The 53,155-nt window shown below is 33.0% G+C and carries 91 protein-coding genes (1 of these 91 cut by a window edge); 81 read left to right on the top strand and 10 right to left on the bottom strand.

Going from position 1 to position 53,155, the window contains the following annotated elements; genetic code table 11:
- Positions 1-1,160: 1,160 nt before the first annotated feature.
- Positions 1,161-1,331, top strand: a complete 171-nt coding sequence (locus HFE01_RS07190) for a DUF308 domain-containing protein (protein ID WP_167438018.1) — start codon at positions 1,161-1,163, stop codon at positions 1,329-1,331.
- 309 nt (positions 1,332-1,640) lie between these two features.
- Here the strand turns inward: HFE01_RS07190 and HFE01_RS07185 are convergent, their stop codons facing one another.
- Complete coding sequence (locus tag HFE01_RS07185; protein ID WP_167438019.1) at positions 1,641-1,859, bottom strand: helix-turn-helix domain-containing protein; 219 nt, start codon at positions 1,857-1,859, stop codon at positions 1,641-1,643.
- A gap of 432 nt (positions 1,860-2,291) precedes the next feature.
- Between HFE01_RS07185 and HFE01_RS07180 the strand changes: the two genes are divergently transcribed.
- The 6 genes from HFE01_RS07180 to HFE01_RS07155 all read left to right on the top strand — a co-directional run bounded on the left by HFE01_RS07180 (position 2,292) and on the right by HFE01_RS07155 (position 7,612).
- Positions 2,292-2,543 (top strand): hypothetical protein, encoded by a 252-nt coding sequence (locus HFE01_RS07180; RefSeq protein ID WP_167438020.1) that lies wholly within the window; start codon positions 2,292-2,294, stop codon positions 2,541-2,543.
- Positions 2,544-2,821: 278 nt separating this feature from the next.
- Entirely contained in the window at positions 2,822-3,454 is a 633-nt protein-coding gene (locus tag HFE01_RS07175; protein WP_167438021.1) for a hypothetical protein, read from the top strand.
- 76 nt (positions 3,455-3,530) lie between these two features.
- A complete protein-coding gene (locus tag HFE01_RS07170) occupies positions 3,531-6,581 on the top strand; it encodes an N-6 DNA methylase (RefSeq protein WP_167438022.1) in 3,051 nt (1,016 codons plus the stop codon).
- 36 nt (positions 6,582-6,617) lie between these two features.
- Positions 6,618-6,821, top strand: a complete 204-nt coding sequence (locus tag HFE01_RS07165) for a hypothetical protein (RefSeq protein ID WP_167438023.1) — start codon at positions 6,618-6,620, stop codon at positions 6,819-6,821.
- Positions 6,822-6,958: 137 nt separating this feature from the next.
- The gene (locus tag HFE01_RS07160) at positions 6,959-7,246 is read left to right on the top strand and encodes a hypothetical protein (protein ID WP_167438024.1); all 288 of its coding nucleotides are present in this window, start codon (positions 6,959-6,961) and stop codon (positions 7,244-7,246) included.
- Between the two features lie 81 nt (positions 7,247-7,327).
- Entirely contained in the window at positions 7,328-7,612 is a 285-nt protein-coding gene (locus HFE01_RS07155; RefSeq protein WP_029518038.1) for a hypothetical protein, read from the top strand.
- 569 nt (positions 7,613-8,181) lie between these two features.
- Here HFE01_RS07155 and HFE01_RS07150 read toward each other — a convergent pair.
- A complete protein-coding gene (locus HFE01_RS07150) occupies positions 8,182-8,598 on the bottom strand; it encodes a hypothetical protein (protein ID WP_167438025.1) in 417 nt (138 codons plus the stop codon).
- 194 nt (positions 8,599-8,792) lie between these two features.
- Positions 8,793-9,209 carry a hypothetical protein gene (locus HFE01_RS07145; RefSeq protein ID WP_167438026.1) on the bottom strand — a complete coding sequence of 139 codons (417 nt, stop codon included), beginning with the start codon at positions 9,207-9,209 and terminating at the stop codon, positions 8,793-8,795.
- A 224-nt stretch (positions 9,210-9,433) separates the two neighbouring features.
- Here HFE01_RS07145 and HFE01_RS07140 point away from each other — a divergent pair, with 224 nt between their 5' ends.
- The 17 genes from HFE01_RS07140 (at position 9,434) to HFE01_RS07060 (ending at position 18,523) form a co-directional block, all read left to right on the top strand.
- A complete protein-coding gene (locus HFE01_RS07140; protein ID WP_167438027.1) occupies positions 9,434-10,021 on the top strand; it encodes a hypothetical protein in 588 nt (195 codons plus the stop codon).
- A 428-nt stretch (positions 10,022-10,449) separates the two neighbouring features.
- Positions 10,450-11,505, top strand: coding sequence for a hypothetical protein (locus HFE01_RS07135; RefSeq protein ID WP_167438028.1), 1,056 nt, complete (start codon positions 10,450-10,452; stop codon positions 11,503-11,505).
- Between the two features lie 199 nt (positions 11,506-11,704).
- A complete protein-coding gene (locus HFE01_RS07130) occupies positions 11,705-12,061 on the top strand; it encodes a hypothetical protein (protein ID WP_167438029.1) in 357 nt (118 codons plus the stop codon).
- A 122-nt stretch (positions 12,062-12,183) separates the two neighbouring features.
- A complete protein-coding gene (locus HFE01_RS07125; protein WP_167442855.1) occupies positions 12,184-12,477 on the top strand; it encodes a hypothetical protein in 294 nt (97 codons plus the stop codon).
- A gap of 56 nt (positions 12,478-12,533) precedes the next feature.
- Positions 12,534-13,430, top strand: coding sequence for a hypothetical protein (locus tag HFE01_RS07120; protein WP_167438030.1), 897 nt, complete (start codon positions 12,534-12,536; stop codon positions 13,428-13,430).
- A gap of 326 nt (positions 13,431-13,756) precedes the next feature.
- Positions 13,757-14,587 (top strand): phage antirepressor N-terminal domain-containing protein, encoded by an 831-nt coding sequence (locus HFE01_RS07115; RefSeq protein WP_167438031.1) that lies wholly within the window; start codon positions 13,757-13,759, stop codon positions 14,585-14,587.
- 572 nt (positions 14,588-15,159) lie between these two features.
- Positions 15,160-15,306 (top strand): hypothetical protein, encoded by a 147-nt coding sequence (locus HFE01_RS07110; protein WP_167442854.1) that lies wholly within the window; start codon positions 15,160-15,162, stop codon positions 15,304-15,306.
- Positions 15,307-15,334: 28 nt separating this feature from the next.
- Positions 15,335-15,673 (top strand): beta barrel domain-containing protein, encoded by a 339-nt coding sequence (locus tag HFE01_RS07105; RefSeq protein ID WP_243208153.1) that lies wholly within the window; start codon positions 15,335-15,337, stop codon positions 15,671-15,673.
- 38 nt (positions 15,674-15,711) lie between these two features.
- Entirely contained in the window at positions 15,712-15,921 is a 210-nt protein-coding gene (locus HFE01_RS07100; RefSeq protein ID WP_167438033.1) for a hypothetical protein, read from the top strand.
- A gap of 119 nt (positions 15,922-16,040) precedes the next feature.
- Entirely contained in the window at positions 16,041-16,295 is a 255-nt protein-coding gene (locus tag HFE01_RS07095) for a hypothetical protein (protein WP_167438034.1), read from the top strand.
- A gap of 104 nt (positions 16,296-16,399) precedes the next feature.
- The gene (locus HFE01_RS07090) at positions 16,400-16,618 is read left to right on the top strand and encodes a hypothetical protein (RefSeq protein ID WP_167438035.1); all 219 of its coding nucleotides are present in this window, start codon (positions 16,400-16,402) and stop codon (positions 16,616-16,618) included.
- 39 nt (positions 16,619-16,657) lie between these two features.
- Entirely contained in the window at positions 16,658-16,876 is a 219-nt protein-coding gene (locus HFE01_RS07085; protein ID WP_167438036.1) for a hypothetical protein, read from the top strand.
- 15 nt (positions 16,877-16,891) lie between these two features.
- Complete coding sequence (locus HFE01_RS07080) at positions 16,892-17,221, top strand: hypothetical protein (protein WP_167438037.1); 330 nt, start codon at positions 16,892-16,894, stop codon at positions 17,219-17,221.
- 25 nt (positions 17,222-17,246) lie between these two features.
- Positions 17,247-17,423 (top strand): hypothetical protein, encoded by a 177-nt coding sequence (locus tag HFE01_RS07075; RefSeq protein ID WP_167438038.1) that lies wholly within the window; start codon positions 17,247-17,249, stop codon positions 17,421-17,423.
- 43 nt (positions 17,424-17,466) lie between these two features.
- Positions 17,467-17,805, top strand: a complete 339-nt coding sequence (locus HFE01_RS07070) for a hypothetical protein (RefSeq protein WP_167438039.1) — start codon at positions 17,467-17,469, stop codon at positions 17,803-17,805.
- Between the two features lie 232 nt (positions 17,806-18,037).
- A complete protein-coding gene (locus HFE01_RS07065) occupies positions 18,038-18,271 on the top strand; it encodes a hypothetical protein (RefSeq protein ID WP_167438040.1) in 234 nt (77 codons plus the stop codon).
- A 45-nt stretch (positions 18,272-18,316) separates the two neighbouring features.
- Entirely contained in the window at positions 18,317-18,523 is a 207-nt protein-coding gene (locus HFE01_RS07060) for a hypothetical protein (RefSeq protein WP_167438041.1), read from the top strand.
- 73 nt (positions 18,524-18,596) lie between these two features.
- Here the strand turns inward: HFE01_RS07060 and HFE01_RS07055 are convergent, their stop codons facing one another.
- Positions 18,597-18,851 (bottom strand): hypothetical protein, encoded by a 255-nt coding sequence (locus tag HFE01_RS07055; RefSeq protein WP_019687686.1) that lies wholly within the window; start codon positions 18,849-18,851, stop codon positions 18,597-18,599.
- A gap of 101 nt (positions 18,852-18,952) precedes the next feature.
- Between HFE01_RS07055 and HFE01_RS07050 the strand changes: the two genes are divergently transcribed.
- The 12 genes from HFE01_RS07050 (at position 18,953) to HFE01_RS06995 (ending at position 23,889) form a co-directional block, all read left to right on the top strand.
- Positions 18,953-19,348 (top strand): hypothetical protein, encoded by a 396-nt coding sequence (locus HFE01_RS07050; protein WP_167438042.1) that lies wholly within the window; start codon positions 18,953-18,955, stop codon positions 19,346-19,348.
- 80 nt (positions 19,349-19,428) lie between these two features.
- Positions 19,429-19,602, top strand: a complete 174-nt coding sequence (locus HFE01_RS07045; RefSeq protein ID WP_167438043.1) for a hypothetical protein — start codon at positions 19,429-19,431, stop codon at positions 19,600-19,602.
- The gene (locus HFE01_RS07040; RefSeq protein WP_207714828.1) at positions 19,595-19,804 is read left to right on the top strand and encodes a hypothetical protein; all 210 of its coding nucleotides are present in this window, start codon (positions 19,595-19,597) and stop codon (positions 19,802-19,804) included. Before HFE01_RS07045 ends, HFE01_RS07040 begins: the two co-directional genes overlap by 8 nt.
- 282 nt (positions 19,805-20,086) lie before the next feature.
- Entirely contained in the window at positions 20,087-20,341 is a 255-nt protein-coding gene (locus HFE01_RS07035; protein ID WP_167438044.1) for a hypothetical protein, read from the top strand.
- A gap of 42 nt (positions 20,342-20,383) precedes the next feature.
- A complete protein-coding gene (locus HFE01_RS07030; RefSeq protein WP_019687680.1) occupies positions 20,384-20,623 on the top strand; it encodes a hypothetical protein in 240 nt (79 codons plus the stop codon).
- Positions 20,624-20,646: 23 nt separating this feature from the next.
- Entirely contained in the window at positions 20,647-20,853 is a 207-nt protein-coding gene (locus HFE01_RS07025; protein ID WP_167438045.1) for a hypothetical protein, read from the top strand.
- A 41-nt stretch (positions 20,854-20,894) separates the two neighbouring features.
- Entirely contained in the window at positions 20,895-21,260 is a 366-nt protein-coding gene (locus HFE01_RS07020) for a hypothetical protein (protein WP_167438046.1), read from the top strand.
- A 31-nt stretch (positions 21,261-21,291) separates the two neighbouring features.
- Positions 21,292-21,630 carry a hypothetical protein gene (locus tag HFE01_RS07015; RefSeq protein ID WP_167438047.1) on the top strand — a complete coding sequence of 113 codons (339 nt, stop codon included), beginning with the start codon at positions 21,292-21,294 and terminating at the stop codon, positions 21,628-21,630.
- A gap of 57 nt (positions 21,631-21,687) precedes the next feature.
- Positions 21,688-22,053 (top strand): cyclic-phosphate processing receiver domain-containing protein, encoded by a 366-nt coding sequence (locus HFE01_RS07010; protein ID WP_019687676.1) that lies wholly within the window; start codon positions 21,688-21,690, stop codon positions 22,051-22,053.
- A 38-nt stretch (positions 22,054-22,091) separates the two neighbouring features.
- Entirely contained in the window at positions 22,092-23,246 is a 1,155-nt protein-coding gene (locus tag HFE01_RS07005; RefSeq protein WP_019687675.1) for a hypothetical protein, read from the top strand.
- 54 nt (positions 23,247-23,300) lie between these two features.
- Positions 23,301-23,576 (top strand): recombinase family protein, encoded by a 276-nt coding sequence (locus HFE01_RS07000; protein WP_019687674.1) that lies wholly within the window; start codon positions 23,301-23,303, stop codon positions 23,574-23,576.
- Positions 23,577-23,610: 34 nt separating this feature from the next.
- The gene (locus HFE01_RS06995) at positions 23,611-23,889 is read left to right on the top strand and encodes a hypothetical protein (protein ID WP_019687673.1); all 279 of its coding nucleotides are present in this window, start codon (positions 23,611-23,613) and stop codon (positions 23,887-23,889) included.
- Between the two features lie 363 nt (positions 23,890-24,252).
- Here the strand turns inward: HFE01_RS06995 and HFE01_RS06990 are convergent, their stop codons facing one another.
- Entirely contained in the window at positions 24,253-24,774 is a 522-nt protein-coding gene (locus tag HFE01_RS06990; RefSeq protein WP_167438048.1) for an RsfA family transcriptional regulator, read from the bottom strand.
- A 266-nt stretch (positions 24,775-25,040) separates the two neighbouring features.
- Between HFE01_RS06990 and HFE01_RS06985 the strand changes: the two genes are divergently transcribed.
- Positions 25,041-25,409 carry a type II toxin-antitoxin system PemK/MazF family toxin gene (locus tag HFE01_RS06985; RefSeq protein WP_197492112.1) on the top strand — a complete coding sequence of 123 codons (369 nt, stop codon included), beginning with the start codon at positions 25,041-25,043 and terminating at the stop codon, positions 25,407-25,409.
- A 12-nt stretch (positions 25,410-25,421) separates the two neighbouring features.
- Here HFE01_RS06985 and HFE01_RS06980 read toward each other — a convergent pair whose 3' ends face one another.
- On the bottom strand, positions 25,422-25,643 hold the full coding sequence (locus HFE01_RS06980; RefSeq protein ID WP_063213276.1) for a helix-turn-helix domain-containing protein: 222 nt from the start codon (positions 25,641-25,643) through the stop codon (positions 25,422-25,424).
- A gap of 403 nt (positions 25,644-26,046) precedes the next feature.
- On the opposite strand from HFE01_RS06980, the gene HFE01_RS06975 reads away from it, so the two are divergent.
- The 20 genes from HFE01_RS06975 to HFE01_RS06880 all read left to right on the top strand — a co-directional run bounded on the left by HFE01_RS06975 (position 26,047) and on the right by HFE01_RS06880 (position 39,415).
- On the top strand, positions 26,047-26,424 hold the full coding sequence (locus tag HFE01_RS06975; protein ID WP_167438049.1) for a hypothetical protein: 378 nt from the start codon (positions 26,047-26,049) through the stop codon (positions 26,422-26,424).
- A gap of 398 nt (positions 26,425-26,822) precedes the next feature.
- Positions 26,823-27,272, top strand: coding sequence for an SUI1 family translation initiation factor (locus HFE01_RS06970; RefSeq protein ID WP_167438160.1), 450 nt, complete (start codon positions 26,823-26,825; stop codon positions 27,270-27,272).
- A 5-nt stretch (positions 27,273-27,277) separates the two neighbouring features.
- Positions 27,278-28,042: a hypothetical protein gene (locus tag HFE01_RS06965; protein ID WP_167438050.1), complete on the top strand. Its 765-nt coding sequence runs from the start codon at positions 27,278-27,280 to the stop codon at positions 28,040-28,042.
- A 64-nt stretch (positions 28,043-28,106) separates the two neighbouring features.
- On the top strand, positions 28,107-29,417 hold the full coding sequence (locus tag HFE01_RS06960; RefSeq protein ID WP_167438051.1) for a DNA sulfur modification protein DndB: 1,311 nt from the start codon (positions 28,107-28,109) through the stop codon (positions 29,415-29,417).
- Positions 29,418-29,434: 17 nt separating this feature from the next.
- A complete protein-coding gene (locus HFE01_RS06955; protein ID WP_167438052.1) occupies positions 29,435-30,424 on the top strand; it encodes a phage lytic cycle repressor MrpR family protein in 990 nt (329 codons plus the stop codon).
- Between the two features lie 112 nt (positions 30,425-30,536).
- Positions 30,537-31,178: a hypothetical protein gene (locus tag HFE01_RS06950; protein WP_167438053.1), complete on the top strand. Its 642-nt coding sequence runs from the start codon at positions 30,537-30,539 to the stop codon at positions 31,176-31,178.
- Positions 31,165-31,704, top strand: a complete 540-nt coding sequence (locus HFE01_RS06945; protein ID WP_167438054.1) for an accessory gene regulator ArgB-like protein — start codon at positions 31,165-31,167, stop codon at positions 31,702-31,704. Before HFE01_RS06950 ends, HFE01_RS06945 begins: the two co-directional genes overlap by 14 nt.
- 192 nt (positions 31,705-31,896) lie before the next feature.
- Positions 31,897-32,262, top strand: coding sequence for a hypothetical protein (locus tag HFE01_RS06940; protein WP_167438055.1), 366 nt, complete (start codon positions 31,897-31,899; stop codon positions 32,260-32,262).
- A 254-nt stretch (positions 32,263-32,516) separates the two neighbouring features.
- Positions 32,517-32,897: a hypothetical protein gene (locus HFE01_RS06935; protein WP_167438056.1), complete on the top strand. Its 381-nt coding sequence runs from the start codon at positions 32,517-32,519 to the stop codon at positions 32,895-32,897.
- Between the two features lie 225 nt (positions 32,898-33,122).
- A complete protein-coding gene (locus HFE01_RS06930) occupies positions 33,123-33,662 on the top strand; it encodes a helix-turn-helix domain-containing protein (RefSeq protein ID WP_347566578.1) in 540 nt (179 codons plus the stop codon).
- A 138-nt stretch (positions 33,663-33,800) separates the two neighbouring features.
- Complete coding sequence (locus HFE01_RS06925; protein WP_167438058.1) at positions 33,801-34,700, top strand: hypothetical protein; 900 nt, start codon at positions 33,801-33,803, stop codon at positions 34,698-34,700.
- A 116-nt stretch (positions 34,701-34,816) separates the two neighbouring features.
- Positions 34,817-35,749 carry a hypothetical protein gene (locus tag HFE01_RS06920; RefSeq protein ID WP_167438059.1) on the top strand — a complete coding sequence of 311 codons (933 nt, stop codon included), beginning with the start codon at positions 34,817-34,819 and terminating at the stop codon, positions 35,747-35,749.
- 106 nt (positions 35,750-35,855) lie between these two features.
- Positions 35,856-36,857: an ATP-binding protein gene (locus HFE01_RS06915; RefSeq protein ID WP_167438060.1), complete on the top strand. Its 1,002-nt coding sequence runs from the start codon at positions 35,856-35,858 to the stop codon at positions 36,855-36,857.
- An 84-nt stretch (positions 36,858-36,941) separates the two neighbouring features.
- Positions 36,942-37,448, top strand: a complete 507-nt coding sequence (locus tag HFE01_RS06910; protein ID WP_207714766.1) for a 3D domain-containing protein — start codon at positions 36,942-36,944, stop codon at positions 37,446-37,448.
- The gene (locus tag HFE01_RS27255; protein WP_308736888.1) at positions 37,414-37,710 is read left to right on the top strand and encodes a nucleotide modification associated domain-containing protein; all 297 of its coding nucleotides are present in this window, start codon (positions 37,414-37,416) and stop codon (positions 37,708-37,710) included. Before HFE01_RS06910 ends, HFE01_RS27255 begins: the two co-directional genes overlap by 35 nt.
- Complete coding sequence (locus tag HFE01_RS06900) at positions 37,703-38,239, top strand: 5' nucleotidase, NT5C type (RefSeq protein ID WP_167438061.1); 537 nt, start codon at positions 37,703-37,705, stop codon at positions 38,237-38,239. Before HFE01_RS27255 ends, HFE01_RS06900 begins: the two co-directional genes overlap by 8 nt.
- 147 nt (positions 38,240-38,386) lie before the next feature.
- The gene (locus HFE01_RS06895; protein WP_167438062.1) at positions 38,387-38,572 is read left to right on the top strand and encodes a hypothetical protein; all 186 of its coding nucleotides are present in this window, start codon (positions 38,387-38,389) and stop codon (positions 38,570-38,572) included.
- Positions 38,565-38,762 carry a hypothetical protein gene (locus HFE01_RS06890; RefSeq protein WP_167438063.1) on the top strand — a complete coding sequence of 66 codons (198 nt, stop codon included), beginning with the start codon at positions 38,565-38,567 and terminating at the stop codon, positions 38,760-38,762. The genes HFE01_RS06895 and HFE01_RS06890 overlap by 8 nt, the downstream gene beginning before the upstream one ends.
- Positions 38,763-38,790: 28 nt before the next feature.
- Positions 38,791-39,147 carry a hypothetical protein gene (locus HFE01_RS06885; RefSeq protein ID WP_167438064.1) on the top strand — a complete coding sequence of 119 codons (357 nt, stop codon included), beginning with the start codon at positions 38,791-38,793 and terminating at the stop codon, positions 39,145-39,147.
- A 34-nt stretch (positions 39,148-39,181) separates the two neighbouring features.
- Positions 39,182-39,415, top strand: coding sequence for a hypothetical protein (locus HFE01_RS06880; RefSeq protein WP_167438065.1), 234 nt, complete (start codon positions 39,182-39,184; stop codon positions 39,413-39,415).
- Positions 39,416-39,550: 135 nt separating this feature from the next.
- Here the strand turns inward: HFE01_RS06880 and HFE01_RS06875 are convergent, their stop codons facing one another.
- Positions 39,551-39,868: a hypothetical protein gene (locus HFE01_RS06875; RefSeq protein ID WP_167438066.1), complete on the bottom strand. Its 318-nt coding sequence runs from the start codon at positions 39,866-39,868 to the stop codon at positions 39,551-39,553.
- 384 nt (positions 39,869-40,252) lie between these two features.
- On the opposite strand from HFE01_RS06875, the gene HFE01_RS06870 reads away from it, so the two are divergent.
- The 7 genes from HFE01_RS06870 (at position 40,253) to HFE01_RS06840 (ending at position 44,080) form a co-directional block, all read left to right on the top strand.
- On the top strand, positions 40,253-40,681 hold the full coding sequence (locus HFE01_RS06870; RefSeq protein ID WP_167438067.1) for a DarT1-associated NADAR antitoxin family protein: 429 nt from the start codon (positions 40,253-40,255) through the stop codon (positions 40,679-40,681).
- A gap of 86 nt (positions 40,682-40,767) precedes the next feature.
- Positions 40,768-41,436, top strand: coding sequence for a helix-turn-helix domain-containing protein (locus tag HFE01_RS06865; protein WP_167438068.1), 669 nt, complete (start codon positions 40,768-40,770; stop codon positions 41,434-41,436).
- A 55-nt stretch (positions 41,437-41,491) separates the two neighbouring features.
- Entirely contained in the window at positions 41,492-41,740 is a 249-nt protein-coding gene (locus HFE01_RS06860) for a hypothetical protein (RefSeq protein WP_167438069.1), read from the top strand.
- A 9-nt stretch (positions 41,741-41,749) separates the two neighbouring features.
- Positions 41,750-42,019 (top strand): hypothetical protein, encoded by a 270-nt coding sequence (locus HFE01_RS06855; protein ID WP_167438070.1) that lies wholly within the window; start codon positions 41,750-41,752, stop codon positions 42,017-42,019.
- Between the two features lie 11 nt (positions 42,020-42,030).
- Positions 42,031-42,651, top strand: coding sequence for a hypothetical protein (locus tag HFE01_RS06850; RefSeq protein WP_167438071.1), 621 nt, complete (start codon positions 42,031-42,033; stop codon positions 42,649-42,651).
- Positions 42,652-42,692: 41 nt separating this feature from the next.
- Entirely contained in the window at positions 42,693-43,373 is a 681-nt protein-coding gene (locus HFE01_RS06845; RefSeq protein ID WP_167438072.1) for a Rha family transcriptional regulator, read from the top strand.
- A gap of 269 nt (positions 43,374-43,642) precedes the next feature.
- Positions 43,643-44,080, top strand: a complete 438-nt coding sequence (locus HFE01_RS06840) for a hypothetical protein (protein WP_167438073.1) — start codon at positions 43,643-43,645, stop codon at positions 44,078-44,080.
- A gap of 75 nt (positions 44,081-44,155) precedes the next feature.
- Here HFE01_RS06840 and HFE01_RS06835 read toward each other — a convergent pair whose 3' ends face one another.
- The 3 genes from HFE01_RS06835 to HFE01_RS06825 form a co-directional block, all read right to left on the bottom strand.
- Positions 44,156-44,599 (bottom strand): hypothetical protein, encoded by a 444-nt coding sequence (locus HFE01_RS06835; protein ID WP_167438074.1) that lies wholly within the window; start codon positions 44,597-44,599, stop codon positions 44,156-44,158.
- Between the two features lie 234 nt (positions 44,600-44,833).
- Complete coding sequence (locus HFE01_RS06830) at positions 44,834-45,304, bottom strand: copper amine oxidase N-terminal domain-containing protein (protein WP_181955922.1); 471 nt, start codon at positions 45,302-45,304, stop codon at positions 44,834-44,836.
- A gap of 31 nt (positions 45,305-45,335) precedes the next feature.
- Positions 45,336-46,496, bottom strand: a complete 1,161-nt coding sequence (locus tag HFE01_RS06825; protein ID WP_167438075.1) for a hypothetical protein — start codon at positions 46,494-46,496, stop codon at positions 45,336-45,338.
- A gap of 175 nt (positions 46,497-46,671) precedes the next feature.
- Between HFE01_RS06825 and HFE01_RS06820 the strand changes: the two genes are divergently transcribed.
- The 17 genes from HFE01_RS06820 to HFE01_RS06740 form a co-directional block, all read left to right on the top strand.
- Positions 46,672-47,184 (top strand): siphovirus Gp157 family protein, encoded by a 513-nt coding sequence (locus tag HFE01_RS06820; RefSeq protein ID WP_019687634.1) that lies wholly within the window; start codon positions 46,672-46,674, stop codon positions 47,182-47,184.
- A gap of 88 nt (positions 47,185-47,272) precedes the next feature.
- Entirely contained in the window at positions 47,273-47,677 is a 405-nt protein-coding gene (locus tag HFE01_RS06815) for a hypothetical protein (protein ID WP_147288168.1), read from the top strand.
- A gap of 39 nt (positions 47,678-47,716) precedes the next feature.
- Entirely contained in the window at positions 47,717-47,902 is a 186-nt protein-coding gene (locus HFE01_RS06810) for a hypothetical protein (protein ID WP_019687632.1), read from the top strand.
- A 26-nt stretch (positions 47,903-47,928) separates the two neighbouring features.
- Positions 47,929-48,108: a hypothetical protein gene (locus tag HFE01_RS06805; RefSeq protein ID WP_019687631.1), complete on the top strand. Its 180-nt coding sequence runs from the start codon at positions 47,929-47,931 to the stop codon at positions 48,106-48,108.
- A gap of 30 nt (positions 48,109-48,138) precedes the next feature.
- Positions 48,139-48,384 carry a hypothetical protein gene (locus tag HFE01_RS06800; RefSeq protein WP_167438076.1) on the top strand — a complete coding sequence of 82 codons (246 nt, stop codon included), beginning with the start codon at positions 48,139-48,141 and terminating at the stop codon, positions 48,382-48,384.
- Between the two features lie 20 nt (positions 48,385-48,404).
- Positions 48,405-48,770: a hypothetical protein gene (locus tag HFE01_RS06795; protein WP_167438077.1), complete on the top strand. Its 366-nt coding sequence runs from the start codon at positions 48,405-48,407 to the stop codon at positions 48,768-48,770.
- Between the two features lie 35 nt (positions 48,771-48,805).
- Positions 48,806-49,072, top strand: a complete 267-nt coding sequence (locus HFE01_RS06790; protein WP_167438078.1) for a hypothetical protein — start codon at positions 48,806-48,808, stop codon at positions 49,070-49,072.
- Between the two features lie 51 nt (positions 49,073-49,123).
- A complete protein-coding gene (locus HFE01_RS06785; protein ID WP_167438079.1) occupies positions 49,124-49,318 on the top strand; it encodes a hypothetical protein in 195 nt (64 codons plus the stop codon).
- Between the two features lie 21 nt (positions 49,319-49,339).
- The gene (locus HFE01_RS06780; RefSeq protein WP_167438080.1) at positions 49,340-49,933 is read left to right on the top strand and encodes a hypothetical protein; all 594 of its coding nucleotides are present in this window, start codon (positions 49,340-49,342) and stop codon (positions 49,931-49,933) included.
- Positions 49,917-50,096: a hypothetical protein gene (locus HFE01_RS06775; protein WP_167438081.1), complete on the top strand. Its 180-nt coding sequence runs from the start codon at positions 49,917-49,919 to the stop codon at positions 50,094-50,096. Before HFE01_RS06780 ends, HFE01_RS06775 begins: the two co-directional genes overlap by 17 nt.
- A gap of 292 nt (positions 50,097-50,388) precedes the next feature.
- Entirely contained in the window at positions 50,389-50,760 is a 372-nt protein-coding gene (locus HFE01_RS06770; protein WP_167438082.1) for a hypothetical protein, read from the top strand.
- A 226-nt stretch (positions 50,761-50,986) separates the two neighbouring features.
- Entirely contained in the window at positions 50,987-51,652 is a 666-nt protein-coding gene (locus HFE01_RS06765; protein ID WP_167438083.1) for an SLOG family protein, read from the top strand.
- On the top strand, positions 51,645-51,968 hold the full coding sequence (locus HFE01_RS06760; protein ID WP_167442852.1) for a hypothetical protein: 324 nt from the start codon (positions 51,645-51,647) through the stop codon (positions 51,966-51,968). Before HFE01_RS06765 ends, HFE01_RS06760 begins: the two co-directional genes overlap by 8 nt.
- A gap of 59 nt (positions 51,969-52,027) precedes the next feature.
- Entirely contained in the window at positions 52,028-52,588 is a 561-nt protein-coding gene (locus tag HFE01_RS06755) for an HD domain-containing protein (RefSeq protein ID WP_181955921.1), read from the top strand.
- Positions 52,578-52,751, top strand: a complete 174-nt coding sequence (locus HFE01_RS06750) for a hypothetical protein (protein ID WP_167438085.1) — start codon at positions 52,578-52,580, stop codon at positions 52,749-52,751. The genes HFE01_RS06755 and HFE01_RS06750 overlap by 11 nt, the downstream gene beginning before the upstream one ends.
- Positions 52,752-52,787: 36 nt before the next feature.
- A complete protein-coding gene (locus HFE01_RS06745) occupies positions 52,788-53,072 on the top strand; it encodes a hypothetical protein (RefSeq protein WP_167438086.1) in 285 nt (94 codons plus the stop codon).
- 55 nt (positions 53,073-53,127) lie between these two features.
- A protein-coding gene (locus HFE01_RS06740; protein ID WP_019687616.1) for a YhjD family protein crosses the window boundary here: on the top strand, positions 53,128-53,155 show its 5' end (the start). It continues 356 nt past the right edge of the window; only the first 28 of its 384 coding nucleotides appear in the window; the start codon lies at positions 53,128-53,130; its stop codon lies off the right edge, out of view.

Raw genomic sequence — 53,155 nt, 5'->3', positions numbered from 1 at the left:
TTTTTGTTGTCTGAGAAGCAGCTCAATCGTGATAGCAAATTATCTTGATCGTAAAAACGAAAAAATTGATAAAATTCCAATTAAGATAAAGATTTTGGTGTAAGTTATGTTTGATGTTACAAGTTGAATCGTAAAAGTATGGGCGTATAAAGAGTTTTTTGATAAATTTTAATTAGAAATAGTAAAAAATAGGATGGTTACACAATTGTAATAAGAACTAAAACATAAATAAAGAAAGGTGATTTGCGATTGCATTTACGATTGAAATGAGAAGAAAAAACGTGTAAAAAGTTACAAAATATTAATATATTATAAAGGTGAAAAAATAAGTTGAGTGTGTGATTGGAAGTGTTACAGCATAATTTGTAAATTTTAGGTGGTGTCTGGATGTAAACTATCCCCCCTTATACCTCCATAGATACCATATAAGTATAGTTATGTAGTATCTATGTTTGAACATGAAGGGCTGATAGAGTGGTCGAGGTTGAGCTTGTCAAGTTAAATGAAATTGTAAAAAAAATACTAAATAATATGTTTTGAATTTGAAATTTCTGGTCGGGTGATTTGGGTAGTTGGGAGAGCGATGAACCGTTGTAATCGCTAGTCAACGCGATTGACAATGTGCTAGACTTAAAACTAATCACATTAGTCTATAAACTATCACCATTAACATTAAAACTAAAACTCTCATAACATATATAATATCTTCTCTAATTGTCTACTATACTCACTCCATCAATTATCCTATCGCCATTGACCTGATCCAATAAACAAAAATAAATAAATCACACAAAACTATATACAAAATAGTGGACTTATGCTATAATAATATATGTAAGGGATACACGCCGAAAGGTGGTGACACCATGCTAGAATACATACCTTACATTGCTCTAATCATAAACTTTCTCGGTTTTGCGCTTCGGGTTCTCAAATTCATCTTTGATGAAAAACGGGCAAGACGCAAAGAGGAAACAGAACGATTAGACAAGCTTAAAGAAGCTGAAAATGAAAAGAGTGCATTTCCTCCGAGAAAGGAAACACACTCAAAGCATTGAAGCTTCACAAAGACTAGGGGAATCGAAAGTTGATTCCCTTAGAACACAATTACATAATAGCATAATCATTGACTATAGGCAACGAAAGGGAGGGAATTGACTATGAAGCGATTTATTAAACGTATACCATCAAATGTATTGTTTATTATCTGTGGCATTGCATCTTTATTTATTGAGTACCCTAATTCAATAAGATTTGTTGCTTGGATATTAGCGGCTTTAATGATCGCATGGGGTGTGTTGGACATAATAAGAGATAGAAATAATAAATAATTAAAAAGTAATAAATAAATGTGATATTCTAAACCAATATCGAATTGCCATTCTTATCCGCATCTTATGGTACATTATAGCTATCACTATTGATTGGATGGGATCTGATGAATGATGATACATTGAAGAACTTAGAAATACCTCCTAAACTACAAGAACATTTGAATTTAATAAAAAAGGTTATGGATAGCAATAATTGCAATAGTTGCGCTCTTTAATATATCATTCGTAGATAATATACACAAACAAGCCTAGATGAATTATGTCTAGGCTCTTTTTGTGCTTTTTAGGATCATACAAGCGATCTATTTATTCGCCATCCTTGTCCGATTCCTCAACTGTAAATAACTCTTCTACGCTTATTCCTAATGCTCTAGCCACTGCAAACAAATTATTTATATTATGCTGCTCTGACTTATCGAACCGCGATATATAAGGCTGAGGGACTCCTGCATCTACTGCTAATTGAGATTGCTTTATGTCTCTCTCTTTGATTATTTCTCTTAGTTTACCTTTGTATTTGAGCATTATAATATCTCCTTTAACGTGGTTACTACAGTATACAATATTGAATAAATAATTGGAAATATATTGACTACTGAATATACAATATTGTATAATATAAATATAAAAGTTGTACTAAAGGAGAAAGATTAAATGAAGCATATAAGAGTAGTCAAACAAAACGGATCAACAATCATACATAAACTTGGAACTGACTTAGACATTCTTGAACTATCAACAGCGTTTCAAATGGATAGAGTTGAGTACCAAGGTGAGCATGTCTACATACATTTGAAAGGATGATATGTTGATGAAATGGAGAATGAAAGATAAAGTGTCATTGTTGTTAAGTGTTTCGTTATGGGTTGTTGTAATAGTGAAAATTTATTACTAAATCAATATATAAGAATAATTAATATTGTTCCACGTGAAACGTAAGGAAGGATGTGTTTACGGATGAAAGAAACTATTTCTAATAAATTAATTGTCGAAGCATTGAACGCTGCTACACATGCAACCGGAATCATATACAAGGAACATACATCATTTGAACTCAGACGTGTAATGTTGGAGCTAGCTGAAAATGGAGCTTGCGATAGTGAATATGAAGGTGATGGTTATTTTACAATTGGATTAGTTGATACTATTCATATTAGTGAAATGTCGGACATTTTCATAGCTAAGAATATGATTAAAAATTATTCATAACACCTACTTTTAACCCGTCTAAAAGACGGTTTTTTTATTACTTTAATATACAAAAATAATTAAATATATTGATATGATGATCCGTTTATGCTATAATAAATACATAAAGAACAAGAGATAACGAGGTGAAAACATAATGAGTCAATCAAAATTAGCAATAATAAAAAGCCAATGGCAACGCAGGCAAATCTTAAAAAGTCAAACTGTATTCGGACATTTGGTATTAAGATAATAATTCATTGTTAAAAATAAATAAAAAACAAAAGGTGGTTGTTCAAATGGGAAACATTAATAGTATGAACATGGTAGAAAAATTAGACTGGCTTTCTGAATCCTTAGCAACTGCAATTACAAATGTTGCATATACTTCTTGGAAGCACTTGAGTGATGAACAAAAAGAGCTGGTAAAAGTGGCATTTCATAAAGATCTGGAATCCAATAATATCGAAGTTACCGATGAACTTATTAAAGCTGTAAAGGCTGAGTTTACAGGATCACCTATGACTTCGATGTTAGCTGAATACATAAGTAAATTTGCAAAGGTTGCTAAACAACTTAAACCAGAACAAAAAGCAACTGTAATCAAATTTGATGAGTTCGGCTTTCCTATGGTTCTTCATACAGTTATCAAAGGTTCTCTGATTGAACCATATGCACAATATAGTGATTCACTTGTAATTGCTCATAAGCCCAAACAAAGACGCAAAGTATGGGAAACAAGGGTTTTGCCATATGAGGAACTAATGATATATGACGGATGGGTTGATATTGTTACTGACAAAGTAATGCACAATATAATTAAGTCAGATGAACATGTAACAGTTAAACAATCTAAATATAGATGTTTTGATAAGAATTTTCTGAGTGACATAAAAGGTTTAATTAATCAGCAGCCTGTAATAATAATTTAAATGACAAGCAAATTCCTATATACAAAAATAAATAAATATGTTATAATAATATTATAAATAAGAAGAGGTGATAACGATGTGGTATGGTGATAAAAGAGAAGCAAAAGTGAATATTGCTATGGCTTTAGTTAATAAAGGATGGAAGATTTACGGCTGGAAAGATGATGAATCTGATGCAATGACAGATTACTTCAGCCCTGCTGATTGGGATGGCATTGCTGAAAAGAACGGCTATGTTCTTTGCATCGATCAAAATAATACACGTTACAGTGGTTATGAACAAAAAGAATACATAAGTGGGCACTCTCAATATAAAACAAATGCACGGATTCAAAAACTTGAAGCTATGATGAATGATACAGCGTCAACAGAAAATGAAAAAGCTTCATGCGCTGTACTGATTGAGAAAGAAAGAGAAAAAGATGCTTCATTTGAGAAGTGGAGAGTAACCGAGGTATACCCTGAATTCTCTTTTGGGAACCCACGTGGGACTACTTGGCACATTGAAAAAGATGGGCAAATTATCGCTAAGGGCAAAGGAGTATTTTCGGTCAATGACTACGATTGGGAGAACAAAGAGAAAACCGAGAAGCAGCAAAAAGCTGAGAAAGTAGAAGCACTAGTTAAGCGATTTGAAAAAGCAATTAAAGATGCAGGCGCATTGAAAGCTGAAGTAATTAAAGTAGAAAAGAAAGTCATTAAACCAGTTGAAAAAGAAGATAAAACTATCAATGTTAACGATGTACTATCTTTCTCTTATCATGGGCATTTTTGGGTAGTTACTGATATTTACACAAACTCCAAAAAACAGTCCTGTGTAACTTACGAACTTTTGGGAAGTGAAAAGAGAGGCTATCAACGACTAAATGGTATGAGTGTTAAACGTTATTATCAAACATCCGAGAGATTGAACAAAGGAATTGAAGAAGGAACTGTTAAAGTACACACGTTGCAGGAAGTTATAGAATACCAAGAAAAAACAGTATTCAAGAAGACATCTCGTAAACAAACTGTATCTAATGTCCCAGCTATTGAAACAACAGAAGATACACAGGAAGAAACTAATGAAATTACTAATGAAATTACCAATGTGTCTACAGAAGTAACCGTAACATATAACAATGAGAAGCAAGGTATTGAGATCCGTTTCCCGTCAAAACCTGAAAGCAATATTATTGAACAACTTAAAGCTTATGGTTTTAGATGGTCTAAACGTGGGTTTTGGTATGCTAAACAGTCAGATAAAACAAATCAATTCGCAAGTTCATTGCAAGCGGACTATAACAATCATAACAACACCGAATTTAACGAAACGGTTAGTATTGCAGTGTTTGAAGATATTAATATTGATGACCTTCACATGTACATTGTCTCAGATGAATTACAATCACGTTTACATTCATCTAGTCTGTTTCAGGTCGACTATAAAAAGGATTGTTTCAATACATTTAACGAACTCCAAAAAGCCGCTCTAAATGTGCTATCGCAAGCAGACAATGAATATCTTCAATACCAAATTAAAAAGTACTTACAATCCTTTAAGCAGCGTTATTATAAACAATACATTAAAATACTCAATCATCGCGTTAATAATCCTTCATGGGCTGTTACTGGTCGAGGTGGATTAAACGTTCAACGTTACAACAAAATGCAAGACAGATATGGGAATATGTTAAGTCAGCTTTCGGATATGAAAAAAGAGTTTGATAATCGTATGGATAAATTTAAAACTAGAATTTTGAAATTAGAAAAAGAAAGATTAGCTAAAGAAGTTAATGAAGTTGTAGAAATACCAAAATTTAAGATAGATCGTAAGCAAATCACCTTAGCTGGCTATACAGAGACAACAAGAGTGTACACTTATAAAAACTATATGATTGCTAAGACGTGGGGAATGTATCGTGTTTTTAAGGATGGAAAAGAGGTTGACACAAACTTAAAAACCACTAGCCGACTAGATGAGGCCAAAAGATTTGTAGCATATTTAATTAGCAAGGATGAACCAACAAGAACGAATGAAAATAATGATAAAAGACGAATTTTACAAGAAGAATCAGAAAATAAAAATAGCAATCAGCAGCAATATATTAGCAAGATTAATAAGCAAATCGTGTCAGCACAAAAGAAATTGAATGCCTTGTCTGGCGATCATTTAACTAACACATGGAAACGCCAGCAAGAAGCAGCAAGCCGAGAACAGAAAAAAGATAATTTGAACTTAGAAATTAGTATTCTGGAACATCTAAAAGAAAAGGCAACTAATAACATAATGGATGAATTCGAAATGGCTTTATTGGTAGGTAGTTTTAGAGAAGATATGAGAATTAAATATAAATCAAGAGGTAAACACAATTATGAGGTAAAATATCCGACTATTAATCCAGATGCCGATGTTAACGGTTGGTGGAATCAAGAAGTTCCAAAATTGCAGAAGCGCTTGAACAAAGCAGGAATACACAATACAGAGCAATACAATGAAGCAATAGATAAATATGCTGCACTTGTAAAAGTTACAGAAAGACCAGTCAATCCAGTTCAACAGAAGATTAAGAAAATGGAAAGCGAAGTTAAGCTCTGTAAAATTGATGGATACTTTCCGACTCCTAAAACTATTGTAGAACGTATGATTGAGTTGGTTGATATACAAGATGGTGAGACTATTTTAGAGCCAAGCGCAGGTAACGGCAATATATTAGACGGTGTAAACGAGTATATACAAGACAATAACCTAAATGCAGAATTGCACGGTATTGAGTGGAATCATACGTTACGTCAGATTCTAGAGTTAAAACAATACAAGTTAGTTGCTAATGATTTTATCGAATTTACGCCATTTACTAAGTACAATAAAATAATTATGAATCCACCATTCGAAAAAAGCAAAGACGTTGATCACGTATTAAAAGCATACGACTGTCTTAAGGATGGAGGAAGGCTCATTGCTATAATGTCACCACATTGGACATTCGCTAATGATACCAAGAGTATTCAGTTTCGTAACTGGTTAAATGACAAGGGATATTATGAGAAACTTCCAGAAGGTTCATTCAAGGAGTCGGGAACCGGGGTCAATACAGTGTTGGTAGTTATTGAAAAAGTTGAAGAAGAGAGAGTAAGAGTAAACTAATGATTTAGAATTTGAGGGAGGAAAGGCGGTGGTTACATGAGAAAGAATAAACCTCAGAGAAAGCCTGCTGGCGTATCACGGCTATATTGGAGCTATTTACAGGGGAACTTAGATCTTGCTGAATTAACTCTAAAACAATTTAATCAGATTGTACTGGAGCAATACATAGAATATAAACAGCATGGTGGATATAAGTCTTTTGAAGAGTATTACGCCTATGTTCAGTCTAAAGGGTTATAAAACTGATATTTTACTGAAATTTATAGGGTAATTATGTACAAATCCAATATACAAAAATAAATAAACTATTGAATATAATGAAATGACGTGGTATAATAAACACATAAGATAAGTTAATACATAGGAGGCGGTTCACAATGGAATGGGATTATGAGCGCTCTGAAAGAATTAAGGCAGCTAAACAGGAGAGACTTGAACAAGAGAAGTGCGCGAAATATACAGAGGTCAAACTTGAGGGGACAGCAGCTATTCAAACAGGATATACTAAACTCGGTAAAAAAGTTGTATTTGAATCTTGTATGGGGTTTTCGTCTCAAAGCAAGTACGGTGCTGGCACTTTAAGTGTTTATGAAGGAGACGAAAGAAAAATAGTTTTCACAAAAGGATATCCATCTAAAGCTCTTGATTATATGATGAAACATTAAAAAACAATCGAGACATAGTATAGTGCAAGTAACAATGTACTGTAACGATTTAAAATACTCATTTTATAAGGAGATGTAACTATGAATAATATGTTTCAGATTGATAGAATCAATGAATTACAAGGAATCAATACAAAAGAATTAAATATGTTTAGCTTACATGAACTGTATGTTGATGGCGTTCCAATTGCTTATGTTCGTATAAATAATGAAAAGATTGAAGTTTTGCCATTTTTAAAATTTGCTGCTGAACCTTGTAAAGCATTATTCGTAAATACGGAAGAATTTGGTGAAATGATTGAGGGGTATAGGGTTATGGATTGTTTGATGTACAATAGTTCGAATTTTTCAAATAAAACACATTAGGATAAATGAGTGAATTTATAGAGATATAGAAGAGAGGTGGAGTATGAATGATATTCCAAAAAACAAAATACTACCCAGTAGATGTGCAAAGAAGGATTATATACAACGATCCAGCAAAGCGAGAAAGAGAATGTAGCGTGGAGCGTGGTTATCGCGAGAAAGGAACTATTGGTATTAAGGGTGAGAGATTAAACATGTTTGATTGCTACAAACAGTTCGAAATAACTGTATAAAATTCTTGTTTTACTTAGAAACGAACGTATAAATATTCAACATTAAGAGTATATTACTCGAAATTAATGATAAATACATACGTATTAATGTATATTTATAAATAAATCAAAGGATAGTGTATTATATGCAGATTGTGCAGATTAATAATTACAGGCATGTACCAGAACTAGAACGTATCTCAGGTTCATGGATTATAACCCGTATCGATGGCGGCTATGTTATTGGTGAATTTTATGATCGTTCAGTTGCTAATCGGTTTATACTGAAACTTGTCTGATTGAAACATCATTACAATACATAGTACGAATCTAAAAGAAAATTAACATCAAATCTTTTCATTTGATGTTAAATAGTTGTTTTATATAATTAACTAGTAATCCAGAGCCTGTGTTTGATGCAAAACTAATTAGGTGGTTAATCAACCATGCTTTTCTTCCTTTTGGTTTTTGGTTGTCCATGATCTCTCTTAATATGCTTATTATTTCACTAAATTGGGCACTACTGAGATATTCCTTTTGAGCAATATTACCAATATTCTCAGAAATAAAATCCCAATCTCTTACTAAGACAGCTATTTTTTTACCTAGGATTATGGAATTTGTCGAAACAAAAGAACTGTCTTCACTTAATTTTAAATCTAAACCTACTTCTCCATACACCGTGCTTCCAATTAGTTCAATGTCATGCGTACCTTCTGCACGGATACCACATTCAGTTCCGCCAAAGGAACATCCAACAATTTTATATTTCATGTTAATAGTGCCCCCAATTATATATATCGATTAGTTAAGTAGTATAGGTGGTTGGGAAATTAAAGTGAAAATGAATTTTGTTATTTATATAATTTTATAACATAACATATCTTATAGGCTGCTTTTTAAGTTACTAAATATGCTTGCTTTATAACTTCTCGTTCGTGTTGTTATAAAGCAAGCATATCTATAGATTAAAATTTGGAGAAAAGCTGCTTGATATAAACAACAAGCAATCCAGAACCTATACTCGACACAAAATTAATTAACTTATCTATCAATAGCTTTTGCATTTCCTTCGATTTTTCAGTATCTTTTATTTCAATTAACCTGTTTAGCACTTCACTGTATTGTGCCTCGTTCAGTCCATCTTGCTTTGCATAACTTGCAACATCATCTACTATAGAATTCCAATCCCTAATTAGAACAGCTATTTTCCTACCTTCAATTGCGGTATCTGTAGAAATAAAGTTACTTTCTTTACTTAGGTTTAAATCTAATGCTACATCTCCTACTACTTTAGTTCCTATAAGCTCGATATCGTTGTTGCCATTAGCGATTAACCCCTTTTGCCCACCCATTAAGTAACCACCAATAAATTTATACGCCATTGGCTCAACTCCTCATTTTGCTATCATAGCAATAGTATAAAAGAGTAATGTATGTATGTAAACATTTAGAGTTGTTATGAGAATAAAACCAGTTTTTTATAGTAAGGTGTTATTAAAAAAATAAATTGCCAATCAAGGTTCTGTATATAAAATTTTAGACACGTAGACACGTAGATCTAGTATAATGAGGAAATGATAGATCATATAACAGGGGGTTGGGGATTGTGAGTTTCGTTTCTATTATTGTTTGCAATGATTATTTGTCTGTTGTCGCTGATAGTCGAGCTGTCAATACTATTAGTGGAGAAATCGACAATGAATACGAACAGAAGATTTTTGAAATCGGTGAGTATGTATTCATTGTCAATACAGGTTATATAAGCGATGCCGCACAATTTTTATTAAACTCTAAACTAGATCAGTCGGTTGTGTTAAATGGATTATTAAAAGACGAGAAGGAGATCAGAAACTGGTTTAATACTATTAAGGATTATACTAAAACTGATTCTTTTTTTGAAGTAAAATTTGGTGGTCTCTCGGTTGAAAATAAATTTCAAGTGTATACAATTAGCAGCAAAGAAGACGATATTATAAAAATAAATTACACTAATTCTGGAATAGGATATTCATTTGCTAGCAGCCCACACACCCCTAACGATTTGCCTTTAAAGCTATTTGCACAACAATATCAAAATTTAAAGGAAGATAATTTGGAATCAGTTCGTAAATTACAAGAATCTATAAACGACTATATTGCAAATAACGATCCCACTGTAAATAAAAATAAATCATATTATTCTTTAGTTAAGTAGAACATGGAACTCCATTAGTTAATCAACGTATATATGACAAAGATTTTAGATATAATAAAATGTTACTTTTACAAACTAGGTATATGCCTAGTTTTTTGTTATACGGCTAAAAAAACTAAAATACAAATATAATTAAATATTGACAATCTAATTGTGTGGTGATAATATTATATATATAGAAAGTGATTAAAATAAATTTTAATAGCGAGGTGAACGCATGACATTGAGAGAAAGAACACTTCAATTAATCAGTGATAAAGGAATTAAAAAATCCTTTATAGCTGGTAAATTGAGTATCAGTAATTCGTTATTCTCACTATTTATCAATGGGAAACAGCCTCTACAGAAACCTGAAATAATTAAACTGGAAGAGTTAATTGAATCGTACAAATGATGATGAATAAATACAATTAAAAGGAGAATTAAACATGGGAGCATTATTGAAATTACACGCAGAAAACTTTGTGGAAGATAGAAATGTTAGAGATCAATACATAAATAAAACTGAAGTATTACAGAAGGTAAAGTCGCTTTCACTGTTGCCAGATAATCAACATATGACAGTAAAAGCAGTTGCTGAATACTATGAAGTTGAATATCAAACTATTATAAATGTCCTTAATAGACACAAATCAGAGTTTGAAAAAGATGGTGTTAAAACTATAAACAATAAAGATGAGGGTTATTTCAAAGTGAAAGAAGCCTTGTCTACTGGGCAATTTATAGTTAAACTAGTACCGCGTAAAGCGATTTTAAGAATTGGAATGTTGTTAAGAGATAGTAAGGTGGCAATTAAGGTTAGAGATTATTTACTAAGAGTTGAAGAAGTGTCAACTGAGGAACAAAAGAGAAGTTTATGGTCTGATCATGATGTAATAAAATTAAATGACATAATGAAAGATGAAATGAGTAAGGGAAATAGTAAATGGGGGGCTATCAGGAAAGCCGCTAAGGCATTCAATAAAAATCCTCACGCTGTGTACCAGAAATATTTGTACGTAACTAAGAAACACGGATCTATGGACGAATATATAAATAAAAATAATTTGTTGTTTTTGAATAAAGAATCTGAGGAAATTCACAATGGAGAAGTTGAAGTAATTGACCAGACACCAAAGCAAGAAGCGCAAAACTCCCCATTAGTAGGAGCCTTTCAAACAAAAATAAACAGAATATTATATAATATGAAAAATACCAATGAACTTGAAGCAACAATAAATGAACTTAAATTAGAAGTAAAAGAATTAAAACATAATTTACAAATTAGAGATATAGAAATAGCTACATTTGATGAAAGTCTTGCTAAAAGAGATAGAATTATAAGCAAACTCAAAAAAGAAAAATTAGCTTTAGAAACTAGTGTAAAAGCAATTCGAAAAATAGTTTTAAATGGCACAAAAACAAGCAATATTGAAGAAAATAGCAAGCCTGAAGGACTTATCTATACACATGATAAGAGTGGTATAGTGGAGGTAAAAAACTAATAGATTAGTAACGATTAACTGGGTGTATATTACCCAGTTTTTTTCTTTGTTTAATTCCTAAATATAAAAATAATTAAATATTGTAATCAATAATTATGTGTGATATAATAAACCTAACAAAAAGAAACGGCGTATTGTAACCAGTAGCACCGTAATGTAAGGGGTAAAACAACGATTTTATAAGAAATGAGTGAGTAATGTGGGAGCAAATAAGGAGAAGCAAAATATAAGATATAAAGCAGTATCCCGTAGAACTGAAAAGAAAGTTCGATTTGATGGCTTTACACCAGAAGAAATAAAAAACATAAAGTTGCAGAAGAATTATGAACGCTTTGAAAAAGAAATAAATAATTTCTGGGCAACTGCCCCAAGATGCGATAACGGATCAGTAGCTTGGGAAAGACTTAGTGAAGATGAATTAAATCTCTTTGAATATATTAATAAGCAAAAAGAAAAGTATAATAAACAAATCGTCAAGTATGAAGAACAGGGCATTGTCATAGATAAGATTATGAATATGTTTATGAAGCTTAATGTGCAGAGTGTTTCTTATTAAATAAAAACAGGAATTTATCACATTTTCAAATGAAAGAAGGTTATATTTTGAAAGATGAGATTCTGAATCATAGCGAAAAACAGGTTGTTCTTTATTCTAAAGGACATTTTTAAAAAACAGATATGCTTGAGGATATCAGACAAATTACAGCAAAAGCGTTTTCTATTCCAGTTGAATCAACTCACTTTTATCATCTGTATAATTATATTACATCAATCTTTTTGAAATTACATGAAGCGGAATACATAACGGAAAGCATGGAGAACTTTTTGTGCAGTCTCTTTAAGTGGAAATCTGTTTTAAAGCCTGAAGACATGGTAACTAAAATGATTGGACAAATATCTATAGTCAAGGCTTCAGGATTAGATCTTGGCGAGGCAGATGATGAGTATTTACCGATAAAAAGAAGAAGTTAAGTTTGAAATAAAACAGTTATTTTACATGAAAAAATATTATTATGGAGGTTGTATCAATGATGAAAAACATGAAAACTTGTGCACTATGTAAAACAACTAAGGAACTAAGAAAGAGTCATGTATTGCCAAAGTTTGTGATAAATTTTTTGAAAAAAGATTCATTTACAAACAAATTTAGAAATTTAGAAAACTCCAACATCTCCAGACAAGATGGAGAAAAAGAATATCTCCTTTGTAATGACTGCGAACAATTGTTTAGTGTATCTGAGAATTTGTTTGCAAAGAATGTTTTTTATCCGTTTAAGAAGCAAACTTTAGTTAGTAAACTCAAATATCAAGAATGGTTAACAAAGTTTATCGTATCAGTTAACTGGAGATGTTTATATTTAGACATTTTGAGAATAGAACAAGATCGAGAAGAACGAGGGAAAATTAGTACGTCTCAGTTAGATATTTTAAAGGACTCTGAAATGGTTATGAGTGAATTTTTATTGGGAAATAGAGTAGATCTGGGAAGTATTGAAAACCATATTTTTTTCTTTGATGAAGTAAAGAGCATGAATGAAAATTTAACACTTCATAGACCTCACAGCTCAGTCCATGGCTCTATAGGTGGTTACACAGTTTGGAATGAGGATTCAATATGTGTATTTACAAATCTAGCAGGTGTATTTATTATAACAATTTTTAAAAAGGGTAAGAGTGAGAAATGGAAAAATACTTATGTTAAAAAAAGTTCGGGCGTCATTAGGATTCCTCAATTTATCAAGGGGACATTAATAGCCAATGAACTCACTTTTCTGAATAATAGTTTGAAGTACAATAATTTATCAGATAAGCAACGAAATAAAATAGTGGAACACATTTCTTCCAATATCGATAAATTTAAAGCGAGTGGCTCATATAAGCGGTATGTGAAAGATAAGAATTTAAATACTACAAATGAAATTTAAATAAAAGTTGAATTTTACTAATTAAAAATACATATCAAGGTGGATAAACAATGAATAAACATTCGAATATTAGGAAGGTTATTCCTATAAGTGTAGCGATTTATGTGATTTTATCCATAGGAATAGCGTGTACAGGTCTGAGTGCAGCTGTTAGATGCTGACTATTTTACTTGGACTAGCAGCAGTACATAGTGTACTTGTATTGAATTTGTATTTTAGCATCAGAACAACTAAGAGTGAAAAGTTTATTAAATAAGCTGCTATGACAGGGAGGGAGTAAGCAGGGTGAGATTGCCTGACATAATCATAAAAGGGGATATACATAATTGGAGAATAATATTCAAGCAGTAGAACAGAAATTGGTTGAGTTTAATGGAACTGAATTGTTGGGAATTAAGGCGAATGACGGCAAGATTTATGTAGGTGTTCGTTGGGTTTGCGATGGGATTGGGTTATCAGACGGTCAAGTGAAGGCAGAACGTAAGAAAATTAAAGATGATTTAGTGTTGAATCAAGGGGGACGAAATTTCGTCCTCCCTACAAATGGCGGTAAACAGGACGTGCTGGCACTAGATATTGATTTTCTACCGTTGTGGCTTGCTAAAATCACCATTACCCCAAATATGCAAATGAAGCAACCAGAAGTAGCAAGTAAGTTAATTCAGTATCAATTGAAAGCAAAAGATGTTTTAGCTGAAGCATTTGTACATAATTCGGCGCGGCAATATTTGTCCTTGTCTGAAGAAGACCGTGCAATTGCTTATTTTACAGCTAAGAAAGAACAGAAACAATTGCAGTTGCAGATTGAAGAGAATAAACCGCTGGTTACATTTGCCGAAACCGTTCTTAAATCAAAGGATAATATTCTGGTGCGTGAAATGAGCAAACTCATACAGGATGAAGGAATAAATATTGGCGAAAAGAAATTATATCAGAAATTGCGTGATTGGAATCTTGTATTAACTTATAAGAACGAGCCAACTCAGTACGCAATGAATCAGCAATTGTTTGTTGTTGAAGAAAAGAGCATAGATACAGCATATGGGGTCAAACTGGTTAAAACAATGAAAATTACTCCAAAAGGACAAATCCGCATAGTAGAGAAGATTAAAAAAGAATATAGTAAGAGTGTTGCCGAAGTAATTCAAAATACATAGAACATTTAGTAATAGCACATAAATTATAAGTCGATTAAATATTTACTTTTCACAGTTGCAAAACTTATAAACTAATAAGAGAAGTTGATTCGTCACAAGATTCGGTATACACTACACGGATAAACAGCTTAGAGGTGAACAGCATGACTTTACGTAAGTGTAAGAATGAATTTTGTTCGGGAAACATTGTATCTGATTATATAGAAGCTGAATATTGTCTTAAATGCTATATGGATATGTTGAAATTTCTTCCCTTGTTTCACATACCAGTTGGAATTATGCCATATAAATCAACGAGACAGATGAGATACAATCCAAATGCATGTAAGATGAAATTTTGTAAGAATAAAGCGAGGCTAAGAGGTAGATGTTTTAAGTGTTATATCGAGTTTATGAAAAAGCAAGAATCTGAAATGAAAAGCCAATAAAAGATTAATTTGACAAGATCGCTGAGGCGGTCTTTTTTTGTTAAACAATTAAATATAATGAAATACACAAAATCTATATACAAAAATAATTAAATAATATATAATGAAGACATAGAGAGACATGAGGTGATAAGCATTTACAAGGTGACCTTGTTTGAGAAGGTGCTGGGTAAATTAGAGGCGAATATGTATTCGTTCGATGATAAAATAGAAATGATTAAATTTACTGCATTGCGCGAAAACGAAGGTGCAATGGTTGTTATGAACATTAGTTTAAAACTAACCGTGTAACAAAACATAGAAGAAAGAGGATGAAAGAGTGAACATAGGAGATAAAGTATATTTAAAAGCTGTTGGAAATATGGCAAGAGGAAGAAAGGAGCCACTGATTAAGGAGAGCGAAATTACGAGGATTGGACGTAAGTATTTTGAAGTCCAACTCGGTACCAAGCCAATCAAGTTTAATATCGAAAGTTATAGACAGGAAAATGGTGGCTATAGTGCTGATTGGAAACTATATTTTTCCATACAGGAAATCTTAGATGAACAAGAATTTGAAAAGTTAGAAAAGGGCATCAAATCCAAATTTGATACTTTCGGCAAGTTAGATCTTACGCTTGATCAACTTAGACGAATCAATGAAATTATCAGTGAGTAGATAAAACTATATTTTTATAAAGACAGGGGCAAAAAAAGATGTTCGAATATAACAAGGCAGCTCAATTGTTAGAAGTGTGGAAAAAACATGATTTAGATAATGGATTTTATAAGGGTGTTCCTAACTATCCTACTAACACTCGATTCGTTAGTGAACTCAATCAAAAGATCGCTCAAGAATCTGAACGAATATTACTTAATGTGCTTGAGGGAAAACAGTCACGTTATCAATCCAAAGGAAATACTTGAAAGTGTTATATCTAATTATGTTGCAGGTACAGATTATACTGCAAAAGAAGTAATGCAAATTATGGGTTTTAGAATAAAATGATCCTTTTATTAAAAAAATAGAGTAGGAGAATAGGGCTATGAATTTACCTTTCGGAGATTTTAAACGACATGAAAGTAAAGTTAAGATGTTCAAACCTTTAAAAAAACATCTTAAAAAAATTAAGGCATCTGAAGAAGAAATTAAAAATTGTTTGAAAAATTATTCGTATATTAACCATCATAAAGACGGTTTGTTTTATCAATATAAACATTCATGGAAAGTGGACTCTTCTAAGATTATAAAAGTGTCAGAAGTTGGGGAATTAATTGAAGGTTCAATTGACTTAAAGTAATTGAGTAAGTGCAAAATGAACTGTATACCCAACTTTAATTGATTTATTGAGATTATAGATTATTTAATTAAATAATCCTTTTACAACTGGAGGGGAAATAAAGAATGAGAAGAATAATCCAGTCGAAGAATAAAAAAGAGATAGTTGATAATTTGCGACAGGTCTATGAGTGGAAGTCAGCACTGGTTTTAGACGAAATAGCCAAGAAGTTGAATAGACAAGAGCTTGATGCTTTACAAGTGTTATTTAATGATGTTTGGCGTAAGGGATGGGCTGCTCACGATAAATGGTTAGATAAACAGGAGGAGATAGCGAGGGGTTAATCCGGTGAAGTTGTCTTCTGGATAAGGAGGGGGATAAGAATGTCTCAAAGGAAACAATGGTTTGAAAAGTTCATTGGCTGCTGTTTTGGTATTGATGGTGAGGAATACATATTTCAAGGAACTTTTGAAAATACCGAAACAAGCAACGGGAAGCCATATCAGTATGTCTTTGAAGCAGAGGGCAAACCTCAAGTCATCATGACATATAAAGAAGCTCGTACAACTATGGGAGCTATGATTGATAAGTACAGCAAGTAAAGGAGTGAGAATGAAATGCACAATACGGAGAAAATGATTGAATTAAAAAATACTCTCGAAGGTCTATATGAACTAAAACAGGTGTATGACGGTGAAGGGTTAGCTTATCAGTTAAGGAAGGTAAATAAAGAAATTAAAAAGAATGAAGACGAGCTTTTAGAAGAGTTATCTGTTAAGTGGAACGCTTTTAACGAAGGTGAAAGGATAGAAATATTTGTGAAAGAATTATTTTCAAATCAGACAGCAAAAAAATATTCTGTGTTAAGATGGGAAGAATTATCTTCCAGAGTTAAAAATGTGCTATTGCATTCTGAGATACGTGGCTACTTAAATCAGTTAAAATGAATATTTTATAAGGAGAGATCGAAACATGGAACTAATTTTCAGAGAAAAAGTAATGATCTACAATCTGTTGAGCGAAAGATATCACGAATTAAAAAACAAACCAGAATCAAGAGATGAGAATACATTTCAAGAATTAGAGGACATGTACATTAAGTTTGGTGCTCACTTAGAAAAAGAGTACGGAAAAGATTGGTGGAAGTAGATAAAAAGATTATTTTATTTTCATTGTGCTGGAGGTGAATTCATTGAAAGCAAAAGTGTTTGTAGACGAAGGTATGGAATTGAGTCCAGAACAAAAGATGATTCTCGATAGTAAGTACGAATCCTATTTAACATTTGCTGTCCCCTTGTTAGTTAATTTTGAAGATCTAGTTGAACTAGATCACAATTTTGACCCTACTGAAACGCTAGATTATGTCTTTGCCTGTTCCAATGTGAAGTTTTTGAATTTCACTATGCTTAGGTTAGCAAAAGAAGCGGGAAGACAGATTGCTAATAGTCGATTTGTTAATATGAAGTCTACGATAGGCGTTTTTGCTTTTGCGCATGATGAACTAAATAATCAATGGAAATTAGTGAATTAGCATAGAATAAACATTGATTAAAAGGAGTGGAAATTACAATGAGTTTCTCCAAGTGGATTGAAAAAAATTATAGTTGTTCTCATACACAATTGGTGTACCTGTATGGAAACAAATATGTAAGAGAGCTTGAGGGAACATACGGTGAATTTTGTAAAGCGAATGGTATCAAACCAGAGATTGATTAAAAAAACATGGTATAAGATAAAAAAAATTTCATGAGGAGATGTGCTTTATGGGAAAGGATTTTTTGAGTTACGAGGAACAATTCAAAGAGGTTCTAAATATTGAAGAAATAGATCGTATTGAAAATAGGGAACTTAGAGAAATTAGAATGAAGTACTGGCGATTACAGCGTGATGCATTCCTTGATGAAAATAATATATCAGATCAAGAATTAAATAAAGTTTCACAAGAATTAACACGTAAAGAGATGGAAGAGATACAACGATTCAGAAACAAAAAGTGAGTAAGCTTATGAAAGGATTCTTTTATAAGGGAGTTGGAGTTTTTAATGACTGTGAATCAAGATTTAGTTGATCAAATTGAGAGTAGTTTTTCTGATATACATTGTTCTGAACCAACTGAAGAACAGATTGAAAATATAATAAGCTTGATTCCTCAGAGAATCAAGTTACTGGCTGAAGAATGGGGCTGGAATGATACTGAAGTAAGAGACTTTATCTTTGTTTTGATAAGAGATAGAAAAGCCGACTATTAATTCGATGGAATTCGGCTGATTGGAATAAAAGAAGTATTTGATAACAAAAAAAGAAGCGACCAAAAGTCGCAACTTAATCAAAGTATTTATTAGCAAAAATAATTGCTATACCAATCGCTAAGAAAATAAAAGCAAATGGAATAGACACAGTGTAGTCATTTAATGCTTGAACTAAATCTTTATTAAGCGAATTGCTAATCTGAGAACCCATAAATTCTCGTGTATCTGGAGTAACCCTTAGCAGATGTTTGATGAAGTATGCATAAATAGCATAAACGAAGGATAGTGCGCTTAATCCATAACCCAAATTTTTGATTTTTACTACCATTCTTATTTTCCTTTCTCAATTTAAGATTAATTTAATTATACTAATCTATTTGTATGATATGCAAATACTGGAATGTAATCAAGTAAGAAGGAGCGAAGATTATGAAGACTAGGGTTTTTACATGTTCTAACGGGACAGAGTTAATTGTTAAACATCGAAAATCAGCAGTGATTTTTGAAATGAATCAAAACCAAATAAATAATAAATATAATGTTACATATAAGTTTGAACTTAAGGATTTCGTAGAGTTGTATAACTACATTAATATGATTGCGAATGAAGCTTGGAGTAATCTATCTCCCAAGGGAGCTGACAGTTTAGGATCAGACTATTACGAATATTATGACAAAGAACTTGACACTAATGGCTATCTTCGTATTCGAAAAAACACAATTAGTATAGATAGACCAGCATTAAATGGGCAGAAACTTTATCAATTCAATAAGAAAAAAATGGAGTCATTTATTTATGACTTTGAAAAGCTTGTTAAGAGTTAGTGTCATCAGCAATAGGGAAATGTTACAGATAAAATAAGTCTTTTAATAACAATAATGCACATAACAACGGAGGAATAAATATGTTTACAGTAACCAATACAGAAACGAAGAAATACCTTAGAGCAGATTGGGAAGCTGAGCGCGGTCAACTATATACGCATGACGTTGATCTAGCTGTCAAGTTTGAAAGTTGGCATGATGCTGAAGATATTACTGAAGCAACAGAACAAGTAGTACCTCTGTCTAATGATTAAAAATATAATAAAAGGAGAATTTGAGATGGATACATACATGATAGTTGTAGATGGAAAAGTAAAAGAAGAAATCGAAACCGCTGGACGTTCCAAGGAAGCAATGAGTTTTGTGTTGATTGATCGTTTCTATCACTGGAGTGGTTTTTCTGCTAATGTGAACATCTATAGTTCTTTAACGGGGAGTGAGTATCATTATGTTTAAAGCTGGGGCATTAAAAAACAATAAGCTGTGTGTTAGAAATAATCAGGGCAAGTGGATTGAATTACATGAAGCAGCGAAACAATATGAACAACATAGAATATTGAAACATACATAATAAAGATAACGGTAATGTGGTCTTTTTAATAAACAAAAATAATTAATATATTGAGTATAGCGTCGTAATATGTTATGATTTATTTATCGATAGGCAAACATTGTAAAGAAACTAGTAAAATAGTATTGTAGAATAAGAGAATTCAAAAGAAAAGGGAAGTGTGAAATGTGGAAAATGAATGGAAATACTTAAGCGAACCTACTAAAACGATTCTGGAACGAATTGATATAAATCGTAAGAGCGCGGAAGTGCCAATTGGACATACGATTAGTATCCCCCATTTTAATGGAGTTTTAACTAAGGAAATTGCAAAAGAAATTATTGAATATCAACATTCTAAAGAAAATGAAGGATATTTTTCAGCTTCACTTGAAGATGATCTGTTAAAGATCAACTTTATAAAACAAGCATTAAATTTTTAATTAAAAGGTTTATTTTATTCATAAAATGAAGGGAGTAACAATATGAATGCACAGGATAAGGTTCTGGAGGGGTTTGCTAGAATGTCAATGGCATCTTATGACGCAAAAGAAGCCATTGAAAAACTCGAAAAGGCTCAAGATCACTACAAGGATATGAAGGTTGAAGAATGCGTTCAAAATATATTAAGCTTACTAAAAGAAAATAAAAAACTAACAGAAAGAGATATGATACTATTAATTGGAACTTTAGCAACTGACATTAAAGAGATTTACGTGAAATAACTATTTGATAGGAAGTGTGAACCATGAAAAAATCAGTATTATGTTCTATCATTATCGTTTTTCACAAGTTAATTAACATTGAATTTGTAAAAGAGGGCGATGATTTATGGGCAATTGAATATAATTATAAAATTTTTTCGATGCCAGATAAAATTATAGCAAAATGGAAGGTTAAACAAGGTTCTTTTGTTTATCGCAAATTAATGCAAACACAGGCTCATGTAAAATGACTGTTTTACCTTGAAAATATTTTAAGGAAAGAGGTACTCATATGTCTGAAGCACCTTACGGATATCATATTTTAAATGGAGAAATGGTTGCACATCCATTTGAATCGAAAGTTGTTAGATTAACCTATGGACTGTCACAGATTGGACTCGAATCTAGTGATATTCAGTATCTGTTGGAAGAGTTTAAAGTTCCAAAACGTGGTGAAGATTATAACTACGATATCGACGGGAATTTACATGAAATATACGTTGCTGGAGCCAAGCTTCTTATTGATTTAATTCAAGAAAAAATCGATAATGAAATAGTTTATTTGCCCGTTGATAAAGAAAAGACACATCCAATCGTATTAGTTACTAGTTTAGCACATATTTTTAATAGATTTAGAGATTCGGATGAAACTCTGTGAACTGGCTGTTTTAAAGGAGACGAGTAACTCTGTGGATATAAATAAAATACAACTAGGGCACACCTACCAAATTAATAATGTTAGCAAGAACAACGGAAGAAAATGCATTGTTCTTGAGACTGTAGATAACAACAAAGCAAAAATTAAATTTGTGGACAATAGAAGAATCGGAAAAGTGTCATTATATAATCTGGAAGAAGTACCTAAAGTAATGACAAGAGAAGAAAAAGTTACTCAAATGCAGCACAAGAAACTCGAAATAAATATGCTAATTGCAGAAGAGTATGAAAAAATCAAACTAATTGAAAAACGAATCGAGGAATATAGAATCGAACTCTTGCGTTGTGAAAATGAATTAACTAAGTTATAGTCGTCATCCCAACACATGTTCGGTAAAAGATGTGTTTCACAGGGAAGGAGCATAGCTGTGACTGATAAGATTGACCTGTATGTTGACGATCTTAGAGACTGTCCAGATGGCTTTGTGGTGGCTCGTACATACTATGAAGCAATACATATCCTTGAAACCAAAAGTGTCGGCATTCTTACGTTAGACCATGATTTGGGAGAGGACGTAGATGGTAAAGAACTGCCTAACGGATATGACTTGGTGAAGTACTTCTGTGAACATGGATTGAGGGCTGATAAGATATATTTACATACAGACAACCCTGTGGGACGCAAGAACATGCATGAAACGTTGTTAGCTGCTCAGCGGAGAGGTTTTATCGATGAGGATATTGAGATATATCATTATCCTATAACGGTGAACAAGTATTCTGGTAGCTGGTAAAAGGCATGTTTCATAATGGAGAGGAGACCCAGAATAAAATGAAATTAAAGGTTCAGTTCACAAACGAGCTACCATTTATGATTCAACTTCCAAATGGAGATTATTCAGTAAGAACGAGACTAAACCCAACAGAAGAGAAAGATTTTATCCTAAAATTAAGTGATGATGTTTTCAGAGTACATATTAATCCTTTTGGTAGCAAAAAGTCTGCCATGTGTATCGAAGGTGAGAGAGCGGAATTGGAAAGTTACATAATCAATAATCGTATTCCAAATTATGCTTTCGAACCTTGTAAAAGTTATATTAGTTGTACAATTGAGGAGGAACTAGAATTAAAAGATGAACTGTATTTAAATGTCACGAACGACGACTTGATTGATAAAATTAAATCAAAAATGATAAGAGAAGGAATTAAATATACTGATACCATTGATTTAACTAGAATGGCGACAACAGAATTTGGCACCTACAATACAGATCAGGTTTTAGAAGAAAAAATAGATTACGTTGTTAATAGGAGATTGAATGAACTTAGCAGATTAGTTTATCCCTATCATAATGCTTTAAATCAATTCATAAAACAATATTCTTATCTGCGAAATGATTTTTTTGTCGAAACTACAACTATGCATACTCTTAAGGGGACGACATCGAGACAGTTTGTCGATGGTTATTATTATGATTCTATTAAGCATGCTGGAAAAGCACCTAGCATGATGCCATATCAAAAATGGTTACCAGAGATCGATAGTAATCATGTTGAAACATTAAAAGAAAGACTTATAAATGGTTTCGATATTCCACCTACTAAAGATTTGATTATAATGGCTCGCAATCTTGCTGAAAGAGGAGAGTACCGTTCAGCAATCATTAATAGTTCCGCAGCTCTTGAGGTTGCTGTAGAACAAAAAATCATTGAGAAAATGTATTTGAATGGAAACACGCAAGCGGAAATTGATACTTTCTTAGACAGCACAAAGACTAATTTTTATAGGAGATGCGACAGACAATTGAATGAGAAGGCAGGGCAATCACTGGTACGAAACAATCCTACTCTTTGGACAAACATTAATTCCCACAGGAATAGATACCGTCATAAGATTGCTCATTCTTCGCTCATGCCCAATGCGAGGGATACCGAGAAAGTAATTAACGATTTTGAGATAGCCGTAAACTGGGTAGAAGCTTTATAAAATGCAAGTTTGATTAGTCCAATATTAATGCGAATAGTAAAGGAGTATTAATTCATGAAGGCTATGGCAATCGTAAGATCGTCTATCGAATGGAGCATAGACGAACAGCAAAATAAAATAAATCAGTATGCAATATCAGAAGGTATCAATCTTGTTCACATTGTTGTAGTAGCGAGTGATGTAGATTTAGAATTAGCTACCAATAATCTATCAGAAGTTGACGCTGTTATTGTGACCGACGTAACCCGAATTAGTAGAAACAAAGAAACCTTAGACATGTTCAAAGAACAACTTAGACATAATGATACGCAATTGGTGATACTCTCTTGATCTTTATATCTTAAGCGGAAGGGAGAAAAATGGGTTGGTATCAAATAGACTAATAGATAACTTAAAATCTAAACAAAATAAATGGAGCTATAACCAACGCATATGGGTAAGAGGTGCGAGTATTGGATGGATAAAAGGTTATTGTGATGTTAAGGACAAATATGTAGTAGAAAGAATGGTAAATGGAAAATTAGTAGTAAGATTGTATATGTCTGAAAATATTTTAGAGTATGAGCCTTGGGACGAAGAGAAAAAGAAGCAACATAAGAAGCATGTAGAATGTATAAAAAGACAAAAGTTTATAGAAGATTAATTTAGATATTTATGGATGGCAGTTGAAATGTAGTTTTAATTAAAAAGATAGGTGAAATGCAGAATGTATTGTGAGAAGTGTGGTAAGAAACTAGAGGATGTGTTGGAACACGTTAAGCACATCCTCCATGAGTGCAATGGATAAAATACATACAAGTAAGGGGAAGCAGCAATAGTGGACGAGAAGGCAAGAGAAGCACTTAGGAAGGCTGTATATCTAATTGGTATTGGGGAAGGGTTGAAGGCAAGCGAATTGCTGATTGATCTCTGCTGAATCAACCTCTGAACGATGCAGCTAAATAACCGCACCACAAAGTTTGTTTTATAGTGAGTAAAATATAATTTTTATTAAAAAGCCTGCCAATTAAATGGCAGGTTCTTCTTTGTGTGCAATGTTTTTTGGAAACCCTAATTGTTCGGCTCTGTGTATAATTTTAATTAATGTGTCTAAATCCTCGCTAGCGATAGGTCTTTCTTTCCTGCCATCACTAATTTCGATTTTCAACTCATTTATTTTATTTGTTTGCATTCGAATTGTTTCCTGCATATTCAGAAATTCCAATCGCAAGTTATTTAGTGCGTCGATTGCTTTATCTATTTCTGTCATATAATTTATGTCTTCTTTCATAGCTGTGTTGGTATTTGTATTTCTTATTTTTGTATTTGTCTTATTATTCATTCTTTCTTCTTTAGCTGCTTTTATTTCATTCCTATAGTTATGTCTCAAAGCACTGTTCCAGCGAAAACCACATGCTGCCGCTGTACGATTTAGTTCTCTCCCAACCTCCTGAAATGCAGTTAATTGAGTTTTGTTACTGCTTATATAGTTAATCACTGTTTTAGCTAGCAGATCGTCATCGGATCGAGACCAAGCGTCTTGTCGCATCTATATTCCTCCCTGAAGATATCCTTAATGCTATGTATATCCAGTTGTCAATAGTATTATGCACTTAGGCACGGAAATATTCGTATGATACGAAAAAAACTTGACAGAACAAACGTTCCATCTTGTATTTAATTATTTTTGTTAGTATAATTACATATAGAAAGAGCAAGATAAGTTTAGAAAAGTACATAATAGAATTTAAAACTAGTAGCAAAAATAAAAATAAGATGAGAAGTAAACAATAGTTAATGAGGAGTGATTACATAGTGGCGGTAGCAATGGATCGAATGACAAAAGAAATTAAACGCTTGGATATGTGGAATGTACATTTAGGGAGCAATAAAGGGAGCGTACAAAGTGGTGAAAGACCTTGTGTGGTGATTGGTAACAATATGGGAAACAAGTATTCTCCAGTAGTTATAGTGGCTCCTGTAACATCACGTGTAAAAAAAGAAATGCCTACTCATGTAAAAGTAAGTGGAACAGACACAGGACTATATAGCGATAGCATCATTTTGCTGGAACAAATTATGACTATATCCAAAGATCAATTAGATTTTAAAATTACCGAACTTCCAGATAAGTATAGTCATGAAATTGTGGATGCATTATCAGTTTCATTGGCAATGAGATAAAGAAACGGGAAACTAATCCCGTTTCTCTTCTTTATGTAAAAGGATTATCTCATCAAGATCTATATCCAAGACTTCGCAAATAGTAGCCAAGTTGTCGAAAGATAGTTGTTTTGCAGTGTTATTGCATAGGCTATTTATTGTTGCAGGTCTAATGCCAGTTCTGCGCGCCAACTCCCTATTACTAATACCCTTTCTATCTAATATATGAGAGAGTGTAATTTCAAACCACCACATATTTCACCAAAAAAGCAGTTGACATGTAAAATAACCCCTTTTATAATAAATTAAGAGCAAGTGGAACGAATTTCGTTCCATAAAGAAGACATAACAAAATCTCCCTACTTTTGTAGAGGGAGTAATTTGTCATTTTATTCTATCAGATTAACGGCATAATAGACAACATCATGGAGAGCAGCTATGAAAAATAAAAGATTTTGTTTAATGAAGCTAACCGAGTATGACAGAGAACATAAACTCGAAACTTGGGTATTTACGAACACAAATGCCGATAGCGAGCACACACTAAGCAATTTTATGGCAAATGGGTTCCGTATATGGGATTCTAAGAAAAACCGGGTAGTGAGAACGAACCTTGATATTGACAAATGGTTACATGTTCACCAAAAGGAGTGAAATGATGGGTCAAGTCATAACAGATTTAATGATAAAAACATCATATGATTACGCAAAAAGAGTATTTCATAATCAGATTGAATTAAATCATGCACTTAACGACATTGTATCTCTATCCGGTATGTATAGAGGGTTAGCTTTAGCTTACATTTCAGCCTTCAGATCAATGATAGAAGGAAAAGTTTATAAGATTGCAATAAAGACAGAAGCGACAATGTATTTTCTTGTCCATATTCACAAAGATTACGGCGCTTTATGTTTTAGCAAAGCTCTAGAGTCTGTAGATCTACATATAGATTATTACAAAAATATTAAAGGTATAAAATTAAATAAAATAAAGGAAATTGTTGAAGATTTAAAAGATAAGGAGGTTCTTGCATGAAGTGTATGTATTGTAGAAAGGAATTTTTTACAACCGTTGAGGATCGAAAATTGTGTGATATCTGTCTCCCCATTGTGAGGAAAGAATTAATAGCAAATCCACATAAATACACAAAATTAGATTTTGGAAATTTATTGTGGCACAAAGAGGACGATGAGTCTAAAAACTATTGTTAATGTCTTATTCATGAGTATGTATTAAAAACACTGCTGGATAAAATAGAGATTTATTTAGAGAGTCTTGTAACAACTATTTAGAAGTATATGAACACGAACGTGGGCGAACATGAAAAGAGTTCGCTTTTTTGTGTTTTTTAAAATTTATTGTTTTGATAATAACTATCGCTTATAGTATATTAATCATAGGAGGTGTTTGCGATTAATTCTCAATATTACACAATGACCTACACGCTAAATAGCGGTATTAAAGGAAGTTTAAATCTGTCCACCAAACAAATACAGGACTGGATAGAATCTTATCGTGTAGGCAGTAAATATGTAACAACAGTAGGTAAAGAGTACTTTGGATTGAATCCTGAGCTTGTGGCAGACTTTAAAGTACATAATGAATTTAGTGAGCAGAGGGAATATGTAGCAGCAATACAGCAACCAACAGTAGCAAGTAAGGTCAATCAACTTCTAACAGATGCATACAGCCAGCATAAAGTATGGATACAAGTAGAATGTAAATGTGGGGCTTCCTATATCAAAGATTCGGTGTATAAGAGAAGTAAATGGGGTTGTAAAGAATGTGGTGATATTGTATTTTTGGATAACAAGAAGGGTATGGTGGAAACAGAGAAGGGCAAGGCTTGGTATATGACCAACAGGTATTTTGTTGAGAGGTGATTCATATGGATAATGAGATCGTTGCTCAGGCAAGGCTTGCGGCAGAAAAAGCAGGTGGATATTTGACAACTGAGCTTTTTGATAAATACAGAGATAAGGATAAAACTGTAACGTGGGATACTTATAACAGAAAACACAAAATTGGATTCAAGGAATTTTTAAAAATTGCAAACATACCAAGTAAAGATGAGTTTCAACTAAAAGAAAATAGAACAAAAGCCATAAGTAATTTGAAGTTATTAAATGTAACACAAGGCTATATTGATAAGCAAGGATATGAGAAAGAGGGCTTTAGTCCTAGCTGGGATTATATATCTGAGCATTTTGGAATAGAAAATCTCGCAGAAGTAGCAAAGGTCAACTTAAAGAATAGATATTTAAACATCGATACAATGATAAGCGATTTGAAACAGGCAATAAAAAGGCTAGGCTATATCCCAACTAGAAAACAGTATGGGGATCTAAAACTTAAACCTTCATTGTCTACGATTGCAAATAACAATATGACATGGGAAGTGGCTATGGCAAAGGCCGAGTTTAATGCTAAAGGAGCTAAAACACACGACAAAGTTTGTAACAACGAAAGGTGCTATACGCAATTCACACCAGTTAATAATGAGCTATTTTGTGATAGCTGCTACAAACAAATCAGGGAAGAAATTATAAAAAAGATACAAAACTATTCTTTAAGTGATGTAAGAAAAATGGCTATCGATCTAGTTTTATTTGGTAATAGCCATCAAAAGTTGGACGAATATCGGCGACTATAGTCATGTATATTTATTATTTTTTTATGTTATAATGAAAATATAATCAATACAAAGGGTGACGATATTGAAAAAAGAGAGAAGCGAATTAGAACAACGTCTAACTGAAATTGTTGAATCAAATAAAAATGATAAGAAAAGCATTTTAAAAATTAATGATCGTTTGAGTGCATTGGGAGTTCCATACGGAGAATATAATAAAATAATAATCAACACAAAACTGTTACAAGATACTGATATTTCACTTATATGTGTGATTACAGAAGTATTGCAAAGTGTACTTGGTAATACAATAATTGATGTAATGGACTATTTTAGCCATAATGAAATAAACGAAGCAAAAGAAAACATTAAATTGATCTATCAAAAAGATTATTTAAAACTGCCTATTACTTTTGAAGACGTAATACAAATAGATGAAAGATCGTATTCTACAAAGATTACTATACAGATGTTGGTACAAATGTTCAATTCTCAATTAATTAATTATGACCCTCGTTCCCAACGTGGTATGAGATACAAAGGTAATACTCGCGATGGTGTAGTGGAGTCACCCATTGTTAACCAAACGAGTGTAAAAAAAATTGCTCAAAAAATTCTAAATCAAAGCTATCTTGCAGATACAATTACTTTTAATGTATTCGCATACGAGCACCAACCTGTGACATATGATAAAGAAAATTATACTCTCACAATAAACGAAAAAAGTATAATTTCCATACTCGATGGATATCATCGTTTTCAAGGTCAAATTAAAGCTTTGAACACAAAAGAAGACATTGATTTTGTATCTCCTCTTTCAATAAGAGTATATGACAACACCACCGCAGAACAATATTTTGGTCAAATAAATACCATAAACCCTTTGTCCAAGGAAAGAAGAAAAGAACTACAAGCGGAAAAGAAGTCAGACAACGTGGTAAAAGAATTACAAAATAATCCAAATAGTGAACTAAGAGGGATTAGAATTGCTTCTAGCAGAAAGGCAAATAAAGAAGTTGGTCAACTTACAACTTTCAGTATTTTGTCATTCGGAATTGAAAAAACATTTAACCCAACTAATTATGTTGAGTACAGAGAAGTCTCAGAATATTTAATTAAATTTTTTGGGTATCTTATTGGCTTTTATTACGACGAATTTATTGAAAATCCCAATAAACACACTTATATCAACAATCCTTTTATGTTCCTTGGGTATACGGTTATCGCTAAACGTTTTTACGATGAGAATAGAGAATTGAAAAGTTTGAAGAGTGTTGTAGATGAGATCAATTTTGAAGATAATGATTTGATTGAAATCCTTGAATCGAAGAGAATTTACGACAATAAGAAATTACAGGGAGAACTTATAAAATATTTTGAGCGCACTATAAAATAACAAGAGGTGTCTTATTAATGAACCGTATATATGGAGACAATCTATATAATCCAGATATAAAACAAAGGTTTTTAGAGGGATATAGAAAAGCAACAAGAGGTAATTATGAAAGTAAATTAAAACGTGCAAGCAAGGTTGAAATGAAATACAACAAAGATTTGTATAATTTTAGTTTGTCCGAAATCGAAGAGGTTATGTATTTGTTGGCTCCCAATAAATTGAGTTCGGCAACTATATATGGATCGGTAATTAAAAAATACATCGAGTGGGCTATTTCTCAAGATCTTAGAGCTGATAATCTGAATCCACTTGATGTTGTTAATGGTAAGGAATTTTATGAAAAGTTTATTCCAAAACAAATTCTTATAAGAGATGACGATCTTGAGTTAGCGCTTGGTAAAATTGATAGCAATAGAGATATTGTTATAATTCAAAGTATATTTGAAGGCATTCTAGGACGTGAATGCTCCGAAATCAGGAACTTGAAAAAGCAGGATATAAATCAAGCCAATGGGACAGTAAAACTTACAAACGTTGGACGATATGGTGAAGTGGAAGAACGAGAAATAGAGATAAGCGAATTTTTATTGGAAGCAATGTTTAGAGCCGATGAGGAGACAGCTTATAGCTCAAATTTCGGTGAAGGGAGTCTCAGTAATAAAAAAATCAGTAGCCTTAAAGACAGTTCTTATATTATAAAAAGCACTAAAGACGAAAAAGTTAAACAGACCCTTATATCTCAAACTATCACAAAGTTTGCTACAAAGCTAAATATGGATAGATTGTCTCCAGTAGACATAAGGAATTCAGGAATGCTAAAAATGGCGAAAGATTTTTATGTTGATAATAAGGGTAAACTGGAGAGAAGCGATATACATGAAATAAGCAAAAAGTTTAATGTGGGCAGTAAAGATGGAGAGATTTTCTATACAACAATGTACACAAAAGACTTTTTAAATATAGAAACAATAATAAGAATATATCCAGAAGTACTTGAAGTAGAATAAGTTTTTTCTTATTCTACTTTTTTTTATGTGTAGATGTTGACAGATCTGATTACTCATGATATATTCACTATATAAATTAATTATATTTGTATTTAGGGAGAGAAACAGCAGAATGGAAACAATCAAATACATATTATTGTCTATGTTTGATGGAGTAGCAATTTTTACATTTGGTTTTGGGATGTACCAAGTTAAGCTTCGTGAGTATTGGATACAGTTTGTGGTGGCGAGTTTATGTATATCTGTTGCTACTTATCTATACAGAGATTATGGGCTACCAGAGAACTTTGCTCCCATTGTAAACATAGGTTTGATGATCGTTTTTCTCATTTCTTTGTTTAAGATATCGCTACTTTCATCACTTAGAATTTCTGGAATTAGTTTTTTGTTTTCATTTATTGCTCAAACAATAATTGCAGTCCTTTTTATGGTATCAACATCGAAGTCATTAGATTCAACACTTTTTACATATGGATATATAGTACAAATAGCAGGGGACAGTATAGTAATCTTTACAAGTCTATATTTAAGAAAAAAATCTATCTGGTTTACTACATTACCCTATCAATACTCCTTAAAATTCAAATTAAATTTCTCGAATATCACTTTGTTTATTGCGTCACTTTTAGGCGTAACATTTATGAGTAAATCTATTTTTAACAATATATATATAAATGGTCTTTTTTGGTTGGCAATATTCGTGATTATGATAATGATTGAATTTAGAAAGGAATTAAAAGATGAGAATAATTGATCATTTTGTTGACAAAGTGAGTCACCAATTAAAAAATAAATATCCAGACGAGTTGCCTTCATATGGAATCATCCGATATGCTTTAAAGTTCATAATTACAAATACTATACCTATTTTTTTGATAATAATGTTTTCTCTGATTTTTGGTAATTTAAAAGAAAGTTTGATAGCGATACTTGGTTTCTCACTACTAAGAATATTTTCGGGAGGGTTTCATTTTCAAACTCCCGAAAAGTGCATAATTTTTTCGACAGTAATGATTATTCTTATTTCTGAACTTGGCTACTATTTTACTACACATACTTTTATAATGTTTATAGTTAGTTTGCTTATAGTTCTAATTTACGCACCAAGCGATATACAAAATCAAACAAAAGTAAAAAAAGAAAATTATAAATGGTTTAAAATTATTTCATTGTTGCTAGTTTCAATATTTTATTTAATAGACAACCCAATATCTAATCTAGCTATATTAGTTCAAAGTATTCTTCTTATTCGCCTGAAGGGAGGTGGAAAGGAAGAATGAAAAGCAAATTGATTATGTTAGTTGGCTTCGTTTTTACGATTCTGACTGTAGCAGAAGTAAATCTCGCTAGTTGGACGCTGGTATGCAGTGAGCCAGTGCCTGATGAATTGAAGTAATTAAGTGAAACAAATGTTTACCGCCTTGTACTGAATAAAACTTGCAAGGCGAGTAAACGAATCGAGGTGAATTCCAATGAAGTTGACAGATACAATCAAGGTAGTAAAAAGAGAAGGTAAAAAAACACATGACCAAGCGATAATGCTTCAAGTTGGGGAAATCCGAGCTTTTAAACCTGAAACAAAAAATGGACGAACTACGCTTGTATATTTGACAGATGACGGTGAATACATAGACGAGACCAGAGTGGATCAAACGATGAAATTATTTCAAGAACTACCTGAGTTTGAAAAAGCAAGTAGAGGAAGTATGGTTCAGATCGGAAAAATTGAACATATAGATGAAAAGAGTTATAAGATTTATGTCAATAAGCTTAAAACTCATTTCGTAGATGTAACAGCTATACACTTGAAAAAAATACTGAGTTATTTCAAAAGGTAAAATATAATTATCAATAATACATATAAATAACGGTAACTTCTTGCATTTTACCTTTTGGTATTGGTATAATGAAGTAAATCAGAACAAGTGTTCTTGTTTATTGGTTATTCGACATTTTGCGACATAAATATTGTAGATCATTCCATATAAAGGGTTTTGTCAAGAAATATTCGTATGATATGAATTTCAGTTGCCTAACTCTGGAAATATCATATAATTAATGTATAGAAAAAATATTACAGAGGAGAAAAGTTATGCAGCATGAAGAGCTAGTCGAAGCATTACAGATTCCTGAAAAGGCAGATATAATTATAAATTTGATGAACTTTCTTTTACGTTCTAATGACGATAGAAGTGAAATGTTCTTTTACTGTTGTAAACAAAAAGGCTTAGAGTTGGAGTTTCTTGGGAAGAAAAGAAGGGCATTAATCGACCAATATGGATATAAAAATAAAGAAGATTTTGTTGCTGATTACTTAGAAGACAAAGCTAAAGCTTTAGAGAAATTATGCCAAGAAAAAGCGGAAGAATGTATATTGATTAAATTTAAAACGAATAATCCCGACAAGATTTATAATGCCTACACTAGAAGCGGAAAATATACAGCAATGATTAGATTAGCGTACTTAGCCTAGAAGTATAATGCCGACATAGATTCGGCAAATTACATAAGGAAATTTAAAATATAAAAATAATTAAAATAACTATTGACTACACTCATTAATGCTGATATATTTAAATAGAACCAAAGATTAAGTGAAAGATAATATGAGTAAAAGAATACTTTTATCAAGATAGACAGTTACCAAAAGGCAATACACAATACATATTTCCAATAAAGATAAGGGAGAAGATATGGTATTTACGAAAATGAATTCAATGGAAAGAAAGTAAGACATCTCAATAATTACAGAACTATTTTTATACCAGAATATCACAAAACACTAAGAGGAAGGGGATATGAAGGATTTGTATATGAACACATATATATTGCAGAGGACATGATTGGACGTGAATTGAGACTTAAAGAAGTTGTACACCATCTTGACCTTAACAAGCAAAACAATCATCCAAAAAATCTAATTGTACTTGAGAGTTCTCAACATGCTAAATTGCATGGTTGGCTGAAAAGAATCGATTTCAATAGTACAGTTAAACATCTTTATTGCTCTCCTTATTGCGAGGTTTGTGGGAAGATACTTAAATCTCATCAGCAAAAAACATGTTCTAGTAAATGCGGCAGTATATCAAGAGGAGTTAATCAGCGTAAGTTGGAATGGCCTAATCCAGAAGAGTTATCTCAAATGATGAACACAATGAGTTGGGTTGCAATTGGTAGAAAATATAAGGTTAGTGATAACACAGTTCGTAAGTGGGCTAAAAAGTACAATATTTTATAATACATAAAAACTTACTAAAATAACACACAAAAATGTGTGATTATATATAAAAATAAAAATATAAAAGAGAGAGGAGATGTTGATATTGATTGGTTTTCATGGTGTTACATCTTTGAAAAAATAGGGTGAAAGCGAAGTATGAATTTATCTCCTACATACGGAAATTTTGTTTTAAGAGGAACTGTCCTCGGGTTAGCCGACAAAAAAGCATTTACTGAAGGTCAAACAGAGAATGGCAAATGGAAAAGAGTACAGTTTGGAATCAAAGTGTCAGAAAATTCAATTGTGTATGTTGAGTTGTTTGGATCGAAAACCAGCAAAGTTAAGTTGTTTAAAAGTGGGACAGGTGAACCTTTGACAGTTGAGTGGGATGATTTATATAACAGCGAATACAGTAATTATCGCTATGCGAACCAAGTAAAACTTAACATTAGTCACGGAAGCATTTGTGATGACATATCGGTTATTGCTTGGGACGCAATTGAAAGCTTCGAAGAACAGTTAAAAGATGGATTAGAAGTACTTGTAAAAGGATCGCTCCAAATAAATGAATATAAAGGGAATTCCCAAGAACAATTTGTAATTAGAGAGTTATACGCTTTAGAAGGTTTTACTTATGAAAATAAACAGCCAGAAGCTTTTTTTAGTCAAGAAATTGTTTATGTTGATGCTAATCCATCTAGTATAAATGGAGAGTATTTACTTGATACAAGAATAATAATTAGAAATTCTAATGATTATGATATTATCCCATTCAACTTTTATATATATAACAAAGAAGTATATGAGTATTTTAAGAATAATGTTACAATTGGTTCCACTCTTAGAGTTCACGGTAACATTCTCAATTATGTACCACTAATAACTATAGAAGGACGCAGAGTTATAAACGGTTCTGTAGTTAAAGGTTTAGAAGTAACTGGTGGAAATGTAGCCTCAATAAATTTAAATAATTACGATGTAAATAAACTAGATAAAGTAAATATAAGTGGATCGCCATTTGAAGAAGATACAAATATTAATGAATGGGGATTTTGAAAGGATGTGAGCACATAGATACTGGGTCTATGAGAAGTCCACCTATTTAGATTATTGTTGTAGATTTCTAGATATATCAATTACACAATAATACATAAAATAGGAGAGATTTATTAATGGCAAACGAAAAAACACTTCAAGAAGCAGAAAACACAGTACATATCGAAGGAACTATTAAAGAAGTGCGAATTGAAGAAGGCACACTACCAGATAAGAGAGAAGTAATTTCGGGTGAGATTGATATTCAGGTTGATGAAAACTCTGTTCATACTGTTCACTTGTTCTCATTTAAGTATAAACAAGACAAAAGCATCAATGGTATTTACAAAGGCATTAAGACGATGATGGACGAGTATAAAACAGGGGATAAAGTTAGAATCACACAAGGTTCAGTTCGGCTCAATGAATACGTTGGTGGCGATGGTCTTTGGAAATCATATCCACAAATCAATACTAACTTTGTAAATCGCGTTAAAGAGTCTGATGTGTTTGAGCCTAAAGCCAACTTTTCATTTGAATTATTTGTTATATCTGTAAAAGAAGAAATTAAAAATGACGAAAGTACAGGAAGAGCAATTATTAAAGGTTTGATTCCGATTTATGGTGGAGCGGTCATTCCTTTTGAAGTGGTAGCAGCCGATCCAAAAGCAGTTGCATACGTGACAGATACATATGAAAAAGGAAATACAGTATCCTTGCATGGAGTTATTGTTAATCAAGAAATTATCAATCGTCGAGAAATTGAAACTGGGTTCGGCGAACCACAAGTAAAGATTGATCGTAAAACAGTCAGAGAGTATTTGGTTAAAGGTGGATCGGCTCCATATGATGAAGACAGTAAAAATGCATTTGATCCGAAATTAGTCGCTAAAGCCCTTAAAGTTCGTGAATCAGAGATTGAAGAAAAGAAAGAGAAAAAGAAAAGTGGTCAAGGAAATAAAAATTCTGACGGAGGATTTGGTAAAAATCCTTTCGATGAGCCAACAAAAATTGATCCTTTTTCTGATAGTAAGCCAATCAATATTTCTGAAGATGATCTGCCGTTTTAATGGATAGTAGCATTACATAGATTGAAATATAGTTAGATTGTGCTGGCGGCTAGTTTGCTGCTAGTCGCCTAATTTACATTTTAAATTAGGGAGAGATTTTATACATATGTCAACATTAGATATTTTTAATCCACAAGTTTCAGTAGTTGCAAGAGGGCTAGAAGGCAAAATCATCACAATTTATGGTAGTAACAACTTGGGCAAAACTAAGCAAGCTACACGTTTTAAGAAACCTTTTTACCTAGGATTTGAAAAAGGACTCAATGCAATTGCTGGTGTTCCATTTGCTCCAATCAACAACTGGAGCGACTTTAAAAAGGTAAATAAACAATTAACTCACAAATCCACGGTAAGTAAAGCGCGAGAAGTATACCAGACTATTATCTTTGATGAAGTTGAAGCATCAGCTCGTTACTGCGCTAAGTATATTTGCGATAAATATGATTCAGATACAATTGCATCTGGACGAGATGGGTTTGGTCTTTGGAAAGAGTATGAGACAGCATACTGGGAAGAGATTGATAAGTTGATTGGAGCAGGATTCACAGTTGTTTTCATTGCCCACCAAACTGAGGATAAAGAAGGAAAGTTCTGGCCTAAAGGTGACAAGAGAGCACTTGCTCCAGTTATCGACAATAGTGATATCGTGGTTTACCTTCGTTCCAATGGGACTGATGAAAAAAACCAAGTAATTAAATCTTCTGCTTTCCTTGCTGAAACAGATAAATTCTTTGCTCGTAGCCGCTTTGATTACATCCAAACTGGGCTAAGAGAATTTACTGCTGAAGCATTGGAAGAAGCTATTATCAAAGCAATCGAAAAACAAGAAGAAGTAGAAGGAATTAAGGCTGTTACTTATGAGGAGCAAAAAGAGACGCTTAAATCCCAAGATCTGAACTTTGAAGAGTTGAAGACAAATATCATTGCTGCGGGTAGATTTCTGCATGAATGTGGCAAAGGAGATACAGTTACAGATATCATCGAGAATGGACTTGGAAAAGGTAAAAAGGTTACCGACTTTACAAAGAACCATGTTGAGATGATGGTTGGTGTATTGGATGAATTGAATGACGCTGTGCGAGAATTTAAAGAGTCACAGCCGGAATAGAATAACACAGTAAAAGACAGAGTTTATCAGAAAATAGCCTCACTATAGAAGTGGGGCTTCATACTAAAACAGGAGCGTGATACGTTGGGTGAGCTAATCCTCTCTCTGCTATTGGCGCTATCAGTTTGCAACAACACTGAAGCACAAAGTGTCAATCAAGTACGAGAAATGAAAAACACGACCATTAAGCAAGAAGTAAAGGTTGCTAAGTTGGGTAAGATTGAACAAGTGAAAAATAAGAAAGATACATACAAATGGGATCGCTTTGAGTTAACAGCCTACACCAATAATCAAGGTAGAAGTGTACACAGCAAAGACTATGGAAGAACTGCTTCAGGTAAAATGACAAAGGCTGGTGAAACAATAGCTGCTGACTGGAGGGTACTGCCTAAGGGGACAGTGGTTTATATAGATGGTGTAGGTAGAAGAGTAGTACAGGATAAAGGTGGAGCAATTAAGGGTCACAAAATTGATGTGTATGTCAGAACAGAAAATGAAGCAAGACAATTTGGTAGAAAGAAACATGTAAAAGTACGAGTGATTAAGTGGGGAGAGAATAAAGATCGAAAACAATCAGGAACAGCGAATTGAGAAAATTTGTGGTGAGGTTGAGTCACTTCTAAAAAGAAAGAATCATGATTACGGAAATTCTTTTAGTATCCAGTTTGAGAAATATGGAATTTTAAGTGCGCTAATCCGCATGGACGATAAAATGAGAAGACTTGAAAACTTGGTTCAAGGAAGTAAGGCCAAGGTTGAAGAATCAATTGAAGATACATTACTTGATCAAATTGGTTATGGAATACTCGCTTTAGTTGAATTAAGAAAACAGAAAGAGGGATTGAATGGCTAAGAAAGTATTAGCTGTCGATCAGGACAATGTTATTGCCGACCTGCTCAGTGAGTGGGTACGGCGTTACAATCTTGATTACAATGATGATTTACACCCAGATCAAATTAACGCTTGGAATTGGCATCATCTATGCAAAGAAGAATGTGGGGATAAAATATATAAGTATCTTGATGAACCTGACTTCTTTTATAGCCTGCCCGTAATGGAGGGATGCCAAGAAGTACTGAAAGAATTGAACTACAATTATGACATCTACATTGTGACAGCTCCATTCAACTTGAACAATGTTGTGCCTAAATATAAATGGCTGGTAAAGCACTTCCCTTTTTTAGATGAAAATAAATTTGTATTTACAAGGGACAAATCTATAATAGCAGCCAATTATTTAATTGACGATAAACCTAAAAATTTAGAGAATTTCAAAGGGAATAAGATTCTGTATAATGCACCACACAATCTTGATGAGAAGCGATTTTTTCGAGTAAACAACTGGAATGAAGTAAGAGAAATTTTGTTGGATTGGAAGTGATAAAGTGTTGCCATTTAACTTTGAACGATTATTCGAATTATATAATTACTTAGAAATTGATGATATTGATTATGGAGAGCTTCAGGAGTTACGCGATAAGATTTACGACTTAAAACAAATTGTTGAAGATAAAATGGATGTATATTGATGAACAGAACTAAGACGATTAAATACATAAATGAAAATTGCGTTGATGAGATGGTCAAGCAAGTAAAAGTTAAAGGATCAAATATTAATCAGGTTATTGAAGCAGCCAAGGAGTCAAGGACTCAGTATGGGTTAAAGGTGCAGGAATTTATCGAACAACTAGATGAGGTAGAGAGCGATGTTTAAGTGGATAGCATATGGCTTAACTATGCCTAAGGATATTCTTTTTATCGACAAAAATAATGACGATATGTGGGCATCACATGATAAAGCTTTAGAACATCTAAAAGATAATCGTATAGAATTTGATACTTTGAGTAATTATGACCCAAAGATAGACGTGGACATTGACCTGATGTTGGTAATAGAAATTTAGTAAAACCTGTATTTTACAAGGAGGATAAATGGAACAGATTCAATCTCATGAAGTTAAAGATATTTGGCGAATTAGAGAAGGACTATTAGTAGAAATTCATAAATATAAGTCTCTTGGATATCACATACACAGCAAGAAAGAAGAAAAGCGTGTGAAAGGCTGTAAAGGACTGACTGAACTAACAAAGGAATATACCGATTCTTATTATCAAAAGACTTTTCCTAAAGGAACATTGTTTTATCATGGTTCACCAGTTGAGCCAGTAACTGATCCACAGCAATTTAAAATTGAGATTAAATCGAGTGGTGGTTCAATTTGGGGGTCAATCAATGAAGTTAATGTGGCACTTAAAGACATCAATACATTGGTCGGCAAATACCAATGAAAATTGAATTTGATCGGGGAACGAGGAGGTAATCATGGAAGAGTTCATAAAATTTTATGATTCAATAAAAAAGTATCATAAAAGTTGGACGCTAGAAGTATATCATTCAGACGTTCTAGATTGGTGTATTTCTGTGGGATACAGAATCGGTCATCCATGGCATGGGCGAACTATAATCCATGTTCAAAGCAATGATATTGAATTGGCTTTCGCAAAGGCCCAAGTGGAACTAAAAGAGTGGCTGTTGGAGAAGGACGGAGGATACTGAGCTTTTATTTATTCTAAGGAAATGTAGGACTATAAAATAAAGATTTGATGATAAAGTATGTACACTATATGAATAGTAGGCTCAGGTAAATAGAAAAATATAGAGCCTACTATTCATAAAATTAATTAACTAAACTTATCGATTTACCCATCCTGCATAAGTGACTGTCCAAGTGTAACCTGTTTGTCCATCGACAGAACGCAAAGGTATGGTGCCCGTCCAACCATCTTGATTGTACCCATAATACATAGGCAAACTAGACATATCAGGAAAAGATGATTTCGGTAAAACCTCTTGATGAGTGACATATTTAGTTTCAAAAGGTGTTATTGATGAAATTTTACTTGAGTTAGTATTAGTGGTTTGTGTGGTAGCACTAGCCGCAAAAGATGTTGATCCAAGTGTGAAACAAGCAACAACAGTCAACAGACTAACTAATAGTTTCTTTTTCATCTTTATCATCCTTTCATATTTGGAATACACATTTATCATAGTGGATGTTTTACCATAAGTAAACAATAAAATGAATTAATTGTAAATGATGATGAACATAATGTGAACATCATATTAAATTTAATTAAAATTGATATTTCATTAGGAAAGGAGAGATTTATCTGAGCGTTCAAAGCGCAAAACATTTTATTGAGCAGCAGTTAGACTACTACGAAAACTTTATTCCTGATTTAGAGAGAGAAAAGGAAGATTTGGGGCATAAGTTGGAGTTAGTTCAAAGTCGAATTGAAATTTACAAAGAAAAGTTCTCTGATTATAGAACAATATTAGATCAATTAAAAAGCGATGTGTAAATAAAATCGATCATTTATCAAGAAGTAGATAATGAAAATAAAAATACTTGAATGTTCATCAAAAGGAGATAAACGATTTTCCGCTTTTTATGCGAAAGTAAGGGCATGGGGTAGGTTTAATTCAATAGAAAATCACTATCAGATGTGTAAGAGATTTGGGGATTATAAACCATCAAACTGGAAAGATGCAAAGGGAAAACAACCTACACACATTGAGTTGAACGGAAAACAATACGATCTTAATTATTTGTCACAATGGTACAAAATGCTTTGGGTAAATTATTTAGATAACCATCCTGATTTGGTAAGGTATGCAGAAGAGTTTGATGATTTTAATGACATTTTCAAAGGTAAAAGCTTGAACTGTCAAGCAGACGTAATTAGACAATACATAAAGCAAGGCAGACAATCTTTGGTAGACGAATATCAAGAACTAATGGATTTATTTAGATCGAAGTAAAATCAGCATTTCACTATGTTAAAACAATTTAGTATTTACATAATATTATTATAATACTATAATGATCTCAAAAGGAGGTTGTTACAGTGATAATAAAATTTCACAATCTTTTGAAAAAGTACAGAAATGAACATGGTATAAGCAGAAGAGCATTTTCCGAAAAAGTAGGTCTTCATGAATCCACTATTCAAAAGTATGAAAATCTAGAGATTGCTGTTTCAAAAAGTAACGCACTGTATCTTGGAAAAAATATGGGGATGAGTGAATATAATATACTCATATCGCTTGATGATCCTCCTGTGATAGGAGTAGATATTTCAGGCTCATTAATCTCAGATGAAAAAATGCAAGAAGAGCTTCGTTTAAATTACACAATATCTGCACTAGGATCTCTTTATAACATTCTTTCAAAAAATGATGTGTTAATTGATTTAGAAATAGATACGGGAATAAATAAGACAAGACTAAATGAGGTTAAAGAAAGTTGTTTTGAAAGTATACCAGTAACTATGTTTGAAGCCACGGCTATTTGTAAGGCTCTGGATCGAAGGTTCAGCGAGTTGTTTGCCGTGGTTGCCAATGATTATTTCAATGACATTAAAGCTATAGATATAGCACACTCACTTCAACAATTTATACAAAAGCAAAAAGAGCTGGTATTTGTTTGGGACAAAGTAGATGTTAGTGTAACGGAGAAAGAATCAGCTTTGCTTAGAGAAATGCTAAAAACGATAAGGAAACTTGATTTTAAATGAATTGTACAAATGGGGGGATTATTTCCCCCCATCAGATAATGACAGAGGAGGCACAATGAAGATTTATCACACACAAACCGCAAAAAATAAGCAATACAAGTACCATATTTTGAGTGATATTGGTGAACATGTATATCATTCACTATGCAACTCTGGGAGCTTTTGGGTAGGTGGGTATCATAATGATAAGCCAGCAATTAAGCCTATTTTAATTGATTTTGATAATAATTATGCCAATAAACTATGTCCTTCTTGTGTATTACAAGCGTATAAAAACGGAATGATTGGAATCTATGAAAGGTAAGGTGAATAAATGGCTACAGCAGAAGAGCGTGAAACTGTATGTGTGTGTAATGATGAAACAAATGAGTGGGAAGTGTACAGTTGTTCCCCTAAAACAATCACAAAAATCAAAAAAGCTGGTTTGGAGCTGCTTCGAGTTGATGCAGATGGTGGTCATTACTTCAAGGGTGACTATGGGCAGGTATCATTGCGTGCTAAGAGTAGTGGTCGCAACTGGACACCCGAACAGAGACAGGCTGCTGCTGATAGAATGAGAGCAATAGCAACTAAAAATACGTAAGAAGTGGTTTAATGAAAATAAATCAACAGTTTCAATGTGAGAAATGTGAAGAGGTTTTTACAGATGAGGGCAATTGCGCCAACCACGAAGCAAATTGTTGTCCAGAAGAGACAAGATGGTGCTATAAATGTGGTAAAACAGAAACTTGGAATGAAAAAGATGATTGGGCATTTAGTTATCAAGAGCAATGGCACACAATCAATCTTGGAAGAGTGGGATATGGTAGTTCATTAGATGCATGCGATGTTGAATTTACAATTTGTGATGATTGTTTGTATGGATTTATAGATACATTTACGATAGAAGGACAAGAAAAAATACATAATAGTGGTTCGAATGGTGATTTACCAACAGATATTTGGATTCGCGAAGCAAGAGGCGAATTGAGTGATGAAGAGTATGAAGATTATGGTATGTATTCCCCTCGTCAAATTAAAGCTTACAAAGAAAGATTTCCTATATGTGAAAAGGTAATAATTTATGAATATGAGGATGGAAGCAGGGGGAGTCATTGTTGTAACTTTACCTTTGGAGACAGAGAAGGTAAGGCCGACCGTAATGGACACTCCAAGTGTTTTGATTGTGTTTCTTTTAAAGAAAGAACTGGGGAAATAGAAATTGAAAAAGCATAAAGATTATCAAATAAGAATTTTACATAGAAGGGAATTAAATTTTGAGTAAAAAGTTAAAAACTATTATGGGTGACGAATTTGGAATTACTGCACTTGATGGTATACCAGTAGTAAGTAGTAGAAAAGTTGGAGAAATATTTGTAAAACGACACGATCATGTACTCAGAGATATTGCAAACATTCAAAGTTCACTCCCCAAAATTGGGGAGTCAGATTGGGACATTAATTTTATAAAATCGTCCTATAAAAATGATCGAGGAAAAGAGTATCCAGAGTTTTTGTTGACTGAAAATGGATTCACACTTTTGGCAATGGGATTTACAGGTGAAAATGCAATTAAATTTAAAATAAAATACATAGAGAAATTCAACGAAATGAAAAAGTTCATTCAAGAGCGACAACTGGCACGAATTGAATATCCAGCATTAACAACGATGATTAAAATGTCTCACGAAAATCCAAATCCGTTTCATTACAGTAATGAGGCAGACATGATAAATAAGATAGTACTCGGGATGACTTCAAAAAAATTCAAAGAGAAACATAGTCTAAAGAAACATCAAGGAATCAGAGATTTTATGAGTCATCAGCAAGTGGAAGCGATTGTTAAATTACAACAAGTAGATGTTGGACTAGTAGCATCAATTAAAGATATTTCTGGACGAAAAAAAATATTAGAGGACTATTATTATAGAATCTACGGGAAGCTATCCTTGATTTAAAATCGCGATTTAATTGAAATTATCTCGTTTAGAAAAGAGTGGATTTATTTTTGATTAACTTTTTGATTGGCTTACTTCTCTTTATTATTGATTTCATTATTGTATTGGGAATCTACTGCGTGATAGGTCTTTTATGGACAATTGCAGAAAAAGTATTTTATGGCACGATCACACCTAGATGCATTGACGATATTGTTGCTTTTGTTTTAGCCTGCTCTATTTATTTGAATCTAGTTAGATTGTAATTTTAGATTAAAAGGAGAGATATGATGATTCAGAAAATTGAAATTAAAACCCCAAAGTATGAAACTGTACAAGTGGGGGAAGATGTTGAAACAATGTGGGAGACAAGTGATGGTAAGCAATTCGAAAGTGAAGGCGATGCAGAACGACATGAGTTTTACCAGTGTAAAATTAATCATAGAGGTCACAATCTCCCCATACAAGGGCTTGAGTTATTTGATTTTACATGTGTTGAAGATTTAGAAAGATACGAAAAGGACTATTTGTATAATGAACATGTTAAAAAGTATGATAAAAAATCAATGAGCTTTCCAAATACATATGCAATGTATGAAGAAGATGATCCTACTTTCGATTATGAAGATTATGATGATTACTACAATCGACCAGACAAGCATATTTATTTTATGACCCTTGAGGACTATAAAAATAAACTGATAACTGCCGTCAAAAACTTTCGTTGAAGAATCATTGACAATGTAAATTTAATGTAAAATAGAAATTTCATAAAAAAGAAGAGCAGCCTTACAGACCGCTCCCTAGAGAATAGTATGTCTCAGCTCATAGTGACAGCGAATAAGATTATCGGGGAGGGTATATCCATGAGGAACTCTTGCGAAAAAGTAGAGCAGAGTGTCTGTTTCTTTCTCTGTTAGTTCGTGTGAAATTACGTTAAACACGTTTTCCATAAACTTTAGAAACCTCTGATTTGGTGTGGAATTGGGGAACTGATACATGTCATAGGAAGATTCGTGCCAGTTTTTAATGATAAGTTCATCATCTCCAAACGATCTTAAATGAAGAGCGGTAATCAAAGCGTCACCTAGAAATATGTTAGCGTTTAATTTCTGGAGCACCTTAAGTACAGTTGACGGTATCTTGATTGCAGTATTTTTTTTACTATTTAATAAGTAACGCGCGCCGTCAGAAGAATTGATTTTTGATTTATCAAATTCTTTGAGTGGTTTAGGAGAGAGTGCCATTTAATTGCCACCTTTAGTGAGAGTTAGTATTTATATTATAAACCTTCTCATTAAATAAAGCACAAATAATTGAATAAAAGAGGACTTTTATTGAGTCAAAATTAAACAACAAAGTTTTGATTCTTTTGAACTTTATCTTTCAAAAAGCTGGAAAAATGGAGCACTCTTCCTAAGTCGAACAAAAACAACAGAGAAAGACCACCTTATCAAAAAGGTGGTCTAGATTAAAAAATGTTACTTGGAAGTTGTAATGTTCACATTCAATGTTCCATCAATTTTTTTAGCATCAACTTTAGCTCCCAATACTTCAGAAACAATTCGCAATGGAACTTGAATGCGAGTTGCCGGACTTTGCGGTGCAACAAGCAAGGTTTTCTTTTCACCATTGACATACGCAGTTTTGCTACCGACCGCTAATTTAATTACAGTTCCGTCTTTCGATTGGATGGTGACTTGTTGCAAAGCTTTATTCCAATCTGTTACTTTGCCACCTAAATTTTCAGAAACAAAACGAAGAGGAACAAAAGCTGTATTTGTAGCATTATCAATATACGGAGGCGCATCTGAATTAGTTCCGAAATTAACGGGAACATTGTTTACCTCCACATTAATTGTGTAATTATAAGGATGTTTTGTTGCACTGGCTTGTACGCTTAATGCAAGTGAAAAAATAAGAAACACAGAAACCATAAAGAATCTTTTCATGATGTCTTTCTCCTTTTAATTCAAAGTACAATCAATTTACTGAAAAGACATATCTTTCTGACTGCCCTGACTTGGTATAGTCTATTTTTCCTCCGTGAGTCCATACGTCGTTGCTTAATCCTGAGACGCTACTTGGGTAAACAGAACTGGAACTATTGTTAGTTAGAAATTTCATATTGTTCCAAATAGCAGGTGTAGTGTATCCATAGTGGAATGGGCTGGTGGTTGAAGTGGCAGAACCCATAGCTATTGCAGTTAGCCGCTTAACTGATCTACCTGTGCTTCCTAATCCATTAAATCTAACAACATAAATATCCGAGTAATTTATTTGCTCTCTAATGGTGAGCGTTGAGTCTGTTGAGTAATAATATACTTTATAGCCGTTAATTTTGTCACCACCATAGAACTTTTTAGTTGTATCATAGTAATATTTACCACTACTAGGTTGTGGTATGCCATTGGTATTTCCTGAATCAACAGTATGATTTGATTTTGCATGGAACATTGGATACCACCCAGCTGGAGTAAACTGAGAAGCAATTCCTTCAAATCCAACTTCAGCTACTCCATCAACACCAGTGTATAAGTAGGCTGCCTCTGAATATTTCAAAGCATCAGTGATATTATAAGTTGGCAAAACAACAGAGTCTGCAACTACGCCATTATATATTTTATTAGCGTTACTAGCGGGAGTTTGAAGGCGATGGAATGCCCCTGTTTCTTTGCCTGCTGTGTTTCCTTGATTACCTAAGTAAGATTGTGTAGAGATTCTTTCATGTGGTTCAGTTCCATATGTAGATTCTGTAGTTGTGATTTCTCTTGTTTCAAAATTTGATCGGATATCGCCTTTATCGGAGGAAGTTGCGTTAATTAATTCTCCATCTGAATCGAAGTCTAGAAGAACAACTTCTGCATTTTCCAATTTTTTGATGTTTTCTTTTGTGGTTTGACTAATGCTAGAACTTTCTGTGATGTTGTCTAAAGTTTTATCGAATTCCTTATTGCTCAAAGTTGACATGCCTTTTGCAGTACTAGATGCACCTTTATCTAGTAAGATTTCTTGTTCAATCGCTTCTTTAATATACTGGTCATAGTTGTTGGGAGTAGCATTTTCTTGGGCATTTGCCATTAAAGAAGGGATTGATGCAGATAGGAGCAAAACAGATAAAGCAACTTTAGCTACTTTTAACATAGTATATCCTCCTTGATATTGGGTTTATATAGTAAGCTGGCCAGCATTACTTCCCAAAAAAACTTACTGAAAAAGTATAATATGAATAAAAATATATAGCAAGGAAAAGTTTTGTTGCTATTTACTAGTATAAAACATAGATTTTACCATAATACATACAAAAGGATGATAAAGTATGAGTAAGTTATATGAGCTTGGGGAGCAGTATAGAGTATTTAACAATTTTGTAGATTCTGCGTGGGACAATGACGATTTAACGGAAGATGATTTGCAACTGTACATTGAGACACTAGAATCTATTGAAGATGAGATTAGTAATAAGGCAGAGAATATCGCTAAGTTCATGAAAAACATCGAGGGAGATATCAAAGCCTTAAAAGAAGAAGAAGATCGACTTGCAAAAAAACGCAAATACCTTCAGAACAAAATAGAAGGATTAAAGAGCTACACTCAAGCTGTGCTAGAAGTAAATAAAATTGACAAGATAGACGCAGGTCTATTTAAAGTTAGACTACAAAAGAATCCTCCATCCATTAATATTGTGAATGAAAGAGCTATTCCTAATACATACAGAATTCCGCAACCCGATAAGATTGATACCAAGGGGTTATTGGCTGCCGTAAAACAGGGTAAAGTTGTTGAAGGTGTTGAATTAGTGACAGATAAAAAGCATTTGCGTATTAGTTAGTGCAAAGCCTCCTTTAATGGAGGTTTTTTTTATTTAAATAAGCAAAAATAATGAAATATATTGATATCAAACAAGATGGATGCTATAATTGATTTATGGAAAGATACATATCAATTCAAAAAAAGAGGTGAGTAAAATGTATCACTGTATTGGAGTACCCAAGAGGCATTTATTCCATCTATCTCACTATGAGGGCTGTGGGGAGAAGTGGGTATTTGATTATGACAAATGTCCGATTTGTAGAGGATACTTAATTCCAGAGTCGCTAATTAGCAAGCAAGCTAATCATTCTGAAGTTATACAATTGAAAAAAGAAAGTATAGAGGAGGAAAGCAGTTTGCCAAAGCTTCTGTATGAAATTAAAACTTATGAATATGAAAATTATGAAGAGTATCTTCAACACGCCGTAGAAATGACAAACAATGGATGGAAATTTCAATCTCAAAGTAACAATCATAAGGAAGTTGTTTGGACAATCGATCATAGAAATTAGCTAAAAGAGTTCTTTTATTAAGAAAGGGGAGAATTGGGTATGGGACGCTTCGATAATAATAAACTACAAGTCAACGAAAAGAGAATGATTCTTCAACACTACAAAGCTATTAAGGAAACTTTACTTGAGTTACAAGAAGAAACAATGAACAACTTAGATTACTCAGCATTTGAGAGAACGATTGAATTTATTGATAATAAAGTAAACTTAATTAAGAATAGTTGATGGTCTGTTTCATAAGGAGTTGAACAATGAGAAAAATATCAGAAGCTCAATACAAGAAAATAATAAAAATGTTTAACGATCAAGTAAATAAAGAAACGAGCGCGATGACTATCGTGTTATCATCTTGGGGAAGAAATTCTGAATTAGTAAAATTGGAGAATGAAGCAAGCGCAAAGAAAGAGGAGTTCATTAAACTGTTTCAGTAAAAGGCACGTTTTATAAGTAGGAGGAAATTGATGTATAAGAAGTATTGGAACGAAGATGGTAAACAATACAAGATAAAAATTGATGAAGTCAGAGTTAATACAAGCAGAGAACATGGGATGACTTACTACAAACTTGTTCAAAAACTAAAAATCTACCAGAAGAAAAAATACTGCTTGGGTTGGAAGTGTATTTATATAAATCAATGGGACGAAAAAAGGGGCGAGGATTTAATTAAAAGAATCCGTGAGAGCACTAATGATTGCTTCAGTAAATAAATAAAGGAGAGAAATCTTTTATGACTATAAGTGTGCCAATTGAAATTATCAGAAATAATAAAACTCAGGAGTTTATTGAGTTGCAACAAGTACATGAAAGTTTAGACAACGAATTGAAAAGATGCGCTATTAAGCTGGAAGAATTATATGTCGAATTAAATAAAACAATTAATCCAACAGATCGTTATGGTCATTCATACACTTACAACTACGAATACTTTAAGAAACGAACAGCATGGAGAGAAGCGTTGCTTATGCAAGATGCGATTAACGAAGTTGTGAACGTAGAAGGAGAAATGCAAGAAGTAAATGCGGCATACATAGAAGTCAGAGAGAAACTTAGAGTTATTTATAGAAAATGTGGTATGACAGATGTGGTTATTTAAGTGGTGTTGATTTATGTAACAAAAGGAGGATGAATATGTTTTTTGTGGGTCTAGCAGAAATAGAAACTTTTGATGTTGTAGAAACTCCTATTTACAATAAAGAGGTTGAAGAGTTATTGCAATATTTTTATGGAGATTACTATGAAATAGCTTTTGTTGTAGAGGGTGAAGCTAAATTTTTTAAGCCGCTATATAAAGAACCAATTTCGGATCTCCTGAAGAAATGGACATCTAGCTGGAAAGCAGAAGATAATAATGAATATAAAAGTAAACTAGCACGACTAAAAGTAATTATTCAGTAAAATGCGTGTTTGATTAAGAATTTAATGTTGTAAATCTAGAGGGAATATGAAGTGATTAAAATCAAAGTTAACACAAGCAGTATTTGTTTGAAATGTACACATTTCTGGCATGAATGTGGAGATGCAGTCCAACAGGATGAATACGAATGTCTTGAGACTTGTAGTAATTCAGATGAAGCTATTCAAGAATTTTTTGAGAATAAACATGAAATAAAAGAATGTAGAGGGTTTGAAAGAGAGTATTAATAAAAAAATAGGAGGTACTGAATGGAATTGGAGTTAATGAAAAAAGAATATGAACAAGTGGAATCGGATTACAAATCTGTACTGTCTAGAACGGCAAAATTGAGCATTAGTGAAGAAATGAGTAAACTGAAGCGGAAAATTGATGACGAAGAACGTAGACTGAATGCCGAAATAAAGGTTGTAAACATCAATGGAGTTAATTATGAAGTCCCAAATGGATTTGGTTTTTATCGAGAAGTTGATCGTTATACATATGAAGTAAAAGATGAATGTTTGTATCGATTTGAAAAGATGAAATTAGATTCAGATGGAAGTTTTCACTTGCACCACCATGTATGGATTCCACAAAGAGAGGATAAGTTTGTAGATCTCTGTGTTCGTGTTCTGGGTGGTGATAGGTTCGGAGAAAGATACTTTATAAGTGCCAGTTACTATAAGCATCCATCTGATTCGTTTCCATATATGCACAAGTATGTTCGGACTGACAATTACGGATACAAACCCATCTATTCATATGTTATTGCTAAGATGGGACTAAAGCATAAAAAGGATAATTGGGACACTAATAAGCTTGAGTGGATTGAAAAGGAGAAGAGAAATGAAGCAGAAAAATGAACAAAGTATTTATGTAGTACAAGGGAGAAGTGGAATTGTATTTTCTGCAACTTCAAATTACGAAGAAGCCTTAAATGTTATGAACAATTTGAATGAGATGGAATACGGTAGAGCCAGAATGGAACATTGGGAACATAATAGAGTTGTGCTTCGGGAGTCGTGATGAATTTATGCAAAGGTGGTGCCAAAGTGGATATTGACACTTGCCCATATTGTAGTGGTAGGCCATTGGCAGACAGAAAGCCATTAATGAGAAATCACAGTGATGACTATTCAGTTTTCATTAATAGCTGCAATTATCTGGAGGATAGTGTTATTGGTGGAAGCGAACTTCATTCATTGTATGGGGTAAAAATATATTTCTGTCCTGTGTGTGGTAGAAAACTGTAGGTTGATGAAATACATATTTTACATAGAAAATAAAAATACAAACTCAATTTTATTGGAGGATTATTATGGATAAGATTATTGCTTCAGAACAATTGCTTGACAAGATCATAAATATTGACCCTCCTTTGAAAGCTGCCATGAGCGACAAAAGCACAAAAACTATTGTTATTAACAAACTAAGTGAAGGATTTGAGGGTATTGTAGCTCATTATCCGCATTTGATCGATGACATCCAAAGAAGGATTGTTGAGTATCATAAAAACAAGGGGAGGGATGGGAAGATCACTGATTTCGTGTCACTTGTTGATTGGTACAGTATGAGCTTGTTAGAAAAACCTGCGGAGTGGTGGGATAGCACAGGAGAATACTTTAATTTAAGAATGAATGAAGTTATCAATATGTTTCTTATGGCTAGATTCAATTTTGGATTGGTATAAAATGAACATTTTAATATAAAGGGTGACAAAAATTCTAATTACTTATCTTAATACTGCTTTGGGTATGTTGGCGGCGATGGCAATATTATACCCACCTTGTCGCCTCATAAGTTTCACTAACAAGTCAAAATTCTCTCATAAAACATATTTCTATGTAATGATGGGGTCATTTATTTTAATTGCAGCGCTACAGAGATTTTAGATTTTTAAGAAAGAGGTGATACTCATGGTTGACTTCGCATGGCTAAATTCCCCTGAAGGAAGAGAAGAAATAAACAAAAGACGTGAAGAACGCAGAGTACAGGAGAAGCTAGAAAGTAGAACACTATCATTCACAGGACACCGCCCGAATAAATTAGGAAATTGCTACAGCCTTATGGATAAACAATCAAAATACATAAAGAGCAAAATTGAAACAGTGTTAATTGACTTAATTAAGAACGAGGGAGTTGAACGTTTTATTACTGGCGGTGCTATCGGCTTTGACCAAATAGCATTCTGGACAGTTCAGGGGCTAAAGAACACAGATTATTCTGAAATCAAAAACATTGTAGCGATACCATTCAAAAATCAAGCAAGTAAATGGACTGATCGTGTAACTCAGCACTGGTACACGAAGATGCTTGATACAGCAGATGAAGTTGTTTATGTAGACGAGATGCCACTATATAGAGTAGAGGGAGTGCCGATTGGCGAGTATCATGTAGCGAAAATGCAAAAGAGAAATGAATACATGGTAGATAAATCACGGATTGTTGTCGCTGCTTGGGATGGAACGAAGGGTGGTACTGGTAACTGTTGTAGATATGCAAGAAAAGTGGGAAAGACACTCTATACACTAAGACCACAAAATGATTTTGAATTAGACATATTGTATGGATTCAATGGATAAACGAATTTATGACGGAGGAATGATAACAATGATTACGAAAGTTCAGGATTACGTTGATACTATGATCAAAAAATTGGAAAGCGAAGGACATCGCGACATTCAATTTCTAAGCGCTTCTGATTGTACGTTTGTGAAGAATGGAATTAAAGAAGGCTATTTAATGGAAGAAACAAATTTAAACAAAATATGTTCTGGAATAAACTTGAACGAAATAGAAGACGGAGTTGAAGTTGTGGGAAGCAAACTAAGAATCTTTAGTATTCCAAAAAGAAAACGTAAAGGCGTAACTTCTGTTTATTATGTAGTAATTCAATAATACTAAACTGATAAAATTGGGCTTTTAGAAGGAATGAAATGACGAGGAGGCTACTGTTAATGAAGGTCATGTATTCTAAGTGGCATAATAACTACGATGAATTGGTACTTGGACAAGAATATAGCGCTCAGTATTATAAAAAAGGATGGTTGTTAATTGATACAGTTTTGTACAGAGAGGACTGTTTTCAGATGGTAAACAACTTAAACAACGCAATCTCAATTGCTGCAACTATGCATAATGGTCAACATGATAAGGGTGGTAATCCATATATCTTACATCCATTGCGTGTAATGATGAATATGAATTCAAATGAAGAACAAATTGTGGCTGTACTACATGACATCCTAGAAGACACAACTATGACCGGAGAAAAACTGTCGAAATATTTCACAAGTCAAATTATTGAAGCAGTTATTGCCTTGACAAGACAAGAGAACGAAACGTACTGGGAGTTCATTGCACGTTGTAAACAAAATAAGTTGGCGCGAAAAGTTAAGATTGCTGATATTGAAGATAACATTGATTTGAGTAGGATTGAGCAGCCAACAAAGAAGGACTATGAGCGAATAAAGAAATATGAAAAGGCATTAAAGGAGCTAATGAGCATTGAAGAGTAATTTAGAATTGCTTCAGCAGATTTATAAAGTAGCAAGCGCCCTAGATCTTGAATTATGTACTGTATTGAATCGTGGCAAAAGTACTATGAGTGGTGCAGAGTATGAAGAGTTAATGGAATTGATGATTGAAGTAGAAGATTATTTAGAAGCTAAAGATTTGTAAAAGCATCGTTTTACCAAGATAGGAGAATACATAATAATGGCAAAACAGAAGACTAATGTTCAGTATCAGTTTCCACCCAAATCAGACACTGTTTTTAGAATTTACCTTAAAACAAATCATATGAACAGTCTAATTGTTGTTCGGTTTGAGTTGCTTAGTGGAGAGGAGTACACAAGGAATTACGGGAACATTCCTTCAAATACTCTCTTGGTTGAATACAAAGGTTATGAATTCGAATTATACATAGATGGCGAATATGTTGGACAAAGAGTTCTTGTTGAAGCAGATAGGAACATGTTTAGATACGATGCTATTGAATAGTTATTTAGTTAGTTGTACACTATAAGAACAAACGTTCTAGGAGTGTGTGTACAGCATGAGTAATTATAAAACATCTAATGAAG

Source organism: Paenibacillus sp. EKM10P, from assembly GCF_011800655.1.
GTDB classification, from domain to species: Bacteria; Bacillota; Bacilli; order Paenibacillales; family Paenibacillaceae; genus Paenibacillus; species Paenibacillus polymyxa.
This window is presented reverse-complemented; position numbering and strand designations above follow the sequence as displayed.

Bases quoted from the DNA above. Each gene is read 5' to 3' on its own strand.
- HFE01_RS07085 (WP_167438036.1), top strand. From the start codon at position 16,658: ATGTCTCAAAGGAAACAATGGTTTGAAAAGTTCATTGGCTGCTGTTTT.
- HFE01_RS07155 (WP_029518038.1), top strand. From the start codon at position 7,328: ATGAATAATATGTTTCAGATTGATAGAATCAATGAATTACAAGGAATC.
- HFE01_RS06790 (WP_167438078.1), top strand. From the start codon at position 48,806: ATGTTTTTTGTGGGTCTAGCAGAAATAGAAACTTTTGATGTTGTAGAA.
- HFE01_RS07065 (WP_167438040.1), top strand. From the start codon at position 18,038: ATGGGAAAGGATTTTTTGAGTTACGAGGAACAATTCAAAGAGGTTCTA.
- HFE01_RS07125 (WP_167442855.1), top strand. From the start codon at position 12,184: ATGCTTGAGGATATCAGACAAATTACAGCAAAAGCGTTTTCTATTCCA.
- HFE01_RS06925 (WP_167438058.1), top strand. From the start codon at position 33,801: ATGAATTTATCTCCTACATACGGAAATTTTGTTTTAAGAGGAACTGTC.
- HFE01_RS07040 (WP_207714828.1), top strand. From the start codon at position 19,595: ATGATTAAAAATATAATAAAAGGAGAATTTGAGATGGATACATACATG.
- HFE01_RS06780 (WP_167438080.1), top strand. From the start codon at position 49,340: ATGGAATTGGAGTTAATGAAAAAAGAATATGAACAAGTGGAATCGGAT.
- HFE01_RS06820 (WP_019687634.1), top strand. From the start codon at position 46,672: ATGAGTAAGTTATATGAGCTTGGGGAGCAGTATAGAGTATTTAACAAT.
- HFE01_RS07160 (WP_167438024.1), top strand. From the start codon at position 6,959: ATGGAATGGGATTATGAGCGCTCTGAAAGAATTAAGGCAGCTAAACAG.
- HFE01_RS07135 (WP_167438028.1), top strand. From the start codon at position 10,450: ATGGGAGCATTATTGAAATTACACGCAGAAAACTTTGTGGAAGATAGA.
- HFE01_RS07045 (WP_167438043.1), top strand. From the start codon at position 19,429: ATGTTTACAGTAACCAATACAGAAACGAAGAAATACCTTAGAGCAGAT.
- HFE01_RS07170 (WP_167438022.1), top strand. From the start codon at position 3,531: ATGTGGTATGGTGATAAAAGAGAAGCAAAAGTGAATATTGCTATGGCT.
- HFE01_RS06945 (WP_167438054.1), top strand. From the start codon at position 31,165: ATGAGAATAATTGATCATTTTGTTGACAAAGTGAGTCACCAATTAAAA.
- HFE01_RS06830 (WP_181955922.1), bottom strand. From the start codon at position 45,304: ATGAAAAGATTCTTTATGGTTTCTGTGTTTCTTATTTTTTCACTTGCA.
- HFE01_RS07165 (WP_167438023.1), top strand. From the start codon at position 6,618: ATGAGAAAGAATAAACCTCAGAGAAAGCCTGCTGGCGTATCACGGCTA.
- HFE01_RS06975 (WP_167438049.1), top strand. From the start codon at position 26,047: ATGGGTCAAGTCATAACAGATTTAATGATAAAAACATCATATGATTAC.
- HFE01_RS06970 (WP_167438160.1), top strand. From the start codon at position 26,823: ATGACCTACACGCTAAATAGCGGTATTAAAGGAAGTTTAAATCTGTCC.
- HFE01_RS06775 (WP_167438081.1), top strand. From the start codon at position 49,917: ATGAAGCAGAAAAATGAACAAAGTATTTATGTAGTACAAGGGAGAAGT.
- HFE01_RS07095 (WP_167438034.1), top strand. From the start codon at position 16,041: ATGAATTTACCTTTCGGAGATTTTAAACGACATGAAAGTAAAGTTAAG.
- HFE01_RS07000 (WP_019687674.1), top strand. From the start codon at position 23,301: ATGAAGGCTATGGCAATCGTAAGATCGTCTATCGAATGGAGCATAGAC.
- HFE01_RS06870 (WP_167438067.1), top strand. From the start codon at position 40,253: ATGAAAATAAAAATACTTGAATGTTCATCAAAAGGAGATAAACGATTT.
- HFE01_RS07180 (WP_167438020.1), top strand. From the start codon at position 2,292: ATGAAAGAAACTATTTCTAATAAATTAATTGTCGAAGCATTGAACGCT.
- HFE01_RS06875 (WP_167438066.1), bottom strand. From the start codon at position 39,868: ATGAAAAAGAAACTATTAGTTAGTCTGTTGACTGTTGTTGCTTGTTTC.
- HFE01_RS07030 (WP_019687680.1), top strand. From the start codon at position 20,384: ATGAATGCACAGGATAAGGTTCTGGAGGGGTTTGCTAGAATGTCAATG.
- HFE01_RS07055 (WP_019687686.1), bottom strand. From the start codon at position 18,851: ATGGTAGTAAAAATCAAAAATTTGGGTTATGGATTAAGCGCACTATCC.
- HFE01_RS07145 (WP_167438026.1), bottom strand. From the start codon at position 9,209: ATGGCGTATAAATTTATTGGTGGTTACTTAATGGGTGGGCAAAAGGGG.
- HFE01_RS06955 (WP_167438052.1), top strand. From the start codon at position 29,435: ATGAACCGTATATATGGAGACAATCTATATAATCCAGATATAAAACAA.
- HFE01_RS06765 (WP_167438083.1), top strand. From the start codon at position 50,987: ATGGTTGACTTCGCATGGCTAAATTCCCCTGAAGGAAGAGAAGAAATA.
- HFE01_RS06885 (WP_167438064.1), top strand. From the start codon at position 38,791: ATGGAACAGATTCAATCTCATGAAGTTAAAGATATTTGGCGAATTAGA.
- HFE01_RS06795 (WP_167438077.1), top strand. From the start codon at position 48,405: ATGACTATAAGTGTGCCAATTGAAATTATCAGAAATAATAAAACTCAG.
- HFE01_RS06840 (WP_167438073.1), top strand. From the start codon at position 43,643: ATGATTCAGAAAATTGAAATTAAAACCCCAAAGTATGAAACTGTACAA.
- HFE01_RS06920 (WP_167438059.1), top strand. From the start codon at position 34,817: ATGGCAAACGAAAAAACACTTCAAGAAGCAGAAAACACAGTACATATC.
- HFE01_RS06915 (WP_167438060.1), top strand. From the start codon at position 35,856: ATGTCAACATTAGATATTTTTAATCCACAAGTTTCAGTAGTTGCAAGA.
- HFE01_RS06860 (WP_167438069.1), top strand. From the start codon at position 41,492: ATGAAGATTTATCACACACAAACCGCAAAAAATAAGCAATACAAGTAC.
- HFE01_RS07025 (WP_167438045.1), top strand. From the start codon at position 20,647: ATGAAAAAATCAGTATTATGTTCTATCATTATCGTTTTTCACAAGTTA.
- HFE01_RS07075 (WP_167438038.1), top strand. From the start codon at position 17,247: ATGGAACTAATTTTCAGAGAAAAAGTAATGATCTACAATCTGTTGAGC.
- HFE01_RS07005 (WP_019687675.1), top strand. From the start codon at position 22,092: ATGAAATTAAAGGTTCAGTTCACAAACGAGCTACCATTTATGATTCAA.
- HFE01_RS06770 (WP_167438082.1), top strand. From the start codon at position 50,389: ATGGATAAGATTATTGCTTCAGAACAATTGCTTGACAAGATCATAAAT.
- HFE01_RS06745 (WP_167438086.1), top strand. From the start codon at position 52,788: ATGGCAAAACAGAAGACTAATGTTCAGTATCAGTTTCCACCCAAATCA.
- HFE01_RS07150 (WP_167438025.1), bottom strand. From the start codon at position 8,598: ATGAAATATAAAATTGTTGGATGTTCCTTTGGCGGAACTGAATGTGGT.
- HFE01_RS06855 (WP_167438070.1), top strand. From the start codon at position 41,750: ATGGCTACAGCAGAAGAGCGTGAAACTGTATGTGTGTGTAATGATGAA.
- HFE01_RS07175 (WP_167438021.1), top strand. From the start codon at position 2,822: ATGGGAAACATTAATAGTATGAACATGGTAGAAAAATTAGACTGGCTT.
- HFE01_RS07060 (WP_167438041.1), top strand. From the start codon at position 18,317: ATGACTGTGAATCAAGATTTAGTTGATCAAATTGAGAGTAGTTTTTCT.
- HFE01_RS06950 (WP_167438053.1), top strand. From the start codon at position 30,537: ATGGAAACAATCAAATACATATTATTGTCTATGTTTGATGGAGTAGCA.
- HFE01_RS06760 (WP_167442852.1), top strand. From the start codon at position 51,645: ATGGATAAACGAATTTATGACGGAGGAATGATAACAATGATTACGAAA.
- HFE01_RS06755 (WP_181955921.1), top strand. From the start codon at position 52,028: ATGAAGGTCATGTATTCTAAGTGGCATAATAACTACGATGAATTGGTA.
- HFE01_RS07190 (WP_167438018.1), top strand. From the start codon at position 1,161: ATGAAGCGATTTATTAAACGTATACCATCAAATGTATTGTTTATTATC.
- HFE01_RS06825 (WP_167438075.1), bottom strand. From the start codon at position 46,496: ATGTTAAAAGTAGCTAAAGTTGCTTTATCTGTTTTGCTCCTATCTGCA.
- HFE01_RS06900 (WP_167438061.1), top strand. From the start codon at position 37,703: ATGGCTAAGAAAGTATTAGCTGTCGATCAGGACAATGTTATTGCCGAC.
- HFE01_RS06990 (WP_167438048.1), bottom strand. From the start codon at position 24,774: ATGCGACAAGACGCTTGGTCTCGATCCGATGACGATCTGCTAGCTAAA.
- HFE01_RS07100 (WP_167438033.1), top strand. From the start codon at position 15,712: ATGTTCGAATATAACAAGGCAGCTCAATTGTTAGAAGTGTGGAAAAAA.
- HFE01_RS06895 (WP_167438062.1), top strand. From the start codon at position 38,387: ATGAACAGAACTAAGACGATTAAATACATAAATGAAAATTGCGTTGAT.
- HFE01_RS06835 (WP_167438074.1), bottom strand. From the start codon at position 44,599: ATGGCACTCTCTCCTAAACCACTCAAAGAATTTGATAAATCAAAAATC.
- HFE01_RS07050 (WP_167438042.1), top strand. From the start codon at position 18,953: ATGAAGACTAGGGTTTTTACATGTTCTAACGGGACAGAGTTAATTGTT.
- HFE01_RS06935 (WP_167438056.1), top strand. From the start codon at position 32,517: ATGCAGCATGAAGAGCTAGTCGAAGCATTACAGATTCCTGAAAAGGCA.
- HFE01_RS06805 (WP_019687631.1), top strand. From the start codon at position 47,929: ATGAGAAAAATATCAGAAGCTCAATACAAGAAAATAATAAAAATGTTT.
- HFE01_RS06890 (WP_167438063.1), top strand. From the start codon at position 38,565: ATGTTTAAGTGGATAGCATATGGCTTAACTATGCCTAAGGATATTCTT.
- HFE01_RS06965 (WP_167438050.1), top strand. From the start codon at position 27,278: ATGGATAATGAGATCGTTGCTCAGGCAAGGCTTGCGGCAGAAAAAGCA.
- HFE01_RS06800 (WP_167438076.1), top strand. From the start codon at position 48,139: ATGTATAAGAAGTATTGGAACGAAGATGGTAAACAATACAAGATAAAA.
- HFE01_RS06810 (WP_019687632.1), top strand. From the start codon at position 47,717: ATGGGACGCTTCGATAATAATAAACTACAAGTCAACGAAAAGAGAATG.
- HFE01_RS07185 (WP_167438019.1), bottom strand. From the start codon at position 1,859: ATGCTCAAATACAAAGGTAAACTAAGAGAAATAATCAAAGAGAGAGAC.
- HFE01_RS06980 (WP_063213276.1), bottom strand. From the start codon at position 25,643: ATGTGGTGGTTTGAAATTACACTCTCTCATATATTAGATAGAAAGGGT.
- HFE01_RS07120 (WP_167438030.1), top strand. From the start codon at position 12,534: ATGATGAAAAACATGAAAACTTGTGCACTATGTAAAACAACTAAGGAA.
- HFE01_RS06880 (WP_167438065.1), top strand. From the start codon at position 39,182: ATGGAAGAGTTCATAAAATTTTATGATTCAATAAAAAAGTATCATAAA.
- HFE01_RS06850 (WP_167438071.1), top strand. From the start codon at position 42,031: ATGAAAATAAATCAACAGTTTCAATGTGAGAAATGTGAAGAGGTTTTT.
- HFE01_RS07020 (WP_167438046.1), top strand. From the start codon at position 20,895: ATGTCTGAAGCACCTTACGGATATCATATTTTAAATGGAGAAATGGTT.
- HFE01_RS06940 (WP_167438055.1), top strand. From the start codon at position 31,897: ATGAAGTTGACAGATACAATCAAGGTAGTAAAAAGAGAAGGTAAAAAA.
- HFE01_RS07080 (WP_167438037.1), top strand. From the start codon at position 16,892: ATGCACAATACGGAGAAAATGATTGAATTAAAAAATACTCTCGAAGGT.
- HFE01_RS07090 (WP_167438035.1), top strand. From the start codon at position 16,400: ATGAGAAGAATAATCCAGTCGAAGAATAAAAAAGAGATAGTTGATAAT.